Origin of the sequence: Fischerella thermalis PCC 7521, from assembly GCF_000317225.1 — a bacterium.
Lineage (GTDB): Bacteria > Cyanobacteriota > Cyanobacteriia > Cyanobacteriales > Nostocaceae > Fischerella > Fischerella thermalis.
Map to the genome: position 1 here is coordinate 1 of NZ_AJLL01000007.1, position 57671 is coordinate 57671.

Here is a 57671-nt window from a genome sequence, read left to right on the forward strand (position 1 = left end):
GGATATTGGTTACATCCAGCATCATGAATGATATTGTTATTTATACAAGTTCCAAGTATTTTGGATTTCCAGAGCCATTTCTTGCCGCAAGTTCCAAGGTAGTAGGACTTCCACATTGGAACCCAAAGCTCGCAACCATCTAAGGACGTAGTAGTCTGTAACTCGGTAATCTACTTGGTAGTAAGCATCGGTGCTTGGGCGAGATTGGAGAATTTCTAAAATAGCCTCTCGACGTTCAGGGTTAAGTGTGTATTGTTGAATTAATTTGACTGTTTGCTCAGAGCTAATTCTAGTAAATGTATCGTGAATACTGATGCCATCAATATAAAACTGATGAAAATTTTGCTCAAACCGCAATACCATCCGTGCTTTGTCTTTATAAAAGTCACAGCCCCAAGCTTCTTTTAACTTAGCGTTGACAATTTTTGGGGTTGGCAGGTCATTATCTTCATATTTTTCTCTTAATAATTGAGGAACACGAGGGTTATGCCAATCTAAAGTTTCTAGGCGTTTAGAAAGAATCCGGTCTAGGCGATATTTATACCAGTTAATATCACCTTTGGGAGTGCTGCCATAGGCACACAAGTATTTAGCACGTTCCATAAAGTAAATGCAAACTGGATAAACAACGCACTCTTTTATTTGATTTTGATGAGCGCTGTGATAGGTCAAAAGTAAAGGTGGAATTTCTCCTGAATCCCACAGAGACTGCAATTCACTCTGGATTTCATCCACTGCATCTTGTGTAGGACTAGATTCTGGTACTACATAATCTACATACAAAAAAACGCGATGAATATCTTCATCAACTTCATCTTCTGAGATTTCTTGAGCCAGCAAAGGTAAACTAGGGTCAAGAAAACTAAACATACCTAAAGTTGTAGTTAAATAAGCTTGTTTTTTAAAATTTAAAGTTGTTTCATAACCAAGATTTTCTGATTTACTGGAAATTGGCAATATTTCTACTCGGCGGTAATATTTGCTTCTACCAGTGACATTGTTTACTCGCTGCAAGCAGTTTCGCTTAACTAATAAATCTAAATCGCTTTGAAGTGATTTGCGAACTTGAGCAAATAACCGTTCTTCCAAGAGATTTTCTAGGTCAGAATTCGATAAAGGTATTTGTTTTTGCAGAGAATTTCGCCATTCATCTATAGGCACTTCCAATTCTAATAACCATTGTCCGGTTGTTTTAATACAAGCACAATCGGGGTCTTGATGGTTGAGGATGTCTGCTTGCTTTTCATCCTTGTGAGTCTCAGTAAAGAAAGCCTGTCGCCAATCAGTGTAAGTAAAACTGTTGGCGAGAGCAGTGTGTCCTTTATCACTATAGAGCCAACATAACAATGCCCAAAGCCGTATGGCGCGAGTGAGATTATGACTTTGGTCTAGAGAGCCATTGGCTAGCTGTTGTAAAAGTTTGGGGTGCGGAGGGTTGGTGAAGAGTGCATTCACGGTCAGTTAAGATGTCTCAGGTGTACTTTCCAAGGTAGCAGTTATTCGGAAGGGGGTATTTCCGATGCTGTGTAATACTGGGTATGGCAATTTTGAAAAACGGATACATCTTCCCTGTGATATGAGTACGTCTGAGTTTGACAAGTATAAAGTAGACCATCTGTTTTTGCTGATTGGTGAAAATCCTCTGCCTAACTATGTTGCAGCCCAAATACTGCTGAAAGAGGATGGTACTGTTTACTTGGTACACAGCACAGATACAACTAGTAAAGCTGCTTGTTTGGAAAGAAATTTAAAGGGTGTAAATGTCAAACTAATCTCATTGAAAACACATGAGGCTAACTCATGTGTTATTAAAAACAAAATCCAAACCGAAGTAAAAAATATTTTAACAAAGCATCCAAAGCATACTTTTGGTTTGAATTATACAGGTGGAACAAAGGCAATGTCCGTTCACGGTTATCGGGCTTTATTCGAGGCTTCAGGAGTTCAGAATCCTGTATTTAGTTATCTGGATGCTCGAAGTTTACAAATGTTCATCGATAGGGACAATGATTCTCCTAAAGCTGAAGCAGTAGATATAAAACTTTCCTTAGAAAAAATCTTTGATTTGCATGATTTACGCTGGGACAAAGAGCCGATTACTGTTCCAATACTACCTGAATTAGCAATAGAATTTGCAAAACTACATACTGATAAAAAAGTAGTATTTGCATGGCGCTGGTGGTGTGATAATGTGCTAAAGCCTGCGACAAAGGTGTTTAAGAAAAAGCTTAATAAACCACCTGAATGGGAATGGAAGAAGGACAACCAGATAGATAAAGTTGCTCTCAAAGCTGATATTGCAGTTCAAAATTTAAATAAAGCTCTTTTAGATTATCTCAAACAACCAGAAGAGGGGAAATCGCTTTTAGAACTTTTTCAAGATGACAACTACAAAAGGCTGAAAGACCTGTGTGATTTTTATAATGGTTTATGGATTCCAGAATACTTACCACATATAGAGAAAGTTACTCAGCTTTTGAAAGAGAGAAAATACTTAGGTGAATCAGACCCGGAATTATCACTCAAGCAGTTTACTGAAAAGGCTCAGTTAGAAAAACCTGAACATTCTTGTCAGTGGTTAGAAAAACCTAGAAAGTCTTGCCAGTGGCTTGATGGTATTTGGCTAGAGCATTATGTATTGCATCAATTACAAGAATTGTCTAGGAAATTTCCTGGTCTGATAAATGATAGTGGAATGTCATTTAATGTCAAGGATACTAAAAAAGAAAAATTTGAGTTTGATGTTGCTTTTGTAAAAAATTACCAACTATTTGCATTATCTTGTACTACTGATGCTAGCAAATCTTTATGTAAATCCAAACTATTTGAAGCTTATATAAGAGCGCAGCAATTAGGTGGAGAACAGGCGCGAGTAGCTTTAGTATGTTGCTACGACAACCCCGAAGAACTAGAAGCAGAACTTAAAGTTGATACTGAAGTAAAAAAAGAAGATCCAAAGATTATTGTTTTTGGATGTAAACATCTCGATGATATTCAAAAATATATAAAAGATTGGATTGACGACAATAATCGCTATTACGCACCATGAGTAAATACATAGCAACTGTAATTGATACAACAGGAATACAACCATATATTTTTGGCAGTAATCGTTTACGAGAAAATATAGGTGCATCGTATTTAGTAGAACAAGCAACAAATAGTTGGGTTAAGTGCGCTTTACGCCAAATATTTGGAGAAAATGTGTATATTCCTGAACCAGAACAAGAAGAAAAATGTATTGAACACGATAATCTTGATGCTGAATTAGTCTATACCGGAGGTGGTAATGCAGTTATTCTTTTCAAAGACAGAGAAGATAAAGAAAGTGCTATTAAATTTACTAAAAGATTGAGCAAAAGAGTATTGCAAGAAGCACCAGGCTTAAAAATTGTAGTAGCTCACAGTGAACCCTTTGAGTGGGGAAACAAACTATCAGGAATGGTTGATAGTTTGATGAAAGAATTAGAGCGAAAAAAACGCGAATACAATCCTTCTGTCCCTTTGCTAGGTCTGGGAGTTACAGCTAACTGTCTTTCTACTGGATTATCTGCTGTAGATACTAGCGATCGCTACAGTGTACCCACTAGCTATCCAGTCTCCAGAGAAATCGTTGAAAAGCTCCGAGCCGTTGACCCTAAAAATAAAGCTCCAGCCAATCAAGAACTAAAAGATACTATATTTAAAAATTTGCCGCTAGGCAATTATATAGTCCCTTATGATGTTGATGATTTAGGTCGCACTGAGGGTAAAAGTAGTTACATGGCTATAGTTCACGCTGATGGTAACGGGATGGGCGATCGCTTTAAAGAACATGGTAGGAAATGTAAAACAGACCGTGAGTATATTACTGCCATGCGTGAACTATCTAAAACTGTGAATCAGGCAGGTGTTAATGCTTTAAAAAAAGTTGCTGAGAGAGTTATCCAATTAGCAGATGGTAAATTACAGGAGCAGTTTGCAATTACAGAAAGAGATGGCGAAAAGTATCTGCCTTTTCGTCCAATAGTTTATGGCGGTGATGACGTTACATTTGTATGTGATGGACGATTAGGATTATCATTAGCAGCACTTTATCTGAAGGAATTTGCAGATCAAAAAGTAGCAGATGGAAAAGATTTAACAGCCTGTGCAGGAATAGCTATTGTCAAAACACATTATCCATTTGCCAGAGCATATCAATTAAGTGAAGCACTGTGCAGAAATGCTAAAAATTTTGTGCGTTCTGAAAAAGAACGACTTGGAATATCAGATTTTTCTGCACTTGATTGGCACATTGCTCCTAGCGGTTTGTTAGGTTCAATCAGCGATATCCGTCAACGAGAATATCAAGTTACTGAAGGAAATCTCACCATGCGACCTTTGTACTTGCAATCTGATAGTGATTGGCGCAACTGGGATGATTTTTCTGAGGTAGTTAATAAATTTAATACACACCGAGACTGGACAAATCGCCGTAATAAAGTGATAGCTTTGCGAGAACAGTTACGGCAAGGTTCAGAGAAAACAAAGCAGTTTTTACAGGTTTACGGTTTGAATGAGAACTATTTACCCCAATTTAGCAAAGCAAAATATGACGACTTTTATCAATGTGGTTGGACTGACGATCCCAGAACAAATACGAGAGTCTGTGGATATTTTGATGCCATTGAAGCAATGGAATTTCACATTCCTTTAAAGGAGAAAACCGATGGAGATTTATTACCTGAAAATGCTACTTTTGAGTGATACAACTTTTGGGCGTGGTGATGGAGTAGCAGGTTTAATCGACCAAGAAGTAGAGCATGATGCTAACGGATTTCCCTACTTACGTGGACGTACTTTAAAAGGCTTGTTGAGTGAAGAATGCGACAATTTGATTGCTGTGCTTTCTGAACCACCGCCTTCCCGTTGTTCCCGTTGGGAACAAGCCGCCGAACATTTATTTGGCATACCTGGTAGCACCCTGGAAACTATCTCCAAGATGCACGTTGGCGATGCTTGTTTAGCCCAAGACTTGCGAAAGGCTGTAAAACTTCAACTTGACCAAGAACAGGAAAGAGAACGCAGAGGTCAGGAAAGAAGACTCACAGAAGTAGACGTTCTTGCTTCTCTTACCACTATTCGCCGTCAAACTGCTATTGACCCTGAAGATGGCGCACCAGTGGAACATAGCTTACGCTCTAGTCGGGTTATCTTGCGAGATTTATGCTTCACCGCACCATTGTTATTTGAAAAAAAACCAACACCAGATATGCTAGCACTCTTAGCAGTCAGCACATTAGCACTGCAAAGGGTTGGTAGCGGACGTAACCGTGGTCGGGGTCATGTTCGTTGTACGCTACATGACTCAATTGGTGAAGAAATTACTCAAGAGCATTTTCGTTATTTTGAGCAGGAAACCAGAGGATGAAAGCAATTACTTTTTTACTGCACACTACACAACCATTATTAGCAACTTCGCTTCAGGGAGACCCGAACAGTGATATATCTTTTCCTTATATTCCAGGTAGCATGATTCGCGGAGTGTTGATTGGTCGCTATCTCCAACGTCACAATTTAAAAAGTACAGATGATATTTTAGATGAATCAAAATATCCAGATATAAAACGTTTATTTTTTAATGGTAATACCCGATATTTAAATGCTTATTTGTACGATAAACAAAAACAAAAGCGCACTCTACCTGTACCGCGCTCTTGGTTAAAGAAAAAGGGTGATGACATTTCCAATTTAGACGAGATAACTGTTTATGATTTCAGTTACGAAACACCGGAAGAAGATATTTCATACAAATCACTAGATGAGAGTTTTTGCACTGTAGATGATAAAGATATAGTGCTTTACAAAGAAAAGCGACGCATCAACATTCATAATATGCGAAATCGCAAAAAAGGCAGAGGTGATGAAAATAATGGTGCAATATTTCGCTATGAGGCTTTAGATGCGGAACAATATTTCCAGGCTGTAATTCTCTGTGATGATCCTGACGATATAGAAAAAATTAAGCCGTTACTAGAACCACAAGAAATGTGGTTAGGCGGTTCTCAAAGTGCGGGATATGGACATACTCAGATTATTCCTATAGAAGAGGATGAAGAGCATGATTATTGGGACGAAGTGGGAATTGAGCCTGAAGACCGTAACGACAGAGAACTAATCCGTATTACTCTTCTCAGTGATCTAATTTTACGGGATAAATGGGGTCATTATGTTGCCACGCCACCAAACTCAACAGGAGATGAAATTAATCAAAAAGTTGAGTCATTAACTCAGATATTAGAAGAATTACTAGATATAAAGTTAGAACCACAATCTAGTTATACCAGTAGTCTTATTGTTGGGGGATTTAACCGTAAATGGGGATTACCTTTACCGCAAGTACCAGCTTTAGCAGCAGGTAGTGTTTTTGTATTTAAGTATAATAAAGAAGATGGAGAACTAGATTCAGAAAAAATTCGTTTAGTAGAAAATCAAGGTATTGGTGAAAGGCGGGTTGATGGTTTTGGAAGAATTGCTATCAATTGGCTAGAGGAAGAAGCAATATTTAATGCTTGTTTACCAAAAAGAGAAACTAACAGGGAGCAACCACAGCTAGTCCCAAATTCAGAAGACAGTCAACTAGCGCAAAAGATGGCGAAGAGATTATTGGAACAAAAGCTAGATAGGCGACTTTTAGAGAAGGTTGATAATTGTAAACTCAGACCAAACAAACTCAGCAATAGCCAACTTTCCCGGTTAATGATTGTAGCAACACAAGCTCTGAGACAAGAAATTAAAAAATCAGGTGTTGAAGAATTAGAAGAAAGAAAAAAAATAGTTATTGATTTTTTGAAAAATCTAACCAAAAATGCCAATAGTCAATTTGAAGACACAAAAGTTTATCGTAAATCTTTCAAAGGTCAGATTTGTGACTGGTTAAAAGACTCAAGTACATGGTTAGATTCAGATAATTTAAAATTTTCTATTGCTGGTGAGTCAGTTCCACCAGACTTAGTTGAAAAACTGAAGCTAGAATACACGCTACGGCTAATTATTGCGGTTGCCAAACAAGCGACAAAGGATAAACAAGATGAATAGAACACGCGAAGAACGACATATTATTAAGCGCATTATTGTACGCGGTGTTTTGGTTCTGGATACGCCAACTTGTTTGGGAAATGGTGATGCTGAAGGTGCTACAGATATGATGCTGTTACTTGACAGTATTAGTCATAACCCTTTACTAACAGGTTCATCAATTGCTGGTGCTTTACGCAATTATTTACATGAATATCAGTGTGATTACACGAAAAGTGAAAGCCGTGATAATATAGCTGCAAAATTGTTTGGTGATTTATTTGCTTACAAGGATGAAAGGAATAAAAATGAAGCAGAAAAAATTGCGTTAAGAGAAAAAGATACTCAAAGTCCTTTAATTATTCATGATGCAATAGGTAGCACTATTCACAATGTTGAAATACGAGATGGAGTCAAAATAGATGGTGCAACTGGTACTGCGTCTGACAAGGCAAAATACGACTTGGAACTCTTGCCAGCAGGGACTAAGTTTCCTTTGAACTTTGAGTTGTTAATTGAAAAAGATAAAGATAAAGATAAAGATGAGAATGAATTAAAACAAGCACTTGCTTTAGCTTTAGAAGGGTTAAAGAATGGTGAAATTGCTATTGGAATGAAAAAGCGACGGGGTTTTGGTCGCTGTCATGTAGATGAGTGGCAAGTTTGGGAATTTGATTTAACTAAACATAGCGATCTCATTGCTTGGTTAACATTTGAAAGACCTTGGGGTAAACCTTATGCTACTAAATTACCAAGCGACAAGCTATTGAGTAATACACACCTCCAGAAGCTAAAGGTAGATAAGCCAGATAAGCGCGATCGCCTCTTCATCACTGCCAAATTTCAACTAGCCAGCCCCTTACTCATTCGCTCTGGTCAAGATTTAATTCAACACAAATGTTCTCCCGATGTGGTACATTTGCACTCCTATAGAAAAGACAAACCTGAGCCAGTTGTTTCTGGTACAAGTTTAGCAGGAGTGCTGTGGCATAGAGCCGAGAGAATAGTGAATACTTTAGATAAGAATTTACAAATTGTGTATGACCTATTTGGCTTTGTTAAAGAAGAAAGTAAACAAGCAAAGGCTAGTCGTTTAGTTATTCATGAAAGCTTGATAGAAAATACAGTTGACATTGTACAAAGCCGAATTGCTATTGACCGTTTTACAGGCGGAGCATATAACGGAGCATTGTTTCAGGAACAACCTGTTTTTAGTATCTCTAAAAAAGAGGATAGTCAAAAAATTAATAAAGTTAAAGGTAAATTAAAAAAAAGTAGCAATACAAGTAGTAACACAGCGCATATAAAACTAGAACTGGAACTACGTCAACCAAAGGAATATGAAATTGGGTTACTTCTGCTGTTACTTAAAGATTTATGGACGGGTGATTTACCAATAGGTGGTACTAGCAGTATAGGGAGAGGACGTTTGCAGGGAGTTGAAGCAACTATAGTTTGGCAACAACACAAGTGGGTAATCTCTGAGGAGAATCGGAAACTACTAATCAGCAACCAGGATAAAGATGAAATGGAAGAGTTTGTTAAAAAGTTTTTGGAGCAAGCACCATGAATCAAGATTTGTGTCAGGAAGTTTCAACAGAAACAATTGAACTATCACTAGAGGATTGGTTAAAGCAACAAGCAATTACTAAAGATTATCAGTTACGGTACGTGTTAGCTCATGCAGAGGATGGAGTTATCTGGGGACATTTTGAAGTAGAAAGCGGCATTTTAGAAACTTCTAAGCAAGCTTTTCCTGAGTATGATTTTCCTACATTACGTCTGTCAACATTACAACAATGCCGAATATTTGGAGAAGCTGGTGAAGTCTTACTATGGAATAGTAATGGAAAATGGCGATCGCGGCTAATTTTACAAAGCCAAGTATCAGAATTACTTGAACAAGAAAAAATAGGTTTAATACCAGAATCACAAATTCTCTGGGGTACTCAAGGAAAAGCAAACGGTAACTTTACCATACTTTCAGATGGTTCTCAGGGGCTTAAATATGCTGCTCCCATCACAGGGATTACTTTTAGCCAGGATAAACAGAAACAGTATCGTCCACTTCGACTAGAAGTACATCACTATTTTTATTATGACCAAGATGGAGTAGCTCGTATTTTTCTCAGTCGTCTTGTATCTCTCACAAAAGAAAAAATTTATGAATCCTAAACATCTAAAAAAAGTGCCTGATGACCGTAAAGCAGTTGCTCCATATAACTTCATAGAACTACCAGAAAAAGTAGTTGAAGCAGAACTTGAATGTAATGGTAAATTACGCGATAACAACCGCTACTATTCTGACCGTCACACTGGCAAAATTGTATGTACTTTAAAAACTGAATCACCTTTATATATTCGTTGTGGTTTAACACCTGCTGATTTTGCAGATTTTGGAGATAAACCGAACGAAGAACTAACACCAGAACAACGCAAAAAAAAGGCTGAATTCTTTCAGCATCCTTCAAAACAGTATCCCGTTTTGCCTGGTAGCAGTTTGCGTGGAATGGTCAGAAGTCTAGTTGAAATTGTTAGCTTTGGCAAGATTGAAAGAGTATCAGATGCTTCAAAATTTTTCTTCCGTGCGGTTGCTGCTGATAGTGACGATCCCCTAGCAGAAAGATATACAAATGCTGTTGGTAAGTTAGCTGGAAATGTCAGCGCAGGGTATCTAGAAAAAAGAGATGGGAAATGGTTCATTCGCCCAGCTATTAAAAACCACTTGGGTAAATCATTTATTCGAGTGAAAGAAGAAGATATAAAAGTTTATCTTCCTTCTCTAATCACTATGGAAAAAGCTAATTACCTACCTCAGTATCTCAAAATTAGCTATGAGGGAGTAGGAGAATCTCTAAAGATTAGTGAAAATTGTGATATTTATGAACACAAAGGCTGGCTTGTTACTAGCGGTAATATGCTAGATAACAGCAAAACAACGGAAGCGGAACGCAAACGCCTACTTCGCCGTAAGGAAGGACGTAAGTTTCACTATATAGTTTTGCAATCTGATAATTCAGCTGTTTCAATTCCAATTAGTGAAGATGCAATAAGAGATTACCGTAACGCATTGACAGACTTTCAAAAAGGAAAGCCCTTTAAGCAGAATTCTAAAAATACTTTCCATGAAAGTATGGGTTTTTTAAAATATTTAGACAATGAAGAACCTAGACCTGTTTTTTATTGTGAACCACAAAATCGACAGTCAACAGTAACTTTATTTGGTCAAAGTCCTAACTTTCGTATTCCTTATTCTCCTAAAAATGATGGTAAAGCTGCATCAGCAGTTGATTTTATTCCTGAAGAAGTAGGTGAATCTAAAAAAATTGATCTAGCTGATGCCATTTTTGGCTTTGTTAGGCGTAAAAACGAGAACAAAGAACAAGGTTCTGATGAAAATAAAAAAGAAAAACAGGAAAAATCTCGTGCTGGACGTATATTTTTCAGTGATGCTCAATATAAAAGTGAAGAAAATGGTATCTGGCTGACTGATGACACCATTACACCACAAATTCTGGCTACTCCTAAACCAACAACATTTCAGCACTACTTAGTCCAAAAAAGCCACGAAAAGAAAAGCCTGAAGCACTATGCTAGTCAACCCAATCAAGACACAGTAATTCGGGGACATAAACTATATTGGCATAAGGGAAATGTAGGCATAGACAGAATTAAAACCAAAGCAACTGAAGCTGAAATTAAAGATAAACAATCCCAGTACACGGAAATTAAGCCAATTCAATCAGGAGTTTCTTTTGAGTTCACCATTTATTTTGAGAATCTCAGTGATGTAGAACTGGGTGCGCTTTTATGGGTGTTAACCCTATCAGTCGAAGATGTAGAGAAAGTCAAATTACTTGGCCTTGATAGCAAAGAAAAATATCGGCTTTCCCTTGGTATGGGAAAGCCATTAGGTATGGGTGCAGTAATGATTGAAAAATATGAACTTTCCCTTAATGAACGATATCGTAATGAACCTAAGCAGCGATACACACAGCTATTTGATGATAATAACTGGTTAAGTGGCGATCGCCCTGCTACTTATGATGAGCATAAAGAATGTATTCATAAGTTTGAGGAATATGTAACTACGCACATTAGTGAAGCTGACTTTCCCCAAGATTATCCAGACAAACAAGATTATGAAAAATTGAAGCTAAAGGATGTACCGCGTATCAAAATGTTACTAGCTATGCTGAGATGGGATATTTTTCCACCTGTAAATAGAACACGATACATGGAAATAGAACGAGACATAACAACAAATGACTACATCTGTCAGCCTGTTAAGGAAGATGATAAAACAGTTAATGAGTATAAATGTCGTCTGATACTGCCAACTCCATTTCAAGTAATGGATATGTCAGACAATCGAAGAAGTTCAGTTCAACTTTGGTAAAAGCCTCTTTGGGCAAACTTTGGTGCTTCAGTTAAAAAATGATGTAATTTATGGTATTCAACCCCTATAGAGTTAAAAGCCATCTGAGAAAAGTTTTTTCTCTCGCTTTCCCCTAATAATCCTCCCAAATAATCCCTAAATCCTATTTTTTGGGCTTTATGAGTAAAAGCTTCATCAAATCGTTGACACCATTTATCAAAACACGACGGCATTGGGTAGGGAGGTGGGGGGAGTGTGAGGGGTGTGAGGAGATAACGAAGAAAGATTACTTCCTTGTCCTCCAAGTCGTCCCCCTTATCCTCCTTCTTCCCCTACTCTCTCCTCTGCCCATATCCGCACTTGGGGTTGAACATCAGCATTCACAAACTTAATGGCATTACTAATCAAATTAATCAATACCTGTACTAAGATAGTGCGATGTGCTTTCACAATCGGTAAAGGTGACTCGATGGTGATGTGTGCTTGGGCAACTTGTATTTCTGGCTGTAATTCCTTGAGTACCTCAGCGATCGCGCTGTCCAAACTCAGCCGTTGTAACCAAATTTCGCTGCGTCCCAGACGACTATAAGCAAGCAAATCCAGAATCAAGGTGTCCATGCGTGCAGCTGCGGTGACAAATTGTAGGTTTTATTAATAAACTGGTAGCGTTGCTGGCTATCAATATAAGAAATGCAGACTGGCAAAGAGTTAGCAATTAAATGTAATAAATCTTGATGCTGACGACTTTTGTCTTCACTTAAAAGCAATTTTTGGCTAATTATTTGGGTATTCCGTCGAGAAGTGTTAACGAAGTGAATAAGTGAAACAAGAAATAGTCCTTCCACCAAAAATATAACTAGCTGGAGATTTGCCCAAGGATCGCTGCTGAATAATGATTTAGCTGGAGTTAAGAAAAAATAACCACCCAAAAAACTAGATAAAACTACTGCCAAAATACCAGGGCCAACTCCTCCATAGTAGCTAGTTGCCATAATGGCAGCAAAAAATAGTAAAAATGGGGTTTCTCTTAGTTGACCAGACCAATAATTCAGCAGCAATTTACCCAGTAGCGCAATCGCTACAGTCAAAACTGCAATACTATAACGCCAAAAGATCCGGCTTTTTCCTCTCAACATATTTTTTGCCCAGGCTTACCTGAATCATATCGTTTCCAGATAAGTCTGGTAGATTTGGCAACCAGACAAGGATTTGTATTAAGAATTTTGTGAAATAGTATAAGGCGTTGTGTTCGTAGCACAACCCCTATTTGTTAGAGCGATCGCCTAAAGATTTAGTGGTCTGTGCGATCGCATTAATTTTCAGTAATTATCAAAATTTGGACATCAAAAATAGTCCACTTAACAGCAGGCAGATTACATTATGGTTTCAAAAAACAAAACCCGTCACTAGGACGGGTTTTTAAAACATGGGTAGTACTGGACTCGAACCAGTGACATCCTGCTTGTAAGGCAGGCGCTCTACCAACTGAGCTAACCACCCGTTTTTGCTCACAATAATTAATGTTAGCACACTAAATTGAAAAACGCGATAGTATTTTTGAGAAAATTTTGCTTGCCTCATCCAAAATTCCTATGCCCTCTGGTCAAACGCACGATCGCATAACTTTGTGGGCTTTGCCGTTCGTTGCTGGAGCCACTTTTGCCCAAACCAAGAGTGGCAACTTAACCTTATTGGTGGCAAGTGGATTTATGTTCGGGGGGCTGATGTTTGGCCCAGACTTGGATATCTATTCTCGGCAGTACCAACGCTGGGGTCTGTTACGTTGGATTTGGATTCCTTATCAAAAAAGCCTACGTCATCGCTCATTCTTATCTCACGGGCCAATTATCGGTACAACACTACGAGTTATTTATTTGAGTGGCGTAGTGGGAATATTGGTAATTTTGGGTACAGTAGTTGCCCAAATACTAGGTAACGGCGACTGGAGTAGGCAATTTTTGAATGAAACCGTAGGGCGATCGCTTAATCACATTCCAGAATTACTAGCACTATTCTTAGGGCTGGAACTGGGTGCAATGAGCCATTCTCTCAGCGACTGGAGCAATTCTGCATACAAGCGTTTTCAAAAGCAAGGTGTTCGCGGTTTATTACCACGTGCGAAAATGAAGAAACGTAAACGCACAACTACTCAGTCGAATAGAACTAGAACAAAAAGAGCAAGCAAAGCAAAAAAGCATTGAGCTATCCTGGCATTTTCTTGGTGTCTTGGTGTCTTAGTGGTTAATTAAACACAAAGTCACTAAGACACAAAGTAAGCTGTTATTTTAAAGTTAAGTATATGTCTAATCTGCAAAAAAAGAATCAAACACAATCTGATGCTGACACTTTGGCAGCCTTACAAGAATTAATAGATGTGGTCGCAAAGTTGCGATCGCCTGATGGTGGTTGTCCTTGGGATTTAGCACAAACTCCCCAAACCCTAACACCGTATGTCATTGAAGAAGCTTATGAGGTGGTAGATGCTATTAACAGTGGGGATAAACAAGCGATCGCTGAAGAATTAGGAGATTTGTTATTGCAAGTTGTTCTGCAAGCACAAATAGCCAAGGAATATGGGCAATTTTCTTTACAAGAAGTAGCACAAGCTATTTCCCAAAAACTAATTCGGCGTCATCCTCATGTTTTTGCGGATGTGTCAGTGCAAAGCGTGGATGAAGTGCGGCAAAACTGGGAACAAATCAAAGCAGCAGAAAAAGGTGAACTATCTCCAGAAAATCAAAAACTGAGTACAAAACTCAGTGGTTATGCTCGCAAATTTCCCCCATTAATGGCGACGATGAAGATTTCTCAAAAAGCTGCTGCTATTGGGTTTGAGTGGGAAAATATTGATGGAGTATGGGATAAATTTCACGAAGAATTGCGAGAGTTTCAAGAAGCTTTAGCTCACGAAACACCAGAACGCCAACAAGCTGAATTAGGAGATTTATTATTTTCTGTTCTCCAGCTGGCTCGTTGGTACAACCTTGATCCGAGCGAAGCTTTACAAGGAACAAATCAACGTTTTATTCACCGCTTCCAAAAAATAGAAGGATTTGCTGATCGCCCCCTGTCTGATTACTCTTTGGAAGAGTTAGAAGCATTTTGGCAAGAGGCGAAAGCACAACTTGCTAAAGATGGTTAGTAGTTGGTTGCACCACCAACTACTGACCACTGACTACTAGTTATTTACAACTTAATTGTGAATGCCAATTTGTTAATATCTGTGTGGTGCGCGATCGCAGCGCCTGCGGTTGGGCCGTAGCCAGAGAGGATATTAACTGTACCACAAAGGTGCAAAGATTAAAGTTGAGGAAATTTTTTGAGGATTTTTATCCACCTTGAAAGGACTGGTGGTCAGTGCTTGATGGTTGTTTGTTTTCTCCTTTGTCTTCCTTTTTCCCCAATCTCCTCTTGGTCAAAATTCTTTTTTTATAAAAATTAACTAAAAATCTGTACTGGCTGTTACAATCTTGTTATCAAAGATTGCCCGCTGCGTTTTGGAAACGCGATGTTTGGGTTTTGCTCTACATAAGAAGAGAAGAGAAAGGATAGCCTTCTTAACAGACCAGCGGTATGAGGCTGGTCTTTTTTTATCTGCCCAAAAAACTTAGAAACTAAAGGTAGTTCTAAGTGCGCCAATGATCACATCATTATTATCACTGTTATGATCCGGTGCAGTTAGCCAAATCACACCTGGGGTAATGGTTATGTTTTCGCTCACCTGATACTGATAAAAAGCCTCGAAGTGATATGAGGTATCTTCGTCCTCGTCGATTTCATTGATGCTAGAACTTGTAACTTTCGGTTCCATGCCGACAATGATACCCGCTAAGCTGCCTTTACTACCGAGGTCAGGAAATCCCAGAGTTACTGCCCAGTTCCAAATATCCAGCTTACCACGGTCGATTGTTCCTCCTTGTGTAGATAAGTTCCGAGCATTGGTGTAACCAACCCAACCACCCAAAACAAAATTATCACTGAGTTTATAGGATGCTTGTAGACCGTAGGAGTTGCTGGAAAATGGTACACTCACCGGTTCAGGTTCTCCAGGAACATCAGGGGGAGAAGTCAGTTCAGACTCCAGGAAAGAGATGGGATTGGCACGCGTGCTACCAGCACCCAGTTCCTGATTATAAGCATTAATGTAGGTTAAGCCAACAGTGAGGCGATCGCTCGGTTGAAAGGTTAGCTGTGCGAGTGCGCCGTAAGGCCCGTTAAATATACCGTTATCGGCAGATGGGTCATTGGGTGAACTTCCCAAATACGCTAAGCTGAGTGCTAATGCTTCGCTAAAGTTTTGCGTGACACCCAAACCCGCACCATCCATTTGGTAATAAATAGGGTTACGTGTACCAAAGGTTGATAATGCACCAAATGCACCATCTCCATCAAACAGGTTGACTGTATTTGTAACGTCGTCGGCTGCGCCTGCATTGGCAATAGCAATTACCTCAGTACTGTCAGTCAGTGAGAATCTGTACCAGAGTGCATCTAGGGACGCATCAGTGGTACCATCCTCACCAGCAAACGACAGACTACCTTCTGGTGTGCCGATATTCGGGTTGAGAATATTATTTGCTTGAATCCTGGTAAATAAAGTATCTGACCCTGTGAAGCTGGTGTTCAATTCTACACGCGCCCGCGCCCCAAGGGTGGTATTGTTATCTTTAGCATCCACACCATTAACATTATCTCCTCCCAGAACATCGGTAATTGCCATTACCACTTGTCCAGTTAATTTAGTGGTGGTAGAAAATTGATTCGCTTCTAATTCTGCGGTACGTGCTTCTAGTGTATCTACACGACCCCGCAGAGTCGCCAATTCGGCGGAAAATTCTTCTTGCAGTCTTTGTAATGTGGCTAAATCTTCTTTTGTCACCAACTCTGATGTCGCGGTAGCGATGATTTCGTTGACGCGATCTAAACACGCATTTAAACCTGCGGCAAATTCATAACGCGTCATCGGCCGATTACCGCGATAAGTACCGTTTGGATATCCAGCTATACAACCGTAGCGTTCTACTAGTGATTGTAAAGCTTGAAATGCCCAGTCTGTTGGTTGTACGTCCGACAATTGAGAAACCGAAGTTACTTGAGATTGAGTATTTTTGTTCTCAACTTTCTGCTTGGGAGTGACTACCAATTGCGGTTGAGTGTTTTCGGAAGTATTAATTGTTTCTCCAGCTAATGCAGTCGCATCAACAAGTAGAATTGCGCCGAGAATTGCTGGACTAACCAGCAAAGATTTCCAGAATTTTTGCATTTTTCCTCACACTAAAACTTAAAAAGCTATGCAGAAGAGAAACTACTAGCACCCTAGCCAGAATACTTATCAGCGCTAAAGCGTTAACTACAAACCATTAGTATTTTTTTTGACAGACTACAGATCCGCTTGCTGACAGCAGAGTTATTAAAAAGTATTCTCAAATAATTTATCAGTTGTCAGCAATTTTTTTAACAAAAAGTCTAGGAATCATAACTACATGGCTATTTTGGCAACAGATTACCCATAGGGACTGTTGGAAAAAGCTATCGTTAGTTTTACATTTTTAAACAATTATCTCATGAGAATGAAAATTATTTTTCTTTCTATTAGAGGTAGAATAAGACTCATTGTCAAGACCTAATCTTTGGGGAGGTAACAAGACAGTGAGTGACAGAGTAAGTAAAACAAATAAATTCCTGAGTAGTTTTGTATCTTTAGTAACTTTATTTTTACTAACAACTGCTTGTAATCAAGCAGATACAAAACGCTCAGTCAGTGTAGAACAATCACCCCAAGCACAGGAAGCAGCATCCACACCGAAAGCAGAATCCAAAAAAATTAAAGTAGTGGCGACCTTTTTACCGATGTATTGGTTTACGCAAGCGGTAGCAGGAGATGCAGCAGACGTGGCGATTTTAGTACCTCCAGGAACAGAAGTACATGAGTATCAAGCTACACCAGAAAATGTGAAAGCGATCGCCACAGCTAATCTATTAGTAAAAAACGGCTTGGGTTTAGAAGAATTTTTAGAACCAACAGTCAAAAATGCTCAAAATCCAAAGTTAACACAAATAGATGCCAGTAAAGGTATTCAAACTGTAAAAGAAATATCACCGGTTGTAGAAGCAGGAAATAAAGAAGAACACGACCATGAACATGGTGAAGGTAATCCTCATGTATGGTTAGATCCTGTTTTAGCAAAACAACAAGTTATTAATATTCGGGATGGTTTAATTGCGGCTGATCCTGCAAATAAAGCCACATACGAAGCAAATGCAGCAGCTTATGTAAAACAATTAGAAGATTTAAATAATCAATATCAGCAGACTCTACAAAAGAATCCTAACTGCACATTTATTACATTCCATGATGCCTATCCATATCTAGCAAAACGCTACAACCTTAAGCAAGTAGCAGTAGTAGAAATTCCTGAAGACCAACTGACACCGACTGATGTACAAAAAGCTGTTAATGCGGTGAAAAAGTATAATGTTAAAGCTTTATTTGGTGAACCAGGAATAGATAACAAATTATTGACAAGTCTTTCTAAAGATTTGAATTTAACTTTATATGAACTAGATTCTTTGGAAAAAGGTTCAACAGATCCGCAACATTATTTTCAGGCAATGAAAAATAATTTACAAACTTTAGAAACAGCTTGTAAATAAATGTCATGTGTTGGTTGTTGGTCGAATTTTAAGTAATGAATATTGAAATTCCTGTCCTGAAAGTAGAAGGATTGAGTGTAAATAAGGGTAATTATTTGGTTATTCGGGACGTTTCTTTTGATTTGTTGCCCGGGACAAATACTGCTATAGTTGGCCCTAATGGTGCAGGTAAAAGTACTTTAGTACAAGCAGTTTTAGATTTAATTCCTCGCACTGCTGGCAATATAGAAATATTTGGTCGTCCAGTAACTAGATTAGGACATTTGTGCCATCAGTTGGGGTATGTGCCACAGCATTTTATTTTCGACCGCAGTTTTCCGATTTCTGTAGGTGAGTTGGTAGGCTTGGGATGGGTCAAACAAGGGAAAAGGGGAAATTCATTTTTTCAAAGTCTATGGCAGGGAAATCAGGAAAAAGCAGCAGCTATAACCTCGGCTTTACGTCGAACAGATACTTATCATCTGCGAAACCAAGCAATTGGTACTCTCAGTGGTGGTCAGCTAAAGCGAGTGTTGCTCGCTTATTGTTTGGTGATGCCTAGAAGATTATTAATATTAGATGAAGCATTTGCTGGGGTAGATGTACAAGGTGCGGCAGATTTTTATACCTTGCTAAATGAACTGAAGCAAGAAGAAGGTTGGACAGTTTTACAAGTTTCCCACGATATTGACATGGTCAGTCGTTATTGCGATCGCGTGATTTGTCTCAACCAAACCATTGTTTGCACCGGAGTACCAGAAGTTGCACTCTCACCACAAAATCTTTTAGCAACCTACGGTCCAGGATTTAGCCGCTACCAACACCAACATTAAAAGGATGAAGTGTGAAGGATGAAGTATAAATTTTTATCCTTCTGCCTTCTGCCTTCTGCCTTCTGCCTTCATCCTTCATCCTTCTCATCTAGGTGTTCGGCGACAGCTTGATAAAGATGCAAAACATGGTTATCGTGGAGGCGATAAAATACGCGACGACCTTGCTTACGATAATTAACTAAGCGCATGGCTCGTAAATTTCGTAACTGATGAGATACAGCAGATTCACTCATGTCTAGTGTAGCTGCTAAATCACTCACACAAAATTCTTTTTCAGCTAACAGAGATAGAATTCGCAGACGATTAGCATCCCCTAAGAAACTAAAAAATTCTGCCATCCTTTGGGCTTTTTCGCTGCTAAGAACTTGAATTGAGAGGGGTTGCAACTCTTTTGTAAACATCTCGTTTTTTTGGCATTTAATTAAGTGAATGAAAACTAAACTTATATACTTAAGATATTCATGAATTTTGTGTAAATTAATGCTGCATAAATTGTTTTTAAATGATAATCATTTCACTTGGTTAGCGATTACCACAACTGGTGATCTATTAACTTTGTTACAGTTTCCCTTTATGCAGCGGGCTATGGTTGGTGCTGTCTTAATGGGAATACTTGGTGGTTTGCTTGGCTGTTTTGTCACCCTGCGCCAGTTATCTTTTTTCAGCCATGCTGTCGGCCATGCGGCATTAGTAGGCGTAGCATTAGGTGTATTGCTACAGTTAAATCCTACTTGGATGTTGCTACCTTTCACATTGGTGTTTGGGGTAGTGGTGATTTACTTTATCGACAAAACCGATTTAGCTAGCGATAGCGTACTTAGTATAGTTTTATCAGGAGCGTTAGCGATCGGCATAATTTTAAGTAGCCTCATCCAAGGATATCGCGGCAACTTGATGGCAGTCCTGTTTGGCGATATTTTGGCGATAGATCTGACAGATCTGATTTTAACCATGCTGTTGCTTGTGGGTGGGAGCATATTTCTATTATCAACCCTGCGCCAGCAAATTTTGTTAACCCTTAATCTTGGTGTGGCAAAAGTCCAAGGGATTCCGGTACAAATTTATCGATATGGATTTGTGGTTTTGCTGTCATTAGCTGTTGCTGTGGCGATTAAATCTGTCGGCGTTTTACTGGTGAATGCATTTCTGGTGATTCCCGCCTCCACAGCTAAATTGATGAGTCATCACTTTGGCCGCTTTTTGCTGCTGTCAGTGATAGTTGGTTCTACCACCAGCATAGCTGGCATCATCGCATCAGGTCTTTTCAATCTTGCTTCTGGGCCGAGTATTGTACTTGTACAATTCCTGGGGTTTGTGGCTGTTTTCGGCTGGGTCAAGTTTCTGGGCAAAGACGCATAGTTTTTTCGATTGACCTATTGCAATTTAAGAAAAAGTTTGCTACATTGGTTAATCGTTGAAAACAAATGCTTCGCCGGGATAGCTCAGTTGGTAGAGCAGAGGACTGAAAATCCTCGTGTCACCGGTTCAAATCCGGTTCCTGGCATTTAAGGTAAAACCCCTGGTAAGCAACACTTCCAGGGGTTTACTGTCTCCATAAAAACCCCATTTCAGCCGTTTTTGGTGGTGTAAATCTGGTGTAATTTTATGCCACGTTGGACATTTTTGGACGGGGTTAGTCAAATTTTGGGGGTAAATTGGGGGTAAATCAGGGCGCGCTGATTTACCTAATTTCAGGAGTTGCCTATGAACTCTCAACCCTGTGGAGGTAAATCCTCTAAAGGTACTACAAACGCTTGCAACTTGTTTTTCGCTATGGCGGCAAGTGTCATTATCTTTCGACAGGTTTTACTGCCTCGGATGGACTTGGATGGTGTTGATGTTCTATGCGAACCCAAACTCTTACGACTGTCGTGGATTTTTAGCCAAGTCCCGTCTTTACGCCAATTGCGAAAGTACGTATAGAGCGTTTGCCAAGCTGGAAAATCCCCTGGTAGCGATCGCCATCTGACTGCTTCTAGCAAAATGTAGAAAATCGCGTTTAGGACCTGCCACATATCGACTTCACGCTTACGACCACCCGGTTTTGCTTCTGGAATTTGGGAGATTTATTTGCAGAGGGTGCAATTGATATTGATGATTTGTCCGCGCAAGCCATTCGCGATGAAGAAATCCAAGAACGCAGACGTAAAGCAACTGAAGCAACGGCTTATTTGGATGACCCAGATTGGGAACCACCTTATGTAATTGAAGGTTCCGATTTTTAGCGAATTCTGCTTTCTTTTAATGCTTCCTGAAAACAATCAATGGCGGCTTCTAAATTATTGGCTCATCGCCTCATTCTCCATGAATGCGGTTACTGTAAGTTATACCCAGGTTATTTTGCGTCCTTGCCCATTCATAAGGAAAGTGATCGCGCTTTTCTTTTGGGTTTCGAGAAGAGTGTGATACTCCGCAGGAGTAGCTAGCTGCCGCGATCGCCTTCCAGAACTATCTTGCTTTGAAGTGGGTGAAGTTTGTATCAAATCTCCTGCAAATATGATTGGTTATTGGAAATTACCAGACTGGTGATGCTGGTTACTTTGATGAAGAAGGTTACATTTATATTTGCGATCGCTTTAAAGACATAATTCTTTATGGTGGCGAAAATGTCTATCCAGCAGAAATTGAAAATATTTTATAGGTAAAGTGTATTGTAAAGTATCTCGATTACCTGAAGGTAAGTTAAAGTCTGTCACTGTTTCACTAATTTAGGAAGCGCGATTGCTGTCTCCGATCGCTGCTGAAAAAATACATCAAGCAGCAAGATTCTCCGTCTGGATAACTAGATCCTGCCCAAGTTTCATCCCCTTGGAAGACTCCACCTGGGGACTTCCCGCAAGGAAGGTTAAAGTCGTTTTACCTGCACCGAGAAATCCTGTGATTACCGTGACGGGAATTTTGTGCATATAAAATAAGTTGTTTGTTGATTAAAGGAGCGATCGCAAGAAAGAAGTTTTCACCGCAGATATCATACAGTATTTTAGATAGATGCAGTGATAAGGTCATAGCTCGAAACTCACGCACCGGTCATAATGCTTGCTACCTAACCGAGCTTGAGGGAGTTTCCTTAGCAAAGTTTCTATCCATCAATTCTGTACGTGAATTTGTCCGCACAGCCCGGAACATTCCAAACCGACACAGCCCTGTACCAAACGCCAAACGCATCAGTAAAAGTGTCGGTACTTCCCGCACAGACTTGACAAAACCAGACAGTCCAAAACGCACCAATCCCTCAGGTCTGGCTATCCCTTGCCAAATCGAATCTAACCAAGAAGGAAGGGTTTCTTGCGTCCAATCAGCCGTAATTACCTCACCTTCGACTAATCCTGTAGCTGTCAACAGTTCAGAAAATCCCTCAATGCTAGAAAAAGCTGGATGAGACCACTGATCTAGCAATTGTCGCATTACTGGTTTCTCCCAAAAATTTAGTGGCTTTTGGCGGTCATCCCTTTGATTCCAGTCAGCGACGACCAAAATTCCACCAGGCTTTAGCACCCGCATTAATTCTCTGGCAAAAACGGCTTTATCAGGCATATGAGGGCCTGCTTCGATTGACCAAACTACATCAAAACTGGCATCTGGAAACGACAGTGCCATCGCATCATCGACCGCAAACTGGACGTTTAGCCCGTCGGGTGTTAACTCCTGGGCGCGTTTTACTTGTTGTGGGCTGATGGTAATTCCTGTGACAGCAAATCCATAATCTCGCGCTAAAATCCGACTGCTGCCCCCAATTCCACAGCCAACATCTAAGACGGTAGTACCAGGAGGTAATTTATCTAAACCACCCCACTTAACCATTTCGTGTACAAAGTCAGATTTAGCAGCCAAAAAATCCTTGCGTCTTGGTGGCGAACCGTAGTGACCGAGGTGAATGTGTTCTCCCCAGTAAAACTCTAGGATGCCGTCAAGCGTCCATAGGTCGTAGGAATTGGCAACTGTGGCTGAGGATTGATACTTACGAGCCGTTAGGAAATAAGCGGCAATTCCAATTAGTAAAACGATAAGAGAACCAATTACAAAATAAACTAATGAAGTTGACATTGTTGTGACAGCTTTTTATTTAGCTAACCTTTGATAGATGTTGGTGTGTTTATGGTTCATTCCGAATTAAACGAGCGATCGCAAGAGAAATCTTCCTATAGGTTGAGCTTGCAATATTTTGCCAACCTCGAATCATTTTCCTGAGATTTAGAAAGGGTTGCTGCTTATCTTCTCTGATACTTGTTTGTTTGACAAAAGGATGAACAGCAGTAGGAATCTTCCCGGTTTGGTGAAGATAATATTTCGGCATGATGATTAACCGAGTCAGAATTTAACGAAAATACACAGAAGTTATGCACGCGATATATAGCACTCTCAAGTTACTGCAATATCTTGTCGAAAATTGCTTAGATTTCTAAGTTCAAATAATTACTAATCGAAATTTAATATTAATTACTTATTTCATGGAAAGCCGCCATCTGTAGCGTTTTTATGTGCGGTACTTTCAAAATATTAGACCTAGCGATCGCCATGTAATAAACCATCCGTGCCTCGCAGATGTACAAAATTTACAAGTCAACTTCGGCGGGCATTCTGACTCACAAGGCAAGCCTTGATTACAGCTGCGGGACAGCGCCGGATTTGCACCGGACTTTCCCCCTTACCTCTAGTGGCTGACCCCCACTAGAACCGAAATTCCTTTGCATTTTAACACAACCGTGATTTGCTTGCGTAAAAATCAATGGTCGATCTATACTGGCATTCGTCGTTAATCAGGGCAAGTTTCATTCTTTACCAAAGCTTGCTCTGGATTTTTATTGGACAATTTTTTTAATCTGATCAAGTTTTACCCACTTGCCTTTCTAATTACACATCAACTAGCCAGTTACGAAGGCTTGTCTAGCCTGCATCAATTCAATCAGCTTTTGCCAATACGACAAGCCTTTGCGGATGCTGGTCATTCACCACTTACATTTTTTGTAGGGGCGGCGATCGAGAGAAGGATGGCTGGCGAAATTTGGAACTAGAAAGCAGGATGCTCAGTAATGCTGCGAACCTAAATGAGGAGAACCAAGTTGCATCTATTTCTCGCTGGCTATGCAGTTTGTAGGAGTAACACCCACCAACACTGCGTTGGTGCGGACCGTATAAAGGCTGTCGGTGAGAGTTCGAGGTTATCTGCCGCCGCACAACTTCACCGTTGTACTGCTACGGCGCTCAAATTCCCTCAAAGCAAAGCAAGGCTTCAGTAGCTTTATCTGTTGAACTAGCCTGTCTTACAAATCTACCTTAGCCACCGGAAACTGAATCTCAATCACTACATCGTCCATTCGATCTCCAACGAACTTGTGGTAGACCTCCCGAAAGGGACCCGTTATCTCGTAACCATTCCCTTCAATCCAACTGAGTACAGCTTGATAACCTTGCATAAAATCCTTCATGCGACCTTGATGGACAACTGAGGCAACTTCAACTTGAGGCAGTTGGTGTACTTTGATCCGCTCACTTTCCAGCATTGGCTCTTTGAGTAGCACTGCTGCTTCCACATCTTCATTTGTAGTTGTATCAACTGGGGTGTACCAGATCGCTATTCCGCAGCCTGTCGGGTCAGTGCGATGCTCTTTGGTGTAGGCATACACTTCTTGAAATGCTTCTGGTAATCCAATCGGATAATTTAAGTTTTCGCTGATAATTATGCGTCGTCCGGCGACGAGCACAGGTTCGACTGTCTTAAGCACAACATCATACTTTGGCATTTTTCCCTCCTGCTCAATTGATCTGAGTCGCTCTTCTACTCGTGCTAACTGCGCTTGCATTTCCTGCATCTGATCGGCAAGTTGCGCGTGCCGAAATCTCAACATGCCACGAATTTCGTTGGCACTCACATCTTCCTCTAATATTCGTGCGATTTGATTAAGGGACAAGCCTAAATCCTTAAGCGCCAAAATGCGATTGAGGCGTGGCAATTGCTCAATCGAGTAATAGCGATAGCTGGTAAAGTGGTCAACATGGACAGGGCGCAGCAAACCCAGCTTGTCGTAGTATCGTAACGTTTGGACTGCTACTTGGCTGATCCGTGAGAAGTATCCGATCCGTAGCATAGTGTTTCTGTACAGATAGACTCAGTAAAAGCGTTCATTGCAAGCCTAAAGTCTGTTGTAGGGAGAGAGTCAAGGAGGTTTAATGCAAGATTTTTACAAGGGGTGGGATACAGGTGTAGCAAACATAGGTTAGTCCGTGTATGACTCCTCCACAAATAGCAGTCCAACAATCCCGCTGTACCGGAACGAAGTCAAGCTATTGGTGAGATGCAAAGGTTATCTGTGTCCGGTGAGCACGACCGTTGGGCGGCTCTATGGTCGATCTCATAAATCATTGATTGTAGTTTTTGACGGAAATTGCATAAGTTATGGAGTTATGCGAGTATTACCCCATGAACAAAATTGGTTGGCGTGTAATTGCTATCAACTAAGTTTGCACCAGATTTTAAATCGCACCGGGATTAGCACAAAGAGTAGAGACACGATGAGAGAGAAAAAGCATCTAACAGACAAGCTGATTGATTGGGCTTTAGTCTTGGGTTGGAGCTGCACCTTGAGTACCTCATCCAAAGCCAAGAATCCCTACGATCGCCCCTTGGTGTGTCCGCTAGGACGATCCCTAGCACCCTACAGAGAACTTGATTTATCAGCATTTGGTATGAGGATTTTACTCATCGAGGATGATGTGGCCATTGCCAAGGCCGTTGCCGAGGCCCTGGGTGACAAAGGCTATACTGTTGAAATGGCTTACGACGGTCAGACTGGTCTGGCCTTTGCGGAGACTGGTTTATTTGACTTGATTGTCTTGGATCTGACCTTACCCAAACTCAATGGCATCGCCCTTTGCCAAAAACTGCGGCAACAAAACTTGTCTGTGCCTGTGTTGATGCTGACCGCACGAGACACCACCGCAGATAAGATCGTTGGTCTGGATGCAGGTGCCGATGACTATATCATCAAGCCCTTCGAGATATCTGAGTTACTAGCCAGGGTTCGCGCCTTGTTGCGTCGGCGTTCACTCCCCTTTGCAGAGACACTGACTTGGGAAAAGCTCCTGCTCAGGGTAGACTCCTGCGAAACCTTTTATGATGGTATTATTCTGCGCTTAACCCCTAAAGAATATGCTTTACTTGAGCTTTTTTTGAAGAATGGCAGCCGCATCTTGACGCGCCAATACATTCTAGAACGAGTCTGGACGTTTGATGACCTGCCTGGGGAAGACACGGTCAAAGCGCACTTGCGCAGTCTGCGTCAGAAGCTGAAGTTAGCAGGAGCACCCCCCAACTTAATTGAAACAGTGTATGGCTTGGGCTACCGACTTAACCCGAATCTCCAATCTGCGGTTTAACCGCCTGCGTAACCGCTTGCTGCTGTTTTACTTTTTGGCCATTACAGCAATTTTAGTTTTTTTCGCAACGACGATTTACGTCCTTGTATCGCGCGATCGCCAACAGCAATTTGACCAACAATTGCAGCAGATCGGTACTTCCGCGGCGGGAATCTGGGAGGTGGTGCACCACGAATATGAAGAACTGACGACTCAACCTGAGTACGCCGCTTACCAACGCACCTTGCCCCGCGATCGCCAGGGACAGCTTTTACCGATCGCCCTTGTGCAACTGATGGGTAAATACCAAACGGACACTGCACCGCCGCTGGTTCCGGGAACACTCCTCGACCCAACCTACGGAATTGCTTGGTATACGCCCACGCGAGAGCTGTTGATCTACGAGGGAATATTGTTTAACTTGCCCCTGCCAGACCAGATTCCGGTTGAAGGCTTGTTCGTATCCAGAGATAAAACCCGCAGTTTCTTGCAGCCAATTTACAAAGCCTCACCGCAGTCGGGGCAGGAGTTGCTAGGGTATGTTGCGGTCACAGGGACGCTAGCAGAGTTGGAGACAGAGCTAGACCATTTGCGCACAAACTTATTCTTGGGCGTTGTGCTGGTAGCGGGTTTTGTGGTGGTAGCAGGATGGTGGCTCACGCGCCAGTCGATCGCCCCGGTGGCCGCCAGCTTAGCTCAACTCAAGCAATTCACTGCCGATGCCTCCCACGAATTGCGCACCCCCCTCACAGCAATTCAGGCGTCGGCGGAGGTTTTGCAGAGTCATCCCGAACGCATTCACCCTAGCGACATCGAGAAAGTAAGTGCGATCGCCACTGCGGCCACCCGCATGGGCCATCTGGTCAAAGACTTACTGCTCATAGCTCGCCTGGATGCCCAAGCCCCTGATCAGCGGGGATGGCACGTCATCGACTTGGATGAACTGCTGGAAGACTTAGTGGAACTGCACCGCGATCGCGCCCAAGCCGCCCAGCTCGCGCTGACCTACCAACCCCAAGCCACAGTCAAGGTTTATGGCGATGCCGAGCAACTCCAGCGCTTATTTGCCAACTTGTTGAGCAACGCCCTACAGTACACCCCAGCGGGTGGCATCGTTACCGTCACCTTGCAGCAAACCGGGAAAACGGCTGTTGTCAGGGTGCAAGATACCGGCATCGGCATTGCGCCCGCAGACCTGCCCCACGTTTTTGAGCGGTTCTGGCGGACTGAAGAAGCGCGTCACTATTATCGGGATGGGTCTGGGCTGGGGCTGGCGATCGCCAAAACCATTGTTGAGCGCCATCATGGCCACATCAGCGTCCAAAGCCAACCCCACCAAGGTACCTGCTTTGAGGTCAAGCTCCCCTGCCGGTAGGCTTTTCTAGGTCAATCTTTTAGCAGGTAACCTATGGCCGTCAATTACCGAGTTCTTTACTTTTACAGGCTAACTTAACAGTGAGAAAGTCTGTGCAAAGGTTTCATTAACTGATGTGATTAAGTCATTGAAGAACATATCTTGCAGAATTGTCGAAGAAAAGATCGAGGGGTCGTTCTCAACCCGTTTTTGGATGGAATTGTTCGGCAACTCAGCTCACTTTGCAATCGCCAATATCCTACTCGAATTACTCATCAAAGAGCCTGCCGAGTATATTCGCACACCTGATCCCTACGTCATTGTATTCGCTGCCATAATACAGGCATACTGGCTGACGCGCCAAGCGGCGACTCGCCCCCATCGATTTATCGGCAATCTAATCGCACCTGCACTCTACAATCTTACAGAAATCTTACTAGAAGGCATTCGTTTTTTCTCTGTTCCGCACCATGTGGCTTATTGGGGTTTTGCTCTGACCATTGGTCTCTTGCAAGAGTTGCGCTTTCACCTGCCACCACTCTATGCATTCCTTGTCGTTATCGAAAGCGTCATCCGCGCCTCTATTCTCCTTTTCATGTACGCTATTTTTGAGAGATATGCCAATCCTGAACAAACCCTTTCTTGGAATGCGTTTTTTAGCGACACAAGCCACGTGTTTATTGGCTGGGCAATTTTACTGATTGGTTTCAGCAACGGTCTGGCAAATCTGACTGCCGAACGCTATCTGCAAAATTTACGCCAAATGTCGGCGCAACTTCGTACTTATTCAGAGTGGCTGCTCGGGCGAAATTTACTCTCTCAAATTATTCTTAGTCCCAATTCTCTGCACATTACTCGCCGTGAGCGTACGATTTTGTTTATGGACATTCGGGGCTTTACCGCATGGAGCGAGTCGCATCAACCCGAAGAAGTCGTGGCGCTTCTCGATGAGTACTATCATCAGTCTGAGGCGATTATTACATTTTATTGTCCTATTAAGTTAAAGTTCTCAGCCGACGAAGTGATGGCAGTTTTTCCCACTGCCCAAGCTGCGGTCCATGCAGCGGTGGAATTACGTCGTCAGATACACCCTCTACTTGCCGAAAATCAACTTGGAGCAGGCATTGGCTTGGAGAGTGGGTCAGTTGTGGAAGGATTGCTGGGTAGTACAAACATAAGGTTCTATGATGCTATCGGTGACACCGTTAATACTGCTAAACGTATTGAAAACGCTGCCCAAGCAGGTCAAGTGCTTATCTCTGAACGTGTTTGCGAGCAAGTAGCAACCGTTAAGCTTGGCGCAAAAACAAAGATTCGGGTCAAAGGAAAGGCACAACCCATCACAGTTTATGACCTGGAAGATGTCAAAGCGGGCTAACACCGTTCGCCCCTGACTACCTTCGGCTTCCACGCCGCCGTACTCCCCCTCACCCTAAATCCCTTTCCCCCTGTGGGAGAGGGACTTGCAAGATAGCTCTTAGCCCCCCTCTCCCTTTTTGGGAGAGAGGCTGGGGGTGAGGGCCTTTGCTGATGGCTTTTCTAGATAGGCCTTTCTCGTAGGCAACCTAATGGCCGTCAATTACCGAGTTCTTCACTTTTACAGACTAACTTGACAGTCAGAGAGTTTGAGTCCATCTCCGAATTACAGAGGTTAGCCATGAAAAAATCCCAAGCAGTTGCTTTATTTCTGAGTTTAAGTTTGGCAACAGGTGTGACGGCCTGCACCAACCAACCCCAAAAAACAGGTGGTGAAGAAGGAGGCAATTCAGCCCCTACCTCACCCCAACCCAAAAAAACCGGTGGTGGTGAAGAAGGGGCTAGTTTAGCCCCGACCTCACCATCCGCCGCAAATTGGCATCAGCCAGCCCCTGGTCAGTCCCTTGATGCAACCCTCTATCTCGCTGGTCGGGGTGAACGCGGTGAACGCAGTGGACGGGGTGAACGCGGTGAACGCGGTGGACGGGGTGAACGCGGTGAACGCGGTGAACGGGGTGAACGCGGTGAACGCGGTGAAGGCGGTGAGCGGAGTGCCCTGCCCTCAAGTCAAATAGTGTAAACAGAAGTCGCTTAGGAGTACCATGATCCTTTGCATTGACGGTGTTCTCGATTCAGCTGAGCTGACCGAACTGCACCAACTCTTGCAGCAAGGTCAGTTTTTAGACGGCAAGCTCACTGCGGGTACCTATGCCAAGGTCGTCAAAGAGAACGAGCAGTGGCAGAGCGAGGCAGCAGCTAAGCAACAAGCCCAAACCCTCGTTCTCACGGCACTCCAGCGCCACCCTCTGTTTCAGTCCGTCGCGCAGCCCCGCTCTATTTGCCCGATCCTGTTTAGTCGCTATCAGTCGGGTATGAGTTACGGGGTACATATGGACAATGCCCTCATGGGAGAGGGAGCCACCCTCATGCGGACAGATATTTCACTGACGCTCTTTTTGAGCGACCCCGCCACCTATACCGGCGGCGAACTGGCGATCGATACTAGCTTGGGGGAACAAACTTTCAAGCTAGCCGCTGGTTCAATGGTGATGTATCCGTCTACATTTCTCCATCACGTCACGCCGGTCACGGAGGGAGTGCGCCTAGCAGCAGTCACCTGGGTTCAGAGCCTGATTCGGAACCCGAGCGAGCGGGAAATGTTGTTTGAGTTGGATACCGTTCGCCAAGCTTTATTTGAGAAATACGGCAAGACCGTTGAGTTCGACCTGCTGTGCAAACTGCATGGCAATTTATTGCGCAAGTGGGTTGAGTTTTGAGGAGTAGATAAACGGGTACAACCATTGCTGACTTTCAGGTAGCCTATGAACATCAAAAGCATTAAGTTTGTCAAGCTGCATCGCCAATTAGCCCTACCCTTATTTGTGCCACTGTTGTTAACCGGCATCAGTGGCATTGCCTATCGGCTCGGTCGCAGTTGGTTGGGTTTGCCCAAGTCGTTTGGTCAGGCCATGATGACCATCCATGAAGGTCGTTTTCTCGGTGAGCCTTTGGTTCCTTTTTATGTTGCGCTGGTGGGTTTAGGCTTGTTGGCCCTGATTGGGAGCGGGGCAGTGCTTTGGTCTCGTTTCCGGCGGCGATCGCCCGCCAAGCTGGCACCAGAGCGGAACATCCATCGCTTCCTAGCACCGATCGCCCTCCTGCCTTTGATGGTGAGCGCCGGTACCGGCATTGCCTATCGCCTGAGCATCAATTGGCTCGGCGTTTCTGAGGAGCAGGTCGAGTTTTTGATGACCCTGCATCAGGGTTCCTACCTTGGCTCTACCTTGAGACCGTTCTATGTCCTCTTGGTAGGCGCTGGACTCCTTATCATGCTGTGGACCGGCGTGCAAATGTTAGGCCTCGCCCGTCGCACAAGGAGAGAGTCCAACTAGGGCAGCTTAAAGGTTCTCTCTCAATCGGGAGAAGCGGGAGCAGACTATGGCTCAGAAAGCAGTTCGGCTCCCCTCTCCCCACTTGGGAGAGGGGCTGGGGGTGAGGGCATTCAATGGCACTATCTCTACATTCCCCAAGGCGTGTTTGAGCGCATGGCCGGTGATACCATTGCCGAACTCGCCCGTGCCTGTGCCCCAGCCCTGCAAAACTTGCTCCAATCCGAGGAATTCCAAGATTTACCCCTGTTTGTCAATCGGTTGAGAGCCTGATTGATCCCGCCATCCTCAACGCCTTGCCTTCCCGCTATCGCCGCGCCGCCGATCAAGCCGTGATGCTCTACCGCTTCTTTGAAAACAAAGAGGGCATGAATTATGCCCCGGTTTTTACTGCCTTGCTGGGTTCGATCGATGAAGTAGCGAAAGGCTTCCTGGTACTGTAGAGGAACAAAAAGCTTGGTTTGCCCCATATTTAGGCGGAGTCGATTCTCTTGCAAAGACGCGGCGCGAACGCAAATCCGAAGACTATTATCGAAAACTTGCCCAAAATCTGAAACGGACGCTGGTGACCGCAATTTGAGCAGTCTTGAGAAGTACCGTTTGGATTCACCGCGATCGCAAGCAATCCCTTTGATATTCAGCTTTTCATGAGCAACGTGCTTCCCTTGAGATAAAAGCTTTTTGGCTGTTTTGTAATGAAAGTCTTTACGCTGATTGGCGACTTTCAGATGTGCTTTAGCGATTCGCTTAATTGCCTCCTTGCGACGATTTGACCCTTTCTTCTTGCGAGAAAGTAACCGCTGTAACCGCTTTAGATGCTTTTCTGCTTTCCGGTAGTGCTGAGGAATTGCAATCTCTTCACCCGAATCATCTACCAGAAACGCCTTCAGACCCATATCAATCCCGATGGTGTTTTCCAGTCCTTGGCAAGTCAGGAGTGAGGACGGGGACAGAAACATCTTCAAGACTGAATGTCACATACCAGCCGTCAACTTTACGGGTGACGGTGGCAGTCTTGATCTTGAAGCCATCCGGTAACGGACGGTGCAGAATCAGTTTCACCATGCCGATTTTGGGCAGATTGATGAACTTGCCTTGAATGCAACAAGGCTGCATTTGAGGGAATGTGAACGAGCGATATCGCCCTAATCCCTTGAATCTTGGCTTCCCTGATTTCTTGCCAGTGCAATCCCCCTTCAACCATCGGTCAAACGTCAAATCCTCGTGTCACCGGTTCAAGTCCGGTTCCTGGCATAATCCCCGTAAACTCCTGTCAACGCTTGCTTTACAGGGGTTTAAAGTTTATAATACGCCCTTACACCCCCGTGTTTCTTGAGAGAGTGATGGCGAGCGATCGCTCAGAAACACTCTAAACTGAGATAATCACTACATCGCTTGCAAAAGTAGATCTTCTATTTTACAGGAAAAGATAAAGAAGAAAGAAAAGAAAGTCTTTCAATTTCTTGACTTCTTTATCCTTCACCTTTTCTCAATTCTGCAAGCAGTTTATTCTTTTTGCGCGTCCCCTGTTTTGTAATTGAGACAATTGATGTTGGATAGCGAAATTATCCCCTATTTTTAATCAACATCACTTGTACTATTTGTGTGGCGATATCACTGGAGATGCCCAAAGCTTGATATAAATCATTCAAAAAGTCTCGTTCTTCCTGGGAAACAACTCCATCGGCTAATACTAAATCCGTTGCTGCTGCAAAAGCCGCTTCCCGCAAATCACCTGGTAAAGACTCCTTAGCAGCATTAAATAAAACATCAATACCCTCACGCCTCAGAATCGCCAAAAGTTTGTCAAACATTCTGATCATGACATCATTGGAATAACTTCTGAAAAGTCTCATTCGAGACAGGGTGGATGAGATAGCGCGCGCCTCCTCTTCAGAAAGATAACCGTCTGAGGCTGTTGCAGCCAGAGTAATCGCGGCAAATGCTTCTGCTGGACTGAATGCGTCTTCAACTTGGCTTTGTGTGCCGAACATTTTGTCGAATAAACCCATTGTAGTTTGCTCCTTTGCTCTGGTCTCAAGCTCAGTATATTCACTGCTACTTTTTTCACTCTTTTGGTAGCTAATAACACTTGTTGAGACTCTTGACCTTAGTGTTCCCAGGATTTTTGTCTAGTGAACACAATACTCAATGGTTTCCGACAATTGGTTAAATTTTTAGCTTGTAGTTAGCGAAACTGCCTGGGGGATATTTGGCGATCGCTTGTTTTTTCTATTGTTTCAATTACTGCCAAACCAATACCAGAAGCTGTAATTAGCAGAGCTACTGATATCAAAAAGGCATTTACAAGTATGTGGAGGGCCTCGTCGAAGAAAACGTAGGTGGTCATGGCTTTGCTCTCTTTAACTCTGTTGTGCTAGTACTATTTGTTCTTTCACACCTTGACAGCTGATTTTCGGTCTTTAAGGTACCAGCATATGCATCTTAACAAAACTTTAGGTATTTAGCGAGATGTCTAACTATTTTTCTTTTGAAAGATTTGAATAAAGTTTGTCAATCTTTTATTAAGCTATAGAATCAACAGTAAGTAGTTGTCAAAAATGCACTAACTAGATTTACGTAAGCTATTTTTGTAATTTTTGTTGAACCAAGAATCTCCTCTCCCAAATTTAAGGACAAAGTTCACAATCAAAAACTAAATTTCCCTTCTCCTAGAATTCCACACCCATTTTCAAGCCAGCTAATCACAAGAAAATCCCACAAAACTTACCATGAAAATTCTTACCCCTTCTGCCACCTGCCTTCTGCCTTATTTTCCAGCCAGACATTGATTGATAGTTGCTACCACAGATTGAGAAAGTGCTGGCAAATCGTAACCACCTTCTAACCCAAATAGAATTCGACGAGTTATACCCAAACAATAGTTGGTAAAAATACCGTAATCTTGAGGTTGGAGATTAATCATCGCCAATGGATCAGCAGCATTGGCATCATAACCAGCACTAACTATCAATAAATCTGGTTGAAAGTCTGACAGAAAGGGTACAACCTTTTTGGTAAAAATAGGTTCATATAATCCAATATCATTACCTGGTGGTATTGGTATATTGAGAACATTTTTATGAAAACCTCTTTCTGTGGCTTTACCAGTACCTGGATAGCAGGGGTATTGATGGAGCGAACAATAGGCAATTTGGGGATTCATCTCCACAATTGCTTGGGTTCCATTTCCATGATGCACATCCCAATCTAAGATAGCGACGCGGTTAATATCTGGTTGTTCCAGGGCATAGAAAGCAGCGATCGCCGCATTTGCAAATAGGCAAAATCCCATTCCATAATCTCTTTCAGCATGGTGTCCTGGTGGGCGTGCTAAAACAAAAGCAGGTTCGGCATTTTTTATGACAATATCTACGCCATCCAACCAAGCGCTCACTGCTAGTAATGCTACATCGTAACTGCGGGGAGAAACAGCTGTGTCTGTATCCAAATAGCCACCGCCACCAGAGGCTAATTCTTGGACTGTTTTAATATAACTTGGGCTGTGTATTTTCTCCATTAGCGACATTAAAGGACGCTTTGTCACTGGTGTAGGCGATCGCCATTCAATTTGTGAAGCAAACGGTGCAGCTTTCAAAGCTTTAGTAATAGCACTCAAACGTTCAGGTTTCTCAGGATGGAGATACCCTGTTTTGTGATCCAGAAATTCATCAGAGTAGATTACTGTAAACATAGCCCAAGCAAGATTGGCAACGGGGTACTGATTGAAATTGTATCCTCCCTTCCTTGTATATTTATGTCGGGAAGTGTCCTCAAGAGTGACAAAGATAAATTAAATTTTCTTCACAAAGTAGATGACAATTGCCGCAAAAAGCGACAAAATTTCCTATCTCATCTTTTACTACGGTAACTAGTACAGTGCAACCAAAGCAGCGTCAAAGATTAGATCAAACTCAACGTTGGACATTTTCGCAACTCTTCGGACTCACAAGGCGTAATCCTTTCATGATTTCCCGTTGGGTTTTGCGTTGGGTATCAGTAGGGATTTTAGGAGGTTTATTTGCTGCGTTGTATTGGAATATTCTAGAGCTACTAACTCACGTACTACAAAAAGTTCCCGATTGGGGTGTGTTGTTGCTCATGCCACTAGCCGGTTTGATTGTCGGTTTAGTGATTCACTTCCTTGGTAATCCCGGAGAAATAGGCGTTATTATCGATAACATTCATTTTCGCAGCGGACGTTTGGATATTAATAAAAATCCTGCGATGATTCTTGCTTCTTTAGTTGGGATATCAGCTGGTGGTAGTGCTGGTCCTGAAGCACCATTAGTACAGGTAACAGGTTCCTTTAGCACTTGGGCTAGCGATCGCCTCAAACTCCAAGGTGAAGATGTTCGCAACATGAGTCTAGCGGGGATGGCAGCAGGTTTTACTGCTTTATTTGGCGCACCTCTTGGCGGTGCGGTGTTCGCTTTAGAGATATTGCACCATCAGTATGTGGTGGAGTACTATCAAGCCCTGATGCCAGCCATAGTTTCTAGTTGTGCTAGCTACTTAGTGTTTGCGCTAATTACGGACTTAGGGATTGCACCGACTTGGTATTTCCCTCAATATAGTTTAGAAGGTATAAATGATATCTTCTCTGCCATCCTCTTGGGGATGATTGGGGCATTGGCAGGATGGATATTTATAGGGATTTTTCACGGATGCGATCGCTTATTTGCCCGTATTCCCGGTCCGATTTATCTTCGCACAACCTTAGCAGGATTGGGGCTAGGAATCTTAGCATTTTCATTACCGCTAACTCGTTATTTTGGTCATGATCAGTTAGCACTCATTGTTACTACTAGCTTTTCTGGTGTTTTGTTATTGGGTTTAGCCTTGGGTAAAATGGCAGCCATTGGCGTGACCGTAACAGGTGGCTGGCCTGGTGGGTTTATTATCCCCTTGTTTTTTATTGGTGCTTGTCTTGGCAAAGCCATAGCAGTTTTTTTTCCTGCAATTAATCCTTCTCTATCCATGATTTGTGTAATGGCAGCTATTAACGCCGCAGTTACGCGTACCCCGATCAGCACAACCTTACTGCTATCAAAACTCACCAATTTCGCTCCCTTAACACCAATTCTGTTTGCGAGTTTACTCGGTTTCTTTTTTGCTCCTAAAGTTCCTTTAATTACATCTCAAATCAAGTCTCAGCATGATACCTAGTGAATCAGGACTTACGCACAACTGACGAAAAAACAAACCCTAGAGGACGCAGAGTACGGGGAAGAATGAGAGTTTGAGAGCTTTTTGCATTTTTATGCTTGGTTGTGGGATGTTCTGAATGACTTTAGGTCTATGGCTAAGCTTGCTTGGCAGGCAAAAATAGACAATATGTGCTAAAATTGTAACAAATTATGGCAATTATTCAAGCTTAGTTTGCAATAATTTTGCTTATTTTCGCTTTAATCGCTAAAACTAGCCATTATTGGAGCTTTTTAGGTTATGACAACCTCTCAGGAGAGGATTATCCCCACGGATCTGCGAAACGAAATGTCCAGGTCTTACCTGGAATATGCCATGAGCGTCATCGTTGGGCGGGCGCTGCCAGATGCCAGGGATGGTCTGAAACCTGTCCATCGGCGTATCCTTTACGCCATGCATGAGTTGGGGTTGACCTCAGACCGTCCTTTCCGTAAATGTGCGCGTGTTGTGGGGGAAGTTTTGGGTAAATATCACCCCCACGGCGACACAGCAGTGTATGATGCCTTAGTGCGGATGGCGCAGGATTTCTCGATGCGATCGCCTTTAATTGAAGGGCATGGTAATTTTGGTTCTGTAGATAACGATCCACCAGCGGCGATGCGTTACACCGAATGCCGCTTACAAGCCTTAACTACCGATGCTCTGCTTCAAGACATTGAATCGGAAACCGTAGATTTTGTCAATAACTTCGACGGTTCTCAGCAAGAACCAACCGTCTTACCAGCGCGGATACCGCAGTTGTTATTAAATGGTTCCTCCGGAATTGCCGTGGGGATGGCAACTAATATCCCACCCCATAACTTGGGTGAATTGATTGATGGGTTAGTAGCACTAATTCATAACCCGGATATAACTAATACTCAACTTATGCAGTATATCCATGGACCCGACTTTCCGACTGGTGGTCACGTTCTTGGTACTGCGGCGATCAAAGAAGCCTACACCACTGGACGCGGTTCGATAACTATGCGTGGTGTAGCAAACATTGAAACCATCGAACAACGAGGACGCCCGGAAAGGGAAGCGATTATTATCACCGAGTTGCCCTATCAAACCAACAAAGCAGCGTTAATTGAGAAAATCGCCGAGTTGGTAAATGAAAAACGCATCGAGGGAATTGCTGATATCCGGGATGAAAGCGATCGCGACGGAATGCGAATTGTCATCGAACTCAAGCGCGATGCCTATCCCCGTGTCGTTCTGAACAATCTCTACAAGCAAACGCCCCTGCAAGCTAACTTTGGGGCAAATATGCTGGCGTTGGTGAACGGAGAACCCCAAATCCTCACCCTTAAGCAGTTTTTGCAAGTATTTCTGGATTTTCGTGTAGAAGCGATCACCAGACGCACCCAGTATGAACTGCGCAAAGCAGAAGAACGCGACCATATTTTGCAAGGGTTATTAATTGCCTTATCCCATCTAGATGCAATTATTGCTTTAATTCGTCACGCCGCGGATACACCGACAGCAAAAGGAGAATTAATCACAACTCACGGCTTGTCAGAAGCACAAGCAGATGCAATTTTACAAATGCAACTGCGGCGGTTAACAGCCTTAGAAGCAGATAAAATCCGCCAAGAACATGAAGAATTGCAAGCCCAAATCGCCGACTTGCAAGATATTTTGGCAAAGCGGGAACGGATACTGCACATTATTGAAACCGAAATACAGTATCTCAAAAACAAATTTGCTACACCACGACGCACGGTCATTACCCATGGTGAAGGGGATTTAGAAGATATAGACCTAATTGCCAACGAAAAAGCTGTAATTTTAATCACCGAACAAGGCTATATCAAACGGATGCCCGTCAACACCTTTGAAGCCCAAAGCCGCGCCACCAGAGGCAAAGCTGCTGCCAAAGTCAAAGACGATGATGGCGTCGAACATTTCTTGACTTGCTGTGACCACGATAGCCTATTATTCTTTAGCGATCGCGGTGTAGTCTACTGCCTCAAAGCCTACCAAATTCCTGTAGGTTCCCGTACCAGTCGCGGCACACCGATTGTACAGATGCTGCCCATTCCCAAAGAAGAAAAAATTACTTCCATCGTACCTGTCAGTGAATTTACCAGCGATGAATATTTGGTCATGCTCACCAAAGGCGGCAACATCAAGAAAACCGTATTGGAAGCCTTTAGTCATATTCGTGCCAACGGCTTAATTGCTATTTCCCTAGAAGAAGGCGATCAACTGCGCTGGGTACGACGGGCAAAAGTTGAAGACAGCGTCATCATCGGTTCTCGTCAAGGTATGGCCATTCACTTCCGCTGCGATCACGAACAACTGCGTCCCCTTGGTCGTGCTACCCGTGGTGTCAAAGCCATGAAACTCAAGAACGGTGATGAATTAGTTGGCATGGATATTCTACCCGCCGCGATTCTAGATAATTTAACCCCAGTGTCTGAAGCAGAAATCGCAGAGATCGAAACCGAAGACATCGAAACAGAAGAATCCGCAGAAGTACCAGGCAACGGTCATCACGGCCCTTGGGTATTAGTAATTACAACTGGAGGCTACGGTAAACGCGTACCCGTTGCTCAGTTCCGCTTGCAAAACCGGGCTGGTCAAGGTTTAATGGCAACCAAATTCAAGAGTCGCAAAATCAAAGACCAACTAGCCAACCTACACATTGTCAACAACGACGATGAAATTATGATGGTCACCAGTCGCGGTATCATCATCAGACAGGCAGTGAATGCAATTTCCGTCCAGTCTCGCTCTGCTACAGGCGTCCGTGTACAACGCCTAGACGAAGATGATGTCATTACAGGAGTGGCGATCGTTCCTCCCGACACTGGTGATGCGACAGAAGCAGAGTAAAGAACACAGCGAACTCTTTGTGAGTTGTGCGATCGCCTTAGGGAGTGGTATATTGATGGGGCTTACCGTCGCCCCAGTCAATGCCTGGTTTTTGGCATGGGTAGCCTTAGCACCTCTATGGTATTTAGTAGTTAATCCTACACTCCGCCCAAAGCCATTTCCCCTTCTTCTTGCCTTGATCTGGGGTATTGGTTATCACGGTATAGCCCTATCCTGGATTACAGGTATTCATCCCATGACGTGGATGGGGGTTCCTTGGTTAACAAGCCTGGCAATAGCTCTTTTCTGCTGGGTATTCATCACCCTTTGGGGGGCTGCATCCGTAGCGTTGTGGGCGACAGGGATGAGGATCATTTGTCCTTCTATCCAAAAACCCTACGCTCGTGTTCTTATAGGCACAGCCCTGTGGTGTGGTATCGAGACTGTATTGAGTTGGGGAGCCTTATTTTGGAGTTCTCTTTCCTACACACAAAGTCCGTATAATCTCGTAATCCTCCATCTTGGGCAACTTTCAGGGCCTTATGCCGTAACAGCTGCGATTGTCGCCGTCAATGGGCTAATTGCAGAAGCTTTTATCAACCGCCAAGACGCCAAGGACGCCAAGATTTTCTCTGCGTTCTTGGCGCCTTGGCGGTTCGTTAATAAATATCTAATTACCGCCACAGGTTTATTACTTATCCTACACCTAATCGGTTTTAGCTTATACACCCGTCCCCTAATTCAACCACCAGCGGCAGCCCTGAAGATAGGAATAATTCAAGGTAACATTCCTAACCAAATCAAACTTTATCCAGAAGGCTTACGTCGCGCCTTAGCAGGCTACACCAGTGGGTATCTAACTTTAGTAAATCAAGGAGTTGATGCAGTACTAACACCGGAAGGGGCCTTACCTTTCTTCCAGCGTCACATTATCGGTAGTTCCTTGGTGGCGGCGGTGCGTTCTAAGGGAGTTGTAGCCTGGATTGGTGGTTTTGGCGAGAAGGGAAAAAGTTATACAAATAGTTTGTTGACTATCACTGGTGACGGTGAGGTTTTTAGTCGTTACGACAAGGTAAAGTTAGTACCGATTGGTGAGTACGTCCCCTTTGAAGAAATTTTAGGTGGTATTATTAGTCGCTTGTCACCTTTGGATGAACATCAAGTTCCTGGTTCACCAAATCAAATTTTTAACACGCCTTTTGGTCGTGCGATCGCAGGCATTTGTTACGAGTCTGCTTTCCCGGAGGTATTTCGCTATCAAGCCCAAGCAGGGGGACAGTTTATCCTCAGCTCATCTAATGATGCTCATTACAGTGCATCTATGCCAGCACAGCATCATGCTCAGGATATCATGCGGGCAATTGAAACTGATAAATGGGCAGTACGGGCAACAAATACAGGATATTCAGCTTTTGTAGATCCCCACGGTAGAACAGTATGGATATCGGGACATAATATCTACGAGGTTCACGCTGAAAAAATTTATCGCCGCCAAACGCAGACTTTATATGTGCGTTGGGGTGATTGGTTGACGCCTTTTTTACTAGTATCGGCAACAGGAGTATGGCTGATCAATTTCTTGACTGTCCAACTCTCACGCAAGCGGGGGCTGAACTAGGAGCAGGAGGATCAGGGTAAATTGCTAAAGTATGATATTCTGGAGACCCTGTATCATAAACAATTTCAAAGGTATATAGCTTGTTTTTACCGCCTTGTTCAGTAACTACTGTTAAAAGTGTTTTATCAGTGGTGGGTAGTCCAGGAATATTGATTTTTTTTATTCGTCTGAGTTGAATGACATTTGCTGCGGAATTTTTACAATCTCCGACGTTATTATTACGGTCTGGACCAAACTGCATACACATTGGCCCATCAAAATCCATTGTGACCTGGGATGGATCGTTTAACCAAACTTTTTTAATTGTTTCTCCAGCCGGAATAAAACTTAAATTTGTGCCTTGTTGAAACCAGACGTTGATAGTAGGTATTACTCCTCCTAACCCTTGCGCTTGGCAAGAAAACATGGAACGGAGAACGGCATTATTTGCCAAGGCACGACCTGCTATGATCGAGATTGCAGCTGAAAAAATCAGGGAAGTTAGAGTTAGGAGATGGGGGTTATTTGGGGGTTTAAATTGCAGGTTGATGTTATTTTTCATGGCTGTATATAGTATTTATATTTGCTGGGAATTGAGGCTGTGACGAAATTTATGTTTTAGATATCGAACACAGATGCACACCGATGAACACAGATGGGTACAGAGAGATTATTCGGTTAGATTTTATTTTGTGTTTGTGTAGCGTGTCTAAAGGGAAAGTAGGTTATTGGCACAATACTATGTTATTATGCAGCTTTGATTAGCTTAAATACGATTTTCAGAGATACTATACTAAAGCTGCATAGTTTGATTAATATATATTTCTACTTCTTTGCCTGCTGGCAAAAACCAGATGTTAGTGCGTTGCATTGCTTGGGAAATTGCCTGTTGATTACGTTGGGTAATTTGCGGAACCACTGTTCTCACACCACCTTCCAAAATCCCAGCTAAGAGATTGCGTCGGGGATTACTGTTAGTAACGACAGTACCTGTAGCTGTTGTCGTGACTTGCGATTCGGTACGATTGAACAATTCTGCGGCTTTACCAATACCTCCCAATACGAATTGGCTAGCATCAATCATAGCGGTGGATGTCCCTCTTTTATATTGGTTGGCAACTAGAGGTTTACCTGCCGAGGCACGAATTAGGATAGCATTTGCTGTTAAGGGTTGCTCTGTCAAATTACCATTGTTTTCCCTCACCAATTTGACCACATTTAACTGCACTAAACCTTGTTCAGAAATAGAACTAACTTCTGTCAAAAACTCAGTTTTGGCTGGTAATACTACCTCACCATCGATAGATTTTAATGGTTCTTGTAAACGGACTACAAATACGTTTTTTGGACTATTATCTTGATTATTTCTATTATTAGTTGATCTAGTAGTTTCTCCAAAGACAGCAGTAGCTAATACTGCTTTCACACTAGTTCCGACTCGTACTGATTTTGGACTTTTTGTTTGTGCTTGGCTAACAACAGAAGTTGATTGTTCTGAAGTATTATCCTCAGGTTGAGAATTATTGATCTGCGGTGGAACTTTGGGATTGTTTGCAGCTAAAGGAGTCGGACGATTTATATTAGTATTATTGGGGGTATTATTAGGTGTAGCAGTATCTAATACTTGACCATAGCTACCCAATTTTGATAGCCTTGCCCATTCCTGCAATGGATCTGGTGTGGGTTCGGGGGTAAATTGAACTGTGGGTTGGGTTTCTGGTGTGGGAATTACAGGTAGGGGTGAAGTAGAATTTGGTGGAGTTTGGGGTACTGTGACTACACGCGTTATCACCCTTGGCGGCGTGTAAACTGTTTTTGTGGGTGTAGGTGTTCTTTGCAGAGCAACTCTCAGTCTATTATCTCTAGCAGTTTCCACCCCAGAAGTTGGTTGTGGCGATTTGACTTTTCCAACTCTTAATTGTTGCTGAGCTAATTTTACAGCTTGTGCTTGTTCAGCTAAGGCTAATTTTGTTTTTAAAGTCTCTAATTCTCCTTCTAGTTGTTGCAGGCGTGTTTCCGTGGATGTTTGCGGCGTTTTTGGTGCAACTATGTTAGTTTTTTTTGGTTTTTGATTGCTAGCACTCATCAACTGGGACAAAAAAGCACCAGCTACTAAAACTAAAGCAAAAGTAGCAGTCCCTACTAAGGCTAACTTAGCAAAAGGATTGGATGAGAGGGACTGCTTGGTAGAAACTTCACCTTCTCGAGCAGTTGAAGATAACTGTGGTAAGTTGGCTGTATCCTCTCCTACTTCTGTTTGGGTTTCGGTGGCTGGAGATTCTTGTTCAAAGCCAACCAATTTTGCCATTCGCAGTTCCCAATCAGATAATCCTAGTTCTGGTTGATAATTTTCACTGATGGGAGTCTCGAGATTTTCTGGATGAGTTTCTGAAGGAATAGAATATCGAGTCATAGTAAAGCTTTAGTTTATAGTTTAATCAGGAACAGTTGTTATCTTTGATGTCACATATATTGTAAATTTCTAGTCTGGCTTCACCGAGGCGGTAAGCTGCTAAATGCCAAGAAAGTGGTAGATCAGGTAATGTTATTTTTTGATTATCTATTGCTTGGATTAAGATTTGTTTATTGAATGCGATCGCTCTTCCTAACCTGTCAGAATTGCTAAATATTAATTGATTACCTTGTAACTCCACTTTCCATTTTCCATCAGCAATTTTTACAGGTTGAGAAATTCTTTGGATCACAAAAACACTCTCAGCACCTCGGTTTTCAAATTGATTAGCTGTATTCCCATTAATAATTTCTGATTGAAATTTTTGTTTTACATCATTAGTTAACAATTCCGAACTAATTTCCCATATTGTTTCTGGTGGCTGCTCCTGAGACCAGGTTAGCATTAAGGTCATCGTTTCACCTACAAAGCGCCGGATAGTATCTGGATAGCGTTCTAAATTTTGCGTCGGATCTACCGTAATCGCACGACCATCAGCAAGTTGCACTAAACTTCGCGGTGTTAATTGCTTACTTAGCTGCTGCAACATCGAACCGTGGAACATCAGTATTAATAAAGTGAAAATATTTAAACCAAAGGCTACAACAGCAAACAAAGGTAAAATACTACTTTTCTTTTTATTTTCCTGTTTAAGTAACTGCATTGATAATTAACTCTATAAATTTACTCATAAAATAAACTCAACACATAACCCAAACGCACACGCAAACTCCATCTGTGTCCATCTGTGTTCATCTGTGTTCGTTTTTTCAAACATTATTTTTTGCATAACCACCATCCCCAATTACCTCACAAAACTATCAGACGTATTTTGAATTCCACACTGCTGTAACTGCTCCTGACTTAAATTGTTATACTGATCCAACAAACACAAATTCCGAATTTCATAAATTTCCAACTTCTCCGAACGGATACCATAAATTGCCTTTTGCAGAACACTAGTAGTATCATCTAGCGGATAAGGAAAATAATCGACAGCCTGCACCAACACATCCTTATTAAAAGGAGTAATAATTCTTCTTCCATCCGATTTTTTTGTTTGAATCAAGTCAGCCACTAAACCTACTCGCCATTTACCTGGTGAAATTTTTTGCGGAGGATAAACTCGCTTAATGGCAATTTGTGCAGTTATTGCTTGACTGGAATTATTACTAAAAACCTCTGGCGGTGTCATCGCTGCTATTTCACGCAAAAAACCTTTGCGAAAGTCTTCTGATATAGCAAAGCTAGCAATCCAACTGCTAGTAGTAACTTTTTTGCTAATTCCTTGTGATGTGGGAATAAGTATACCTAAATCTGGTTTGGGTTTTGATACTTCTTCGACATTTTGTGCTGGTAATTTACCAGACCAGTTGAACATTGAGGTCATGCTTTTACTGACAAATTGGCGAATTGCTTCTGGATCTCTTACCAAGTCATCATTAACAGTTATCGGTTGACCAGCTATTAATTGGACAAAAGCAGCAGGTTTTCTGAGACTAAGTTGACGAATTTTTAAACCTTGGAATGTCAAGAAAAGTAGGGCTAATATCTGCAATCCTAAAGTTGCGATCGCAAATGTAGTTAAAAGATTCACTGTTCGTTGTTTTTTCTCTAATAAACGTACCATTTAAACCCTCTCTTTTGCCCACGCCGCTGTATTACTAATTGCATTGAATACTGCAAATCCCCCCGCAGCTGCTAAAAGCAAAGATACTATTGGTGCTAAGACTCCCAAAAAAATCATGAACCACATTAAATCGGGATCAGCACTAGCGTCTTCACCAGGGCCATTGACAATTACTGTGGCAGTTAAAATGGCAATAATCGTGAAGGAAATTTTGGCAATTCCCAACGATAAAAATCCAGTCATCCAAGCAAAAATCGGCTTACCAGCTACAGGTAACAAAGAACCCCCCACAGCTAATGGTCCTAAAGTTGCTACTAACAACATCGTAGCTTCGATTAAATTTTGAAATGCATATTGCAAGGAAATGAAAAAATTTTTAATGCTAGTCTGGACTGTGGAACCTAAGAAAGAATTAAATGTATTTTCTGGTACGCTATTTGTGCTAAATGCGATTTGATTAATCTTACTTTCTAGCCGATTAATCCAAACTTTATCACCATATAAATCTCTATAAGTCTGCCACAGAATTTCTATTTTTTCTCTGCCTCTTTGAAAACATTGATTTTGTTGTTCACCTGTTAATGACTGGCAAGGACGCAGCACAGATCCAGCTACTTCTTCAGCAACACCCATACTCAATGCTTGCTGATAATTTCTATTAGCATCTGCTGTGGTGATCACTTGCTGATTTACTGTGTTGATGAAATTTCTAATTCCCAGTGTCAGATTAGACAATATACTACCGCTTCCTGTATTAGTTAATAGTATTACCACTATAAAAGGCCAAATCAAAGCAGAAATCGGACGGGAATATTCACTATAGATAACATCTCTGAGCCATTGGATCATGAAAAATAATAGTGTGCCGACTGCGAAAAATACGCCCAGATTTGTTAATGCTCCATATAAATTATCATTAGTATTATTTTGTAATAAATCTAACCATTGATTTTCCCAACTTTCCGAAACACTTTTGGCAGTAGTGAAGCCACTGTTGAGAATATCGGGAATATCAGGAACGTTAGATTGGGCAAAAAATCTTGAAGGATAAAGTTGGGAAATTATAATTTTCATTTCGAGGATTTGAGTTATTGTTCAAACTGCCTACCAAATAAATCTACTTGAGAAGAATTTCGTAATAGTCTAGATGCTTCAGTAGCATTATCTACTCTGCGTGCGCGGTTATTTTCTTCTACTTGTTGGGAAATATTCGCTAAATTTAAATTGGAGTATTGTAGAAATTGGTTAGTTTGCATTGTTTGGGCTAAATGTTCGCTTGTTATTTTCACTTCTTCCTCTTGCATTTTGTTATTTTGTAGTAAAAAGTTCAGCTGACCAATACCCAAAAGTGAAGTGATGCTAGCTAATGCGTTTTGAACAGGATCAGGTATTGCATTTTTAAAACTTTCAAGCTGAGTATTTATCTCCTCTTGCAGTTTTTCATTTTCCTGGTTAAATCCTGCAATTGTTTGGATTGTTTGTTCTGTTGATTCTAATTTTGTTTTTAATCTCAATTGTCCATTTGTACCCAATAATCCAGATGCTGCACCACGAGTAATTAAGCGATTAATTTCATTGCTGACTAAATTTGCTCTCACTGTGGAATTATTATCGAATTTGTCTGCGGAAGTGTAGTACCAAATCGTCCGATCACGAATGATTTCTCCGGCGGCGTTGGGGTTGGGTATGTTCAATTCTCCGGTGGAACTATCAATGGCAATTTGAGCTTCTGCTTCTATTGGTTGTAGTGTTTCGGTGAGGTTATTTCTCAGGTAGTTTTGTAAGTCGGTTGCGTAAGATTGAAAGTCTGTCCAAACTTGACCAAGGTCTGCTATTGCTGGTAGGATGGTGAGTAATGAAAGAGGTATGGCAAGTAAAATTATTTTTTTCATAACTGCTGGGTAAGTAGATTTTTATTTAATACGAACACAGATGCACACCGATGAACACAGATGGATTTTTTGTTTGCATTTAAGTTTGTAGTAAGGGGTTTAGCTTTGACTACAAATAAGCAATTTAAGCAATTTAACCGCGTAGTAATGCTACTAATTGACGTGCAAAGACAGAAACTGCTTCGTATTTATCTTTGTGAGTCTGCATAACTTTTTGACGTGCAGCTTGTTCTTGGGGATTGTTAGCTACTACTGCTAATTGTTCGTAACCTGGGTAGTAGCGACAGAAGGTATAAATCCCGTTATCATCTAATAACCATTGGCTATAAATTCCTTCTTTACGAGGGAAAAAGCTTTCAGTTGCGTTGCGCGCAATGATTTCGCGGGGATATTTGAGAATGTTGGTGAAACTATCAACGGCTACTGGCTGAATTCGACCTATTAAGCGTGTAGTGAGGTTTTGTAAAATTTTGGATGATGCTTTAGATTTGGCAATTGTATCAGGGTCTTGGGCTGAGAGGATGACTCTAATACCGGCTTTCGCACCGTTAGCACAAATTCTTCCTACTAAATCAGAAATTTGGTCGAATTCAAAGAGAATTGGTGCTTCATCAATGAAGAATATAGAAGCAGGACTACTTAAGGCGCGGCGTAATGCTGCGGAATAAGCACTCAAAGATAGCACTGCTGCGTCTTCGTTATCTGCAAGGTTCCGCAAAGCGAAAACCAAAAGTTGTGCATCTGTGGGAAAACTAGAAGGTGCGGAAATTGCTTTACCTACACGACTGGAAAGCCAAAATCGCAGGCGCAGCTGAATTTGATTTAAGGCGTCTTCAACTCTACCTGCGATCGATTCGAGTTGCAAATGTTCTGGCGAACAAAAATAGAGAAAATCTCTTAATGTTGGGGTTTTCTGCCAAGCTATACTACCAAAGCCACCTGCGATCGCTTCTTGATATCGTGTTTTAATACTTTCATCGGTAAAGAAGGCTCCTAATGCTAAGTTTAAGAGCGATCGCACTGTTTGCGATAATAGCTGATTCTCGCTAGATGACCCCAAAACCATTGTCATCAAAGCAGATTCGAGGAAAGCGATATAATCCAACATGCGATCGCGTTGTTCTTCTGGATTCAACAAGCGCAGATCTGGTTGTTCAAATAAGTTATTTGATTGTTTGGAGATATCAAAATACGCTCCATTCCCCTCCATAAAATATGTGTAGTCGGTGAAAGTAGACGTACCATCGGGTTTGGGAAAATCTAGTGCTACTACAGGAATGTTATGAGCTAAAGCTTGTGTTAAAATCCCTGAAACCAATACTGATTTACCTGCACGGGTGGTAGCAAATAGTGCTAAGTTTTTATGTTGGTTGAATAAATCTAAATGAACTGGTGTACCGCCTTCTTCAGCAATTAATTCAAAACCTTCGCGATCGCCTGCTTTAGTTAACACCAAAGGCATTAATCCTGGGACTTCACTTGTTAAATATAACTGACGTCGATTAAAAGGTCTAGCGAGTAGAGTCTCCCAAACAATTGGTAAAGTTTGCAACCAAATTTTCCAAGCATATTCTGTTTCTCTAATTACCCTAGCTGGACGTTGAAAACAGTTTTCAATATATCTTGTAGCTTCATCCAATCTCTCGATGCTCGGACGATGCACTAAAATAGCTATACCTGCGTAAATCGGTAGTGCTCCCTCGTATAATTGTTCTTGTGCTGCTACAGATTTTCTTAACTTTAATTGAGCATTGACATCGATAGTTCTACTTTTTTCCTGTGCTAATAAAGCCGTAATATTTGACTGCTTTAATACCCGTTGCAGTGTAGTTTTGACTATTGCTGGATTCGCTGCACTCAACTGACAAAAAATTTCTGTGTCTATGACATTTTCTCTGGCTAACAGTTCCCAAAGATAACGTAATTGAGCGGTTTTACTCGGCCAACCACCAGGTTTTTCGAGAAAAGTCATGACGCCGACATAGTTACTGTTAACATGAACCCAGCGGCGATCGGCACAAGGTACATCAGACTCAATTAGCAAAGTTGTACTATGGATATTCTCAATCAGTAATCTGGTACTAGCTAAGTCTGAATTAGCTTGTTCACGTAAACCATTTTCATCTAAAGTCAACAATTGAGGAATATCTATTGGTTGGGTATCATTGAACCTTCTCCAAACTTCTCCCCATAATTCTTGTGTATTCAGAGGTTTAATATCTAACCCCATTTTGTTAGATAAAAGTTGTTCCCAACGACAAAAACCATTTTTATAGGCATTAGTAATAATCGTTTCAATACGTTGGTTTTCGACTTCTGCTAAATCACCTTTAAATTTCAACCACCAAGTTTCACCTTTAGCTAATAATTTTTCTATCCAATCATCTGTATTTGCCGCATCTGGTTCAATTGTGTAAGTTACATAAATTCGCAAAAATTTTGGCTTCCGGATACCAGAACGAGTTAATTCTTGAACTCTTGCTCTTTCTGAAAGCAATAAATATTTAATATCTGGCGATGGAGATTTTTTAACAAGAGATGCTAGCTCTTTTTGTCGCTGTTTATCTGAACTAAAAGACCCTAAATGTAAAGTTATTCTTTCACCTTCAGGGATATCTTTTAAGCCAGCTTCAATGTTATTCAAAATGGTATTAATTTGTTCTGGTCTTAAGGTCGTATGAATTCCTTGACAGTCAAAACCAAAAACGAAACAAAACCTATCTTTTTGGTTTCCTTTCGTCAAAGTGTAAGCACCGATATCGCGTCCATCAAGCGATATGCGTAGCATTGTTGCTAGATGTAAAGCGTCTTCAAAGGGTGTGAATCGTGTTTCACTTCCGGCGACGCCGACGCTTTGTTTTCCGATTTTTTGCTTCATGGTTATTTTCCAGCAAGCTTTGATAACGAGCAAAGCCTCTAGTCCAAGTGGGAACCCCAATAAATTTACTTAAAAAGCGCCAACTCCTACCACCAGTTAAGATCCACCAAGTCGCCATTCCCCAAGCAGTAATTAGCAATGTCCACAACCATTTTTGAAACTCATCACTAAAGATACCGCCAAAAATTCCATTGACGATAAAGTAGGAAGTTAAGGCTATTACTGTCCAAGGAAAGACTTGATCAGCAGGAATTGGACCTAGTGAAGGTTGAGTTCCTAAAATTTGATTTACTGGTCGAAATTCTTTATCTGATTCTTGAGACATGGCGAACTTCTGATCTGTTTTTCATCTTTACTGATGAATCAATTAGTTGTATTGGTGTCACCAATAACGAAGCCAGTGAGTACATCAGCAATAGTTACCGCAACTACAACTAATAAGGGAATTCTAGCAACACTTTGCCAGTCTTCATCTTTCCGAACTGCATTAATTACACCAATCAGGGAAACAGCTATATATAGTAAGTAAAGCGCACGTAATACATTAAATACTAGACTAACTGCTGCTTGAGTATTGCTACCTGTTGCCGCACCTTGTGTTAGGGTATTTTTGAAAAAATCTTCAGCTTTTCTGAAAAACTGTGCTTGTGCTGGGTCTGCAAAATAATCTAACCAAAATGCACTGAAAATAATAGCTACTCCTAACATTTGTAACAAGATAATATATCGTTTTGGTAGATTGACTTGTTGCCCAATTTTATGCAAGACAACTGCGCTTAAACTACTAAAAACTAAACAAAAAAGTAGGATGGGACTTTTCAGACTTATTACACTTAAAAATACAGCACAAGCAATTAAAAAAGGGACAGACTCTAACAGTCTCATCCAGCATATTTTCAAAATAGTAATCAATTTATAGATTATATTTATTACCCTTTGGTCAAAAGCTCTCAAAAATTTTCTCTGATGATAAATTTGCCTAGACATCTGTAGATTTCCTTTTTGTGCATTACAACAACTCGTGGGCTTCGGGATCACAATTTAACATGAATAAACATTTAACTTAAACAAAATTATTAAAATAATGTAAATTATTATACACGTAATTTCAATGTAAATAAACACAATTTTTGCTAATTGATTTTTGCAAACAGACTCAGGACTATTACAGTTCTACAGAATATTTTTTATATGGTTCGTGATCATCACAAAGCCTAGACCCCCGACTTCTTTGAGAATTCGGGGATCTTGTCTCTCAGGAATAATTTGGCAATACTATAGCTGGAACTTAGCATTTGGGAATAAATTTGATGGAATAGTTGTTCTTTTTCCCTTTTGCTGTATGTCATGCTTGACTATCCAAAACTAGGGTATCAGCTAAGTATTTTATCGTTTGCAGAGAATTCGGTTGCATTCTGAAATTAAATAGCGTGTGGTCTTCATTCATATTGTCGCTTATTAATTTTTTTTAAACTACGTAAATTCTCGCAGCGTAAAAATAGTAGGTTATTTAACTATTGCTTCACTTGAATTTAACCAGGGATTGATAGATTTCACCTCAAAGGAGTGAAATCACAAGGATTCAGAGCAAGTGTCTTTCTCACGACGTAGGTTTCTATCTCTGGCTGGTGTAACCGCTGCTGGTGTGACTCCCCTAGAAGCTTTCTATGCCAGAGTTTCCCATGGTCAAGCCAGAAATGGTATCGGTCATGGTGCTATAAAACCCAAGCTACCTGTGAACTACAGAGAGTTAACCAGTACCGTCATCAGTGATCTCAGTCGAATTCCGCAAACTGTTCTCTGTTCCCTTTTGAACATTTGGGCGATCGCATACTTGGCTACTTGTTAAAAATATCAAAACTCGCCTCAGTCGATGTTTATTTTTAGCCCTCAGTACGATCATTAACCAGCTCTGGCAAAATTTACTACTGAGCAAGGCGATGCAGTGCAATCAAAAGATGTAACTGATACCAGTATGAGCATCTGAGTGCGTAACAATAAGGAAGAGTCGGAATAATTATTGTCACTTCTGACGAATAAGGCTCTACCTTGCTCAAAAGCCTCTACCTCGTTACTGAGAGAACTGATCGGTTCTCTCAGTTTTTCTATCCCCCTAAAATATGGCTTGCGTCTGCAATAGTGCTAAATCCAGACTGCCTAAGCGTTCATATGCATTATCTATTACACGCTTACCCCGGAGAAAACCCGTATTTGCTCCGGGGCAAATGTATTGAAGTGTTTCTGGAGTAAAGCGTTCTAAAAGCATTTTGATGCTCTTTATTTGCCTATGCCAGTGAAAAGTCTTAGCTGTTCGCAATGGAACTGGATCACCTTGCTGGTTGGGTAGTAAGTGGCGTCCAGAAAACAGTACACCCCCAGACTTACTATAATAAAGGCAAGATGAGCCGGGAGAATGCCCACACGTCCAAATCACTTTTGTGATGGAATCAAGGACAAATTCCTGACTAAAAGTAGTTACAGTAAGCTCAGGCAAGAGATATGCTTCTTGTTCTTGAATTAAAACTTTACAATCGAAGGCTTGCTGATATTCTACTGTCTTACCAATAGCCCCTCTGTGGGTGAGAAATAACCAACTTATACCACCATGCGATCGCATAAAATCTTGGTAAGTTTGATCAAAGGCAGGACAGTCTATCAGGATATTGCCTTCATTTTTGACAATAAAATAAGCTGTTCCCCCTAGTGTGTCCCGATTTGGCGGAAATGCAAAAATAGTATCTAGGACTTCCTGTGGTGGCTTGGCTGTATGATTTGATTCTTGAGACAAGGGACACATGAGAAAAACAATTTACTTGAGGAGTCTTGACAAACCCGGTTTAAGTATAAAACTTCTCTGAATCAAAAAGTGGGATAGTGTCTATCTTGTGGCAATAATAGTGGAGCGGTTGACCACAAGTTTGGACTGACATTTAAAAATAAACAAAAATCACATGACAGTTTGGTTTCTGATTCTACTGGGACTAATTACTTATCTAATGGTGCAACGTAGTGTTGCTCGCCTCACCCAGACACCTGTCTGGTTATTGTGGTTGGTATTGATGACTCCAGCACTGTTGTGGACAGGATGGACAGTAATCCATGGAGCAAAACAACCACTACCGCGATCGCTAATGATTTGGCCATTAGTTATTTGTCCTATTTTATACTGGGTGCTATTTCAACGGGGACGCCAACCGCAACAAGACAAACCAACTGAAGTTCAAGCGCCACAAACAGAACCCACAACACTCCCCAGTCCAGAACCAACTCCCGTGCGTCCTATTCAGCCGAACGAAGAACAAAAACTGCGAGATTGTTTTCCTTGGTCTGTATATTACATCCAGAATATAGAATATAGACCTCAGGCTGTAATTTGCCGAGGGCAATTAAGAAGCAAACCAAACGAAGCGTACCAAAAGATTAAAGAAAATATAGAAACAAAATTTGCAGGTAGATTTTTAGTGTTCTTTCAAGAAGATGTAAATGGCAAACCCTTCTTTGTACTTGTTCCTAATACTCTAGCTACCCAAGGTAATACACCGAGAAAAAAAGAACAATTAAAACAATTTGGTTGGGCATTGTTGCTATTGTTAGCCACTTTGGTAACAACTACCAAGGTTGGAGTAGAAATTGCTGGTATTGAATTGACAATCCGCCAATTTCAATCTAACCCAAGCCTGATTTTGCAAGGATTACCCTACGCCCTAGCTTTGATGTTTATTTTAGGTGTCCACGAACTTGGTCACTATTTAATGGCGACGAGACGCTATAAAATTCGCTCAACCCCGCCTTACTTTATTCCCATGCCATTTTTCTTGGGAACTTTTGGTGCATTTATTAAGATGCGTAGTCCTGTACCGAACCGTAAAGCTTTATTTGATGTGAGTATTGCCGGGCCTTTAGCAGGTTTTGTGGTAACATTGCCTTTATTGATTTGGGGCTTAGCTCACTCTGAGGTTGTGAGTTTACCAGAAGAAAAAACAGGACTATTAAATCCTGATGCACTCAATCCCAAATATTCTATTTTGCTAGCCCTGCTCTCCAAGCTGGCTTTGGGTAGTCAATTAACACCACAATCAGCTATTGATTTACATCCAGTAGCTGTCGCTGCTTGCTTGGGACTAATCGTAACTGCATTGAATTTGATGCCGGTGGGACAGTTAGATGGGGGTCATATTGTCCATGCAATGTTTGGGCAAAGAAACGCTATCTTAATTGGTCAAGTTGCGCGTCTACTGTTGCTGTTGTTGTCTTTAGTTCAACCAGGATTTTTCTTGTGGGCGCTGATATTGTTGTTCATACCCTTAATGGATGAACCTGCTTTAAATGATGTCACGGAACTGGACAACCAACGTGATGTTTGGGGATTGTTTGCAATGGCTTTGTTGGTGATGATCATCCTACCATTACCACAGGCGATCGCTAGTTTGTTGCAGATCTAAATTTGCAGATCAATCAGACCCAAATTATGAGTAAATGGGTAAATCCTGAAGAATGGCAGCGATTGAGAATTAGTGAGTTCTGTCCAGTATGCCAAAATGGTAAGCCTCTTGGCATTGTTGCTGAATTAGAAGCATCATACCTAACCAGTGTTGAAGATGCTCCCATGAAAGGTTACTGCTGTCTAGTTCTCAAACGACATGCAATTGAAATACATGATTTGACTACTGAAGAAGCTGCTGCATTGATGCGAGATATGCAAACAACCTCCAAAGCTGTAGCTGAAATTACGCAGCCGATCAAGATGAACTATGAGATTCACGGCAATTCTATACCACACCTGCACGTACACTTCTTTCCCCGCTATGTCGGAGATCCGTTTGAAAATGCTCCTGTGAATCCCCGTATTATTTCTAAACCTGTTTATATGGCAGGTGAATTTGCAGAATTTGTCAAGCAGTTACAAAAAGCGATCACCTCAATTACGACTTCAATGAAAACTCACAAAGACGCTTGAATAAAGCTTGTATTTTTATGCGTCTTTGTGGTCCAATATTGTTTTAACTAACTTGATGCTGAATTCGCCGCCTCAGAAGCTTTAGCTGGTGCAGCACCACCCATGCGAATTTCAGAAGTGAACGAAGCCATACTAAAGCCACCAAAGCGCTTCAGGACGCCGACTCGCATCCGTAAATTGGGGCTAGCAAACCAGAGGCGCTCTTCAGACCACATTGTTTCGTATTCTGTAATTAAGGTCAATGCGTCATCATCACCAATCTTATAGCTGCCAGCAACAGGCATTTTCTCAGCGTAGCCCATTTCCCGCAATAATTTGCCTTCGTTGGGGTTATCTTCATTCGGTACTGGAACTAATACCGTAGAACCTTTGTGATCTTGTTCATCCCATTCCATCGTGCCATTCCAAGTCACTCTCGCACCACAGGAAGCACGTTTAGGGTCAATTTCATACTGTTCACACAGCTTGATCACCTCTGGATGATCTGCTGCCAGCATTTCTATAAAGATATCTGATTTACCAGACTCGGATTGCTTGAAAGCTAAGTGATGACTAGTACGATGGGAAAACCATTTACCAGCACTTAACTCAAAAAATTCTTCAATACTCATGAATCAAATTACCTTGTGTCAAATTCTTGATGATCCCACTTATTACAAGGTAGCAGGAAGAGGAGATGGGGAGGTGGGCAATGAAGAAGAATGAAAAAAAGAAATGCTTTGTGTGTCTCCCTTTCTATGTGTCCTCAGACTTGATAGCCTGTTTCCTCTAATCTCTTAAGAGAAATTCTGGCAGCTTCGGCCACGTTTTCGTGACTGTCTTTTTCTAGGTACTTCAAAGCGGAGACACTTTTAGGAGTGGGAAGCTGGCCAAGAGTTTCGGCTAAACGCTGTCGCACTAACCAATCATCTGATTGAGCAAAACGTAAAACGCGATCTACTGCATCGATATCTTTAATTTCTCCGAGTGCTGCGATCGCTGCTTGTTGTAGTACCACTTCTTCACTGTCGAGGGCTTTGTACAGGATTTCACGGGCACGAGTGTCTTTTAAATTACCTAATGAGACAGCCGCGCTAAAGCGGACTAACCAATCAGTATCTTCATAAAATGCTCTTGACAGAGGTTCAAAGGCTCTGCCATCACCCAAGTATCCTAGCGCACCAGCAGCATCAGCACGGATGCCATAGTCTGGATCAGTTTCTAGAATTTTGACCAAAATAGAGTAGCACTCCGAAGTTTGTTTAATCCCCAAGGCAAATATTGCCATTGATCGCAATTGTAGGGACTCATCATCCAACACTTTTTTAATTAAAGGTACAGCCTCTTCTGCTGGTATGTCTCTCAACGAGGCAAGAGCAACCATGCGATCGCGTAGATTCGGACTGTCTAACTGAGCGGAAATTTTCTCTAAGCTTGGAACTGCCATTTGGTTTAATTGGCTTTTTCTACTTAATATATATATTAAGTATTATTGCGTCTTTTCATATACATTCACCCTCTTTAGATTGATTGTTAGTGGTTAGTCAATTGTCATTTGTCATTAGTTACTCTCCCCACACTCCCCACACTCCTCACACTCCTCACACCCCTCACACCCCATCTCCCCTATTCCCGATCCCCCGTCTCTCCCTTCTTTCTTGGAGTTTGAGTAAAATTTCAGCGTGCATTTCGCGGGTAATTGGGTAAAAATACGCCAAAACTAAACCACAAATTAAAGCTGCTGCTGGTAAGGGGCCAATCGAAACACGAATCACTTCTAAAACAGAGTCTGGTTGAGTTGGTACAGGTATTTCTGGTGTGGGTTTAATATATCCAGCTGCACCCAGTCTTTGCAAAACTAAATTCACAGCCAAACCCAAACAAATTTTTTGCAAAAATACCATGAAACTATAGAAAATACCTTCCCGACGCTGTCCTGTTTTTAATTCATCTAGTTCAATCACGTCTGGTAGCATTGACCAAGGAATTAAATAAGCTGTTGATACCCCAAAACCAGCTAAAACTGCTAAACAGTACATCAACACAACCTGATCTGGCTTGACGAAAAACAGTCCAGCTTGAGCGATAATCCACAAAGTCATACCCATGTAGTACACAGCTTGTTTGCCAACACGCTTACTAATGGCACTCCAGACAAACAACATACTCATTGCGGTTCCTTGTACAGCTAATAGTACTGAACTAATGTGCCATTGGGGAAGACGCATCCAACTAATGACAAAATAAGGAATAATACCAGCCGTGAGTTGGACTGCTAACCAGGAACAAAGATATATCCCGACTACAAATAAAAAAGGGCGATTACTAAAAGCAATTTTAAGTTGTTGCCCAATGGGAATGGAGACAGTTTGTTCTGTTTCTGGGTGCAAATTTGCTACAGCTTGAGCGCGTTTTTTCGTTCCCCAAACACACCAATATATTGGTAGAACAGAAATAATCGCACAAATCGCTCCTATTAATAAAAACTGTAAGCTGCGGTTATTAGGAACTACTAAAGAAATAACTAATCCAATAATTAAAGCAAGAATGCTCCCACCAATCGAAAAAGCAAAACGAAAACTATTGAGGCTGGTACGTTCGTCATAGTCTTGGGTTAGTTCAGCAGTGAGAGCCGTGTATGGTAAATTAACAACTGTATAGAAAGCATTAAACAAAATCGAAATCGCAGTGTAATACCAAAATAAACCCCACTGATTCACATTTTCATTATTACTAAAGTGAGGTACAATCCACTGCAAAAAAAAGAAAACGCCGAAGGGAATTGCCCCCCAAATCATCCAAGGATAGCGTCTCCCCTGACTGCTTTGAGTGCGATCGCTCAATACCCCCACCATTGGATCGTTGACTGCATCCCAAACTTTACCGACGAGTTGAGTTTGTCCAGCTAATTGGGGATTCAAACCAGCGACATCTGTCAGGAAAGGTGACAAATAAGAGATCCCTATCATGGCAGTAATTGCCGTACCCAAATCTCCAGCACCAAAAGCTAGCTTAGTACTCAAGTCTAGTTTTTCATTCTCAGGACTGTGCTGGAAATTATCATCAGGGGGAGAATCGCTCATATTACACTTCGCTCATACTAAGATAAAAAGTTTGATTTGCCATTTCATTAATAGCTACAAATAACTTTCCCTACTATGCCAGACCTTTACATTTCTTGGTCAGATTATCACCGCAAAATTGAACAATTGGCTGCTCAAATCTATCAATCAGGTTGGGAGTTCAATCAAATTATTTGCCTTGCTAGAGGCGGACTACGGGTGGGTGATATTCTCTCCCGTATTTATAACCAGCCCTTGGC

53 protein-coding genes, 2 tRNA genes, 3 pseudogenes and 1 riboswitch (1 of these 59 running past the window's edge) are annotated in these 57671 nt (G+C 41.8%); of the genes and pseudogenes, 29 read left to right on the forward strand and 29 right to left on the reverse strand.

The genetic code is table 11. The features are described from left to right. Positions 1–36: 36 nt before the first annotated feature. Positions 37–1455 (reverse strand): TIGR03985 family CRISPR-associated protein, encoded by a 1419-nt coding sequence (locus UYK_RS0101360; RefSeq protein ID WP_016870768.1) that lies wholly within the window; start codon positions 1453–1455, stop codon positions 37–39. Positions 1456–1519: 64 nt separating this feature from the next. On the opposite strand from UYK_RS0101360, the gene UYK_RS25865 reads away from it, so the two are divergent. The 7 genes from UYK_RS25865 to UYK_RS0101395 are packed head-to-tail and all read left to right on the forward strand — an operon-like array spanning position 1520 to position 11437. Then, positions 1520–3049 carry a Card1-like endonuclease domain-containing protein gene (locus tag UYK_RS25865; RefSeq protein ID WP_146005567.1) on the forward strand — a complete coding sequence of 510 codons (1530 nt, stop codon included), beginning with the start codon at positions 1520–1522 and terminating at the stop codon, positions 3047–3049. Next, on the forward strand, positions 3046–4728 hold the full coding sequence (locus UYK_RS0101370; protein WP_016870770.1) for a Cas10/Cmr2 second palm domain-containing protein: 1683 nt from the start codon (positions 3046–3048) through the stop codon (positions 4726–4728). The genes UYK_RS25865 and UYK_RS0101370 overlap by 4 nt, the downstream gene beginning before the upstream one ends. Beyond that, positions 4691–5392: an RAMP superfamily CRISPR-associated protein gene (locus UYK_RS0101375; RefSeq protein WP_009455315.1), complete on the forward strand. Its 702-nt coding sequence runs from the start codon at positions 4691–4693 to the stop codon at positions 5390–5392. The genes UYK_RS0101370 and UYK_RS0101375 overlap by 38 nt, the downstream gene beginning before the upstream one ends. Further along, on the forward strand, positions 5389–7059 hold the full coding sequence (locus UYK_RS0101380) for an RAMP superfamily CRISPR-associated protein (protein WP_009455314.1): 1671 nt from the start codon (positions 5389–5391) through the stop codon (positions 7057–7059). Before UYK_RS0101375 ends, UYK_RS0101380 begins: the two co-directional genes overlap by 4 nt. Beyond that, positions 7052–8608: an RAMP superfamily CRISPR-associated protein gene (locus UYK_RS0101385; RefSeq protein WP_016870771.1), complete on the forward strand. Its 1557-nt coding sequence runs from the start codon at positions 7052–7054 to the stop codon at positions 8606–8608. Before UYK_RS0101380 ends, UYK_RS0101385 begins: the two co-directional genes overlap by 8 nt. After that, positions 8605–9213, forward strand: coding sequence for a type III-D CRISPR-associated protein Csx19 (csx19, locus tag UYK_RS0101390; protein WP_016870772.1), 609 nt, complete (start codon positions 8605–8607; stop codon positions 9211–9213). Before UYK_RS0101385 ends, csx19 begins: the two co-directional genes overlap by 4 nt. Further along, on the forward strand, positions 9203–11437 hold the full coding sequence (locus UYK_RS0101395; RefSeq protein WP_009455311.1) for a TIGR03986 family type III CRISPR-associated RAMP protein: 2235 nt from the start codon (positions 9203–9205) through the stop codon (positions 11435–11437). Before csx19 ends, UYK_RS0101395 begins: the two co-directional genes overlap by 11 nt. Before the next feature lie 20 nt (positions 11438–11457). Here UYK_RS0101395 and UYK_RS0101400 read toward each other — a convergent pair. The 4 genes and pseudogenes from UYK_RS0101400 to UYK_RS0101415 form a co-directional block, all read right to left on the reverse strand. Next, positions 11458–11649, reverse strand: a pseudogene (locus UYK_RS0101400) (IS701 family transposase); the annotation flags it as partial. Positions 11650–11731: 82 nt separating this feature from the next. Next, complete coding sequence (locus tag UYK_RS0101405; protein ID WP_009455309.1) at positions 11732–12034, reverse strand: ATP-binding region ATPase; 303 nt, start codon at positions 12032–12034, stop codon at positions 11732–11734. Then, positions 12022–12552 (reverse strand): DUF4118 domain-containing protein, encoded by a 531-nt coding sequence (locus tag UYK_RS0101410; protein ID WP_009455308.1) that lies wholly within the window; start codon positions 12550–12552, stop codon positions 12022–12024. The genes UYK_RS0101405 and UYK_RS0101410 overlap by 13 nt, the downstream gene beginning before the upstream one ends. Positions 12553–12843: 291 nt before the next feature. Further along, a tRNA-Val gene (locus tag UYK_RS0101415) sits at positions 12844–12916 on the reverse strand. A 92-nt stretch (positions 12917–13008) separates the two neighbouring features. On the opposite strand from UYK_RS0101415, the gene UYK_RS0101420 reads away from it, so the two are divergent. Beyond that, positions 13009–13617 carry a metal-binding protein gene (locus UYK_RS0101420; RefSeq protein ID WP_009455307.1) on the forward strand — a complete coding sequence of 203 codons (609 nt, stop codon included), beginning with the start codon at positions 13009–13011 and terminating at the stop codon, positions 13615–13617. 98 nt (positions 13618–13715) lie between these two features. After that, entirely contained in the window at positions 13716–14558 is an 843-nt protein-coding gene (mazG, locus tag UYK_RS0101425) for a nucleoside triphosphate pyrophosphohydrolase (protein ID WP_009455306.1), read from the forward strand. Between the two features lie 465 nt (positions 14559–15023). Here the strand turns inward: mazG and UYK_RS0101430 are convergent, their stop codons facing one another. Further along, on the reverse strand, positions 15024–16679 hold the full coding sequence (locus tag UYK_RS0101430) for an iron uptake porin (RefSeq protein WP_016870774.1): 1656 nt from the start codon (positions 16677–16679) through the stop codon (positions 15024–15026). A gap of 386 nt (positions 16680–17065) precedes the next feature. Here UYK_RS0101430 and UYK_RS0101435 point away from each other — a divergent pair, with 386 nt between their 5' ends. Next, positions 17066–18070: a metal ABC transporter solute-binding protein, Zn/Mn family gene (locus tag UYK_RS0101435; RefSeq protein WP_016870775.1), complete on the forward strand. Its 1005-nt coding sequence runs from the start codon at positions 17066–17068 to the stop codon at positions 18068–18070. Between the two features lie 35 nt (positions 18071–18105). Continuing rightward, positions 18106–18882, forward strand: coding sequence for a metal ABC transporter ATP-binding protein (locus UYK_RS0101440; protein WP_009455303.1), 777 nt, complete (start codon positions 18106–18108; stop codon positions 18880–18882). Positions 18883–18950: 68 nt separating this feature from the next. Here the strand turns inward: UYK_RS0101440 and UYK_RS0101445 are convergent, their stop codons facing one another. After that, on the reverse strand, positions 18951–19283 hold the full coding sequence (locus UYK_RS0101445) for an ArsR/SmtB family transcription factor (protein WP_016870776.1): 333 nt from the start codon (positions 19281–19283) through the stop codon (positions 18951–18953). A gap of 79 nt (positions 19284–19362) precedes the next feature. Between UYK_RS0101445 and UYK_RS0101450 the strand changes: the two genes are divergently transcribed. Continuing rightward, positions 19363–20241, forward strand: coding sequence for a metal ABC transporter permease (locus tag UYK_RS0101450; protein ID WP_016870777.1), 879 nt, complete (start codon positions 19363–19365; stop codon positions 20239–20241). Positions 20242–20313: 72 nt separating this feature from the next. Continuing rightward, positions 20314–20386, forward strand: a tRNA-Phe gene (locus UYK_RS0101455). Between the two features lie 303 nt (positions 20387–20689). Here the strand turns inward: UYK_RS0101455 and UYK_RS0101460 are convergent. Next, a pseudogene (locus UYK_RS0101460) lies at positions 20690–20948 on the reverse strand (transposase); the annotation flags it as partial. On the opposite strand from UYK_RS0101460, the gene UYK_RS26630 reads away from it, so the two are divergent. Further along, entirely contained in the window at positions 20940–21107 is a 168-nt protein-coding gene (locus UYK_RS26630) for a hypothetical protein (protein ID WP_009455299.1), read from the forward strand. The pseudogene UYK_RS0101460 and the gene UYK_RS26630 overlap by 9 nt on opposite strands. Positions 21108–21382: 275 nt before the next feature. After that, positions 21383–21523, forward strand: coding sequence for an AMP-binding protein (locus UYK_RS25520; protein ID WP_016870778.1), 141 nt, complete (start codon positions 21383–21385; stop codon positions 21521–21523). A gap of 112 nt (positions 21524–21635) precedes the next feature. On the opposite strand, the gene UYK_RS27740 is transcribed toward UYK_RS25520, so the two are convergent. From UYK_RS27740 to UYK_RS24735, 3 genes are all read right to left on the reverse strand, one after another. After that, positions 21636–21788, reverse strand: coding sequence for a GTP-binding protein (locus UYK_RS27740; RefSeq protein ID WP_016870779.1), 153 nt, complete (start codon positions 21786–21788; stop codon positions 21636–21638). 133 nt (positions 21789–21921) lie between these two features. Beyond that, entirely contained in the window at positions 21922–22926 is a 1005-nt protein-coding gene (locus tag UYK_RS0101480) for a methyltransferase domain-containing protein (RefSeq protein ID WP_009455318.1), read from the reverse strand. Between the two features lie 49 nt (positions 22927–22975). Beyond that, positions 22976–23176 carry a hypothetical protein gene (locus UYK_RS24735; RefSeq protein WP_009455319.1) on the reverse strand — a complete coding sequence of 67 codons (201 nt, stop codon included), beginning with the start codon at positions 23174–23176 and terminating at the stop codon, positions 22976–22978. Between the two features lie 257 nt (positions 23177–23433). Beyond that, positions 23434–23576: riboswitch (cobalamin riboswitch) on the reverse strand. Between the two features lie 216 nt (positions 23577–23792). Between UYK_RS24735 and UYK_RS24740 the strand changes: the two are divergent. Continuing rightward, a pseudogene (locus tag UYK_RS24740) lies at positions 23793–23977 on the forward strand (AvaI/BsoBI family type II restriction endonuclease). 166 nt (positions 23978–24143) lie between these two features. Here UYK_RS24740 and UYK_RS0101490 read toward each other — a convergent pair. Then, positions 24144–24968, reverse strand: a complete 825-nt coding sequence (locus UYK_RS0101490; RefSeq protein ID WP_009455320.1) for a MerR family transcriptional regulator — start codon at positions 24966–24968, stop codon at positions 24144–24146. Positions 24969–25284: 316 nt separating this feature from the next. On the opposite strand from UYK_RS0101490, the gene UYK_RS0101495 reads away from it, so the two are divergent. From UYK_RS0101495 to UYK_RS0101520, 6 genes are all read left to right on the forward strand, one after another. After that, the gene (locus tag UYK_RS0101495; RefSeq protein ID WP_016870781.1) at positions 25285–26256 is read left to right on the forward strand and encodes a response regulator transcription factor; all 972 of its coding nucleotides are present in this window, start codon (positions 25285–25287) and stop codon (positions 26254–26256) included. Beyond that, complete coding sequence (locus UYK_RS0101500; protein WP_016870782.1) at positions 26210–27610, forward strand: sensor histidine kinase; 1401 nt, start codon at positions 26210–26212, stop codon at positions 27608–27610. The genes UYK_RS0101495 and UYK_RS0101500 overlap by 47 nt, the downstream gene beginning before the upstream one ends. Before the next feature lie 115 nt (positions 27611–27725). After that, entirely contained in the window at positions 27726–28967 is a 1242-nt protein-coding gene (locus tag UYK_RS0101505) for an adenylate/guanylate cyclase domain-containing protein (protein WP_200860991.1), read from the forward strand. A gap of 279 nt (positions 28968–29246) precedes the next feature. After that, positions 29247–29645: a hypothetical protein gene (locus UYK_RS0101510; RefSeq protein ID WP_016870784.1), complete on the forward strand. Its 399-nt coding sequence runs from the start codon at positions 29247–29249 to the stop codon at positions 29643–29645. Between the two features lie 22 nt (positions 29646–29667). Further along, positions 29668–30342, forward strand: coding sequence for a Fe2+-dependent dioxygenase (locus UYK_RS0101515; protein ID WP_009455327.1), 675 nt, complete (start codon positions 29668–29670; stop codon positions 30340–30342). Positions 30343–30387: 45 nt separating this feature from the next. Continuing rightward, the gene (locus tag UYK_RS0101520) at positions 30388–30957 is read left to right on the forward strand and encodes a PepSY domain-containing protein (RefSeq protein WP_009455328.1); all 570 of its coding nucleotides are present in this window, start codon (positions 30388–30390) and stop codon (positions 30955–30957) included. Between the two features lie 125 nt (positions 30958–31082). Here UYK_RS0101520 and UYK_RS27080 read toward each other — a convergent pair whose 3' ends face one another. The 4 genes from UYK_RS27080 to UYK_RS0101540 all read right to left on the reverse strand — a co-directional run bounded on the left by UYK_RS27080 (position 31083) and on the right by UYK_RS0101540 (position 34648). After that, entirely contained in the window at positions 31083–31850 is a 768-nt protein-coding gene (locus UYK_RS27080; protein WP_009455329.1) for an RNA-guided endonuclease InsQ/TnpB family protein, read from the reverse strand. Positions 31851–32519: 669 nt separating this feature from the next. Further along, positions 32520–32966: a tellurite resistance TerB family protein gene (locus UYK_RS0101530; protein WP_016870785.1), complete on the reverse strand. Its 447-nt coding sequence runs from the start codon at positions 32964–32966 to the stop codon at positions 32520–32522. A gap of 176 nt (positions 32967–33142) precedes the next feature. Further along, the gene (locus UYK_RS26635; RefSeq protein ID WP_009455331.1) at positions 33143–33304 is read right to left on the reverse strand and encodes a hypothetical protein; all 162 of its coding nucleotides are present in this window, start codon (positions 33302–33304) and stop codon (positions 33143–33145) included. A gap of 420 nt (positions 33305–33724) precedes the next feature. Then, on the reverse strand, positions 33725–34648 hold the full coding sequence (locus UYK_RS0101540; protein WP_009455332.1) for a histone deacetylase family protein: 924 nt from the start codon (positions 34646–34648) through the stop codon (positions 33725–33727). 185 nt (positions 34649–34833) lie between these two features. Between UYK_RS0101540 and UYK_RS0101545 the strand changes: the two genes are divergently transcribed. The 3 genes from UYK_RS0101545 (at position 34834) to lnt (ending at position 40582) form a co-directional block, all read left to right on the forward strand. Continuing rightward, positions 34834–36123 carry a chloride channel protein gene (locus UYK_RS0101545; protein ID WP_009455333.1) on the forward strand — a complete coding sequence of 430 codons (1290 nt, stop codon included), beginning with the start codon at positions 34834–34836 and terminating at the stop codon, positions 36121–36123. A gap of 279 nt (positions 36124–36402) precedes the next feature. Then, complete coding sequence (gyrA, locus tag UYK_RS0101550; protein ID WP_009455334.1) at positions 36403–38985, forward strand: DNA gyrase subunit A; 2583 nt, start codon at positions 36403–36405, stop codon at positions 38983–38985. Next, complete coding sequence (lnt, locus tag UYK_RS23960; protein ID WP_016870787.1) at positions 38966–40582, forward strand: apolipoprotein N-acyltransferase; 1617 nt, start codon at positions 38966–38968, stop codon at positions 40580–40582. Before gyrA ends, lnt begins: the two co-directional genes overlap by 20 nt. On the opposite strand, the gene UYK_RS0101560 is transcribed toward lnt, so the two are convergent. The 9 genes from UYK_RS0101560 to UYK_RS0101605 form a co-directional block, all read right to left on the reverse strand. Continuing rightward, positions 40536–41123: a hypothetical protein gene (locus UYK_RS0101560; RefSeq protein ID WP_009455336.1), complete on the reverse strand. Its 588-nt coding sequence runs from the start codon at positions 41121–41123 to the stop codon at positions 40536–40538. The genes lnt and UYK_RS0101560 overlap by 47 nt on opposite strands. A gap of 231 nt (positions 41124–41354) precedes the next feature. After that, positions 41355–42974, reverse strand: coding sequence for a TrbI/VirB10 family protein (locus UYK_RS0101565; protein ID WP_009455337.1), 1620 nt, complete (start codon positions 42972–42974; stop codon positions 41355–41357). A gap of 25 nt (positions 42975–42999) precedes the next feature. After that, positions 43000–43677 (reverse strand): hypothetical protein, encoded by a 678-nt coding sequence (locus tag UYK_RS0101570; RefSeq protein WP_009455338.1) that lies wholly within the window; start codon positions 43675–43677, stop codon positions 43000–43002. Positions 43678–43818: 141 nt separating this feature from the next. Then, on the reverse strand, positions 43819–44643 hold the full coding sequence (locus UYK_RS0101580) for a hypothetical protein (RefSeq protein WP_009455339.1): 825 nt from the start codon (positions 44641–44643) through the stop codon (positions 43819–43821). Continuing rightward, positions 44644–45717, reverse strand: coding sequence for a hypothetical protein (locus UYK_RS0101585; protein WP_009455340.1), 1074 nt, complete (start codon positions 45715–45717; stop codon positions 44644–44646). A gap of 14 nt (positions 45718–45731) precedes the next feature. Beyond that, positions 45732–46535: a hypothetical protein gene (locus tag UYK_RS0101590; protein ID WP_009455341.1), complete on the reverse strand. Its 804-nt coding sequence runs from the start codon at positions 46533–46535 to the stop codon at positions 45732–45734. 133 nt (positions 46536–46668) lie between these two features. Continuing rightward, positions 46669–49413 (reverse strand): hypothetical protein, encoded by a 2745-nt coding sequence (locus tag UYK_RS0101595; RefSeq protein ID WP_009455342.1) that lies wholly within the window; start codon positions 49411–49413, stop codon positions 46669–46671. Next, positions 49367–49738 (reverse strand): hypothetical protein, encoded by a 372-nt coding sequence (locus UYK_RS0101600; protein ID WP_009455343.1) that lies wholly within the window; start codon positions 49736–49738, stop codon positions 49367–49369. Before UYK_RS0101600 ends, UYK_RS0101595 begins: the two co-directional genes overlap by 47 nt. Before the next feature lie 38 nt (positions 49739–49776). Then, positions 49777–50400, reverse strand: a complete 624-nt coding sequence (locus UYK_RS0101605; RefSeq protein ID WP_009455344.1) for a hypothetical protein — start codon at positions 50398–50400, stop codon at positions 49777–49779. Between the two features lie 604 nt (positions 50401–51004). On the opposite strand from UYK_RS0101605, the gene UYK_RS0101610 reads away from it, so the two are divergent. Then, the gene (locus UYK_RS0101610; protein WP_009455345.1) at positions 51005–51262 is read left to right on the forward strand and encodes a hypothetical protein; all 258 of its coding nucleotides are present in this window, start codon (positions 51005–51007) and stop codon (positions 51260–51262) included. A 264-nt stretch (positions 51263–51526) separates the two neighbouring features. Here UYK_RS0101610 and UYK_RS0101615 read toward each other — a convergent pair whose 3' ends face one another. After that, positions 51527–52210 (reverse strand): MBL fold metallo-hydrolase, encoded by a 684-nt coding sequence (locus tag UYK_RS0101615; protein ID WP_009455346.1) that lies wholly within the window; start codon positions 52208–52210, stop codon positions 51527–51529. 154 nt (positions 52211–52364) lie between these two features. Here UYK_RS0101615 and UYK_RS0101620 point away from each other — a divergent pair, with 154 nt between their 5' ends. Then, entirely contained in the window at positions 52365–53855 is a 1491-nt protein-coding gene (locus UYK_RS0101620; protein ID WP_009455347.1) for a site-2 protease family protein, read from the forward strand. 26 nt (positions 53856–53881) lie between these two features. Then, complete coding sequence (locus UYK_RS0101625) at positions 53882–54370, forward strand: HIT family protein (protein ID WP_009455348.1); 489 nt, start codon at positions 53882–53884, stop codon at positions 54368–54370. 47 nt (positions 54371–54417) lie between these two features. Here the strand turns inward: UYK_RS0101625 and UYK_RS0101630 are convergent, their stop codons facing one another. The 3 genes from UYK_RS0101630 to UYK_RS0101645 all read right to left on the reverse strand — a co-directional run bounded on the left by UYK_RS0101630 (position 54418) and on the right by UYK_RS0101645 (position 57432). Then, positions 54418–54981, reverse strand: coding sequence for a phycobiliprotein lyase (locus UYK_RS0101630; RefSeq protein WP_009455349.1), 564 nt, complete (start codon positions 54979–54981; stop codon positions 54418–54420). A gap of 134 nt (positions 54982–55115) precedes the next feature. Beyond that, the gene (locus tag UYK_RS0101640; RefSeq protein ID WP_009455350.1) at positions 55116–55796 is read right to left on the reverse strand and encodes a HEAT repeat domain-containing protein; all 681 of its coding nucleotides are present in this window, start codon (positions 55794–55796) and stop codon (positions 55116–55118) included. Between the two features lie 163 nt (positions 55797–55959). Further along, positions 55960–57432, reverse strand: a complete 1473-nt coding sequence (locus tag UYK_RS0101645) for an MFS transporter (protein WP_009455351.1) — start codon at positions 57430–57432, stop codon at positions 55960–55962. Between the two features lie 75 nt (positions 57433–57507). Between UYK_RS0101645 and UYK_RS0101650 the strand changes: the two genes are divergently transcribed. Further along, on the forward strand, positions 57508–57671 hold the 5' portion of the coding sequence (locus UYK_RS0101650; RefSeq protein ID WP_009455352.1) for a phosphoribosyltransferase. It continues 349 nt past the right edge of the window; the window shows 164 of its 513 coding nt (coding positions 1–164); its start codon is at positions 57508–57510; its stop codon lies off the right edge, out of view.

What these genes read in the sequence shown, in the direction of transcription:
- UYK_RS25865 (WP_146005567.1), top strand. Translation starts at nt 1,520, where the DNA reads ATGCTGTGTAATACTGGGTATGGCAATTTTGAAAAACGGATACATCTT.
- UYK_RS0101370 (WP_016870770.1), top strand. Translation starts at nt 3,046, where the DNA reads ATGAGTAAATACATAGCAACTGTAATTGATACAACAGGAATACAACCA.
- UYK_RS0101375 (WP_009455315.1), top strand. Translation starts at nt 4,691, where the DNA reads ATGGAGATTTATTACCTGAAAATGCTACTTTTGAGTGATACAACTTTT.
- UYK_RS0101380 (WP_009455314.1), top strand. Translation starts at nt 5,389, where the DNA reads ATGAAAGCAATTACTTTTTTACTGCACACTACACAACCATTATTAGCA.
- UYK_RS0101385 (WP_016870771.1), top strand. Translation starts at nt 7,052, where the DNA reads ATGAATAGAACACGCGAAGAACGACATATTATTAAGCGCATTATTGTA.
- csx19 (WP_016870772.1), top strand. Translation starts at nt 8,605, where the DNA reads ATGAATCAAGATTTGTGTCAGGAAGTTTCAACAGAAACAATTGAACTA.
- UYK_RS0101395 (WP_009455311.1), top strand. Translation starts at nt 9,203, where the DNA reads ATGAATCCTAAACATCTAAAAAAAGTGCCTGATGACCGTAAAGCAGTT.
- UYK_RS0101405 (WP_009455309.1), bottom strand. Translation starts at nt 12,034, where the DNA reads ATGGACACCTTGATTCTGGATTTGCTTGCTTATAGTCGTCTGGGACGC.
- UYK_RS0101410 (WP_009455308.1), bottom strand. Translation starts at nt 12,552, where the DNA reads ATGTTGAGAGGAAAAAGCCGGATCTTTTGGCGTTATAGTATTGCAGTT.
- UYK_RS0101420 (WP_009455307.1), top strand. Translation starts at nt 13,009, where the DNA reads ATGCCCTCTGGTCAAACGCACGATCGCATAACTTTGTGGGCTTTGCCG.
- mazG (WP_009455306.1), top strand. Translation starts at nt 13,716, where the DNA reads ATGTCTAATCTGCAAAAAAAGAATCAAACACAATCTGATGCTGACACT.
- UYK_RS0101430 (WP_016870774.1), bottom strand. Translation starts at nt 16,679, where the DNA reads ATGCAAAAATTCTGGAAATCTTTGCTGGTTAGTCCAGCAATTCTCGGC.
- UYK_RS0101440 (WP_009455303.1), top strand. Translation starts at nt 18,106, where the DNA reads ATGAATATTGAAATTCCTGTCCTGAAAGTAGAAGGATTGAGTGTAAAT.
- UYK_RS0101445 (WP_016870776.1), bottom strand. Translation starts at nt 19,283, where the DNA reads ATGTTTACAAAAGAGTTGCAACCCCTCTCAATTCAAGTTCTTAGCAGC.
- UYK_RS0101450 (WP_016870777.1), top strand. Translation starts at nt 19,363, where the DNA reads ATGCTGCATAAATTGTTTTTAAATGATAATCATTTCACTTGGTTAGCG.
- UYK_RS27740 (WP_016870779.1), bottom strand. Translation starts at nt 21,788, where the DNA reads ATGCACAAAATTCCCGTCACGGTAATCACAGGATTTCTCGGTGCAGGT.
- UYK_RS0101480 (WP_009455318.1), bottom strand. Translation starts at nt 22,926, where the DNA reads ATGTCAACTTCATTAGTTTATTTTGTAATTGGTTCTCTTATCGTTTTA.
- UYK_RS24735 (WP_009455319.1), bottom strand. Translation starts at nt 23,176, where the DNA reads ATGCCGAAATATTATCTTCACCAAACCGGGAAGATTCCTACTGCTGTT.
- UYK_RS0101490 (WP_009455320.1), bottom strand. Translation starts at nt 24,968, where the DNA reads ATGCTACGGATCGGATACTTCTCACGGATCAGCCAAGTAGCAGTCCAA.
- UYK_RS0101495 (WP_016870781.1), top strand. Translation starts at nt 25,285, where the DNA reads ATGCGAGTATTACCCCATGAACAAAATTGGTTGGCGTGTAATTGCTAT.
- UYK_RS0101500 (WP_016870782.1), top strand. Translation starts at nt 26,210, where the DNA reads ATGGCTTGGGCTACCGACTTAACCCGAATCTCCAATCTGCGGTTTAAC.
- UYK_RS0101510 (WP_016870784.1), top strand. Translation starts at nt 29,247, where the DNA reads ATGAAAAAATCCCAAGCAGTTGCTTTATTTCTGAGTTTAAGTTTGGCA.
- UYK_RS0101515 (WP_009455327.1), top strand. Translation starts at nt 29,668, where the DNA reads ATGATCCTTTGCATTGACGGTGTTCTCGATTCAGCTGAGCTGACCGAA.
- UYK_RS0101520 (WP_009455328.1), top strand. Translation starts at nt 30,388, where the DNA reads ATGAACATCAAAAGCATTAAGTTTGTCAAGCTGCATCGCCAATTAGCC.
- UYK_RS27080 (WP_009455329.1), bottom strand. Translation starts at nt 31,850, where the DNA reads ATGGGTCTGAAGGCGTTTCTGGTAGATGATTCGGGTGAAGAGATTGCA.
- UYK_RS0101530 (WP_016870785.1), bottom strand. Translation starts at nt 32,966, where the DNA reads ATGGGTTTATTCGACAAAATGTTCGGCACACAAAGCCAAGTTGAAGAC.
- UYK_RS26635 (WP_009455331.1), bottom strand. Translation starts at nt 33,304, where the DNA reads ATGACCACCTACGTTTTCTTCGACGAGGCCCTCCACATACTTGTAAAT.
- UYK_RS0101540 (WP_009455332.1), bottom strand. Translation starts at nt 34,648, where the DNA reads ATGTTTACAGTAATCTACTCTGATGAATTTCTGGATCACAAAACAGGG.
- gyrA (WP_009455334.1), top strand. Translation starts at nt 36,403, where the DNA reads ATGACAACCTCTCAGGAGAGGATTATCCCCACGGATCTGCGAAACGAA.
- lnt (WP_016870787.1), top strand. Translation starts at nt 38,966, where the DNA reads ATGCGACAGAAGCAGAGTAAAGAACACAGCGAACTCTTTGTGAGTTGT.
- UYK_RS0101560 (WP_009455336.1), bottom strand. Translation starts at nt 41,123, where the DNA reads ATGAAAAATAACATCAACCTGCAATTTAAACCCCCAAATAACCCCCAT.
- UYK_RS0101565 (WP_009455337.1), bottom strand. Translation starts at nt 42,974, where the DNA reads ATGACTCGATATTCTATTCCTTCAGAAACTCATCCAGAAAATCTCGAG.
- UYK_RS0101570 (WP_009455338.1), bottom strand. Translation starts at nt 43,677, where the DNA reads ATGCAGTTACTTAAACAGGAAAATAAAAAGAAAAGTAGTATTTTACCT.
- UYK_RS0101580 (WP_009455339.1), bottom strand. Translation starts at nt 44,643, where the DNA reads ATGGTACGTTTATTAGAGAAAAAACAACGAACAGTGAATCTTTTAACT.
- UYK_RS0101585 (WP_009455340.1), bottom strand. Translation starts at nt 45,717, where the DNA reads ATGAAAATTATAATTTCCCAACTTTATCCTTCAAGATTTTTTGCCCAA.
- UYK_RS0101590 (WP_009455341.1), bottom strand. Translation starts at nt 46,535, where the DNA reads ATGAAAAAAATAATTTTACTTGCCATACCTCTTTCATTACTCACCATC.
- UYK_RS0101595 (WP_009455342.1), bottom strand. Translation starts at nt 49,413, where the DNA reads ATGAAGCAAAAAATCGGAAAACAAAGCGTCGGCGTCGCCGGAAGTGAA.
- UYK_RS0101600 (WP_009455343.1), bottom strand. Translation starts at nt 49,738, where the DNA reads ATGTCTCAAGAATCAGATAAAGAATTTCGACCAGTAAATCAAATTTTA.
- UYK_RS0101605 (WP_009455344.1), bottom strand. Translation starts at nt 50,400, where the DNA reads ATGTCTAGGCAAATTTATCATCAGAGAAAATTTTTGAGAGCTTTTGAC.
- UYK_RS0101615 (WP_009455346.1), bottom strand. Translation starts at nt 52,210, where the DNA reads ATGTGTCCCTTGTCTCAAGAATCAAATCATACAGCCAAGCCACCACAG.
- UYK_RS0101620 (WP_009455347.1), top strand. Translation starts at nt 52,365, where the DNA reads ATGACAGTTTGGTTTCTGATTCTACTGGGACTAATTACTTATCTAATG.
- UYK_RS0101625 (WP_009455348.1), top strand. Translation starts at nt 53,882, where the DNA reads ATGAGTAAATGGGTAAATCCTGAAGAATGGCAGCGATTGAGAATTAGT.
- UYK_RS0101630 (WP_009455349.1), bottom strand. Translation starts at nt 54,981, where the DNA reads ATGAGTATTGAAGAATTTTTTGAGTTAAGTGCTGGTAAATGGTTTTCC.
- UYK_RS0101640 (WP_009455350.1), bottom strand. Translation starts at nt 55,796, where the DNA reads ATGGCAGTTCCAAGCTTAGAGAAAATTTCCGCTCAGTTAGACAGTCCG.
- UYK_RS0101645 (WP_009455351.1), bottom strand. Translation starts at nt 57,432, where the DNA reads ATGAGCGATTCTCCCCCTGATGATAATTTCCAGCACAGTCCTGAGAAT.